The following is a 57,671-nucleotide window of genomic DNA, read 5'->3' on the forward strand; positions in this document are numbered from 1 at the left end:
ACCGCCGTGGACATAGCAATTACATCACGAGAAAAAAGTGACAATTCCATGCCGTCACGCCCTTGCGTAACACCATCACACATTGCTGGTACGCCGCCTGCAACTTGGGCAGTGGCATCGTACTTAGTGGCAATATCTTTAATTAAATCAGGAAAGTCTTTGTATGGCACATGGGCCGAAAGCATATCGTTATATGAGTTGATAATAGCAAGATTTGGCTGCTCATCAGCCTTTAAGCGCGCTTTGTCGTCGCTGCTACACGCAGCCATTACGTGAGCGATGTTTCCGCAACCCAGTCCAGCACGAACTCTTGTTTGTTTTTTTGCATGCGAAATACGATCTAAATAATCTTGACGGGTTTGTTTACTGCGTTCAATAACGCGTTGGGTGACTTCTTCAATGCGAGGGTGCAACATAATTTAGCTCATCTCTATTAGTTAGAGGAAAAAGGCTCAGTAGCAATTACAGACTCCACGTAAATAACTGCACTGAGCATCTTTGATTTACCCGTTCAAAGGTACGCTACCAGGGAGCCTCTCACAACAACCCTGACACCGGTGTCACTGTATTAACGCATAGCATTGACACCGGTGTCAACCCTGAGTAACAAAATTAGTGTAAAATTTTAACGTGACCAATTAATGAACAGGCGGATTTTAGTTTATTTGCTAAAATCCGCCCAAAAAAAACCCGAATAAGCGTCACTCAAATTCGGGTTACTGTGAAAAGCAAAGTGAAATTTTATTTAATTGCGGCAGTAGACTCGCGCGTTATTAACCGGGATTCTAGGGTAACTTGATAAGGCTGCTCTTGTGGCTGCGCGATATGCGATATAAGCTGCGTTACAGCTTGTTTTGTCATCTCTTCTACAGGTTGTGCAATAGTGGTTAAGCCAGGCCAAATATGGCGTGCTATAGGAGCGTTATCAAACCCAGCTATAGAGATATCATCTGGCACTCTTAATTGGCGCTGTGTGGCAAGTTTTAGTACCGCCGCCGCCATGTAATCATTTGATGCAAATACGGCCGTAGGCCTTGGTGACAAATCTAAAATACTACGTGCGCTGTCTACACCTGAATGATAACTAAAGTTACCCTCTTCAACTAAGCGCTCATCAAATTCTATACCGTGGCTTGCCAAAGCACGTCTGTAGCCATTAAAGCGTTGCTGCGTAGCACTGTGATCAGGGTGGCCTTTAATAAAGGCAATTGATTTATGACCAAGTGAAATTAAGTGCTCGGTTATTTCATAGGCGCCCTGCTCATCGTTGCTACGCACCGAAATTGAATCATCTTCAAGCAGTGCCGATGCAACTCGTGCATACGGTATGTTTTTAGCTTTTAAAAAATTAGCGAGTTTTTCAAAATCACCAAATGGCGGAGTAAGTACTACGCCATCTAAACGCGAGGTTTGTAGTAATTGCTCTATGTCGTTAATTAAATCGTCGCCACGTAGTTCGCAAGGGTGTATTAGTAAGTTATAGTTATTCTCTTTACAGGCAGCAAGTGCGCCTGTTTGTACGCGTGTTATATAACTTTTACTTGGGTTATCGTACAAACAACCAATAATAAAACTACGATTTTGCGCCAGTCCGCGTGCTATGGGGTTTGGTGTATAATCAAGCTCTTTAAATACTTTAAGCACTTTTTCGCGCGTAGCCGCACTCACATTAGGCTCATTATTTAACACCCGCGATACCGTTTTTTTAGAAACGCCCGCATGGCTTGCTACACTATTTATGGTTACTTTTTTCATTTGTTCATTATCCAAATACAACCATTAAGCAAAAAACTATTTGCTGTTATATAAACACGCACCCGCGCCAATAAGCGGTATGTTATCTTGGGTTACTAAGGTTACCGGTATTTGCCCTGCATATTGCGACATAACGCCTTTTTGCGAAAAACGCTCTACAAAACGGCTCTCTAATAATCTGCTCTGCATACGTGGTAAAATACCACCACCTATAAATAGGCCACCTAATGCGCCATATACCACAGCTAAGTCGCCTGCCACACTGCCTATCCAATCACAAAACTGATTAAGCGTTGCATCACACACTTCACATTCGCCACTGTTTGCAAGGCTGCTAATTTGTGCTGCATCTAAGTTTTTAGCTGTCACCCCCTTCACGGCAGCCATTGCTTTGTATAAATGGGCAATACCTGGGCCTGAAAAAACCGTTTCGATTGAAACATGTGGGTGTTCTTTGCGCAATTCATTAATTAATAAAGCATCTAGCTCATTAACAGGCGCAAGCGACATGTGCCCGCCCTCAGAGCTTAATACAGCGCAAGATTGCGCCGTACGCACCAAACACGCTGCGCCAAAACCTGTACCTGGGCCCATAACACCAATATTTGCATTTGCATCGGCTTGACCAGGCTTAATAGTAATGTTTTGAGTTGCATCTAAATAAGGCGCTGCATAAGCAAATGCAGCAAAGTCATTAATTACTTCTAATTGGGTTAGATTAAAATGCGCTTTAAACTCGTTAACACTAAAGTGCCAACCTAAATTTGTTAAATGCACTTGACCTGCTTTTATAGGTCCTGCAACTGCCAAACAGGCGCGAGTAGGTGTTACGTGAGGAATAGTTGTTAAATACTGCTCAAGCGCGCTTTCTAAAGAACCAAAATTTGCACTAGGAAATATGTTAATATGTTCAATAACAAATTGGTTTGATTGCTCGTTAAAATCGGTAATTAATGCAAAGCGCGCATTGGTGCCCCCAATATCGGCAACAAGGATGGGGCTAAAATGGGCAGAAGAATTTTGGCTCATGGTATTATCTCTTTTGTGTAAGCGGCTTATGCTTGTTATTTTACAACGACCATGCGTTGTTATTTATACACTTTGAGCTATCACCTCAAAGTAGCTATCACAGTAAAAAAGGCTGCTATATAAAATAGCAGCTAATACGTTTTGACAACAAAATGATAAAACATTGACATTATGACACCGGTGTCATGACTAGATCAATAATAAATCGTAAAAAGCTTGAAATAATTCACTAATAGTCGAAAATGACACAATTATTTAGCATTTATTTAAGTTGTAACAATGAAAGGTAAAGCCACCTCATTTGACATAGCCCATTATGCTGGCGTTTCACAATCAACGGTATCTCGCGCTTTACGAAATAGTCCCCTTGTTAATGCAGAAACACGCAAGCGCGTTCACGACATAGCTAAGCAACTTAACTATAAAGTGGATAAAAATGCCAGCAACTTGCGTACTCAGCAAAGTAGTACCCTTGCGCTATTATTGTTTGAAGACCCAACATCAGATGAATCACAAATAAACCCTTTCTTTTTGTCTATGTTGGGCAGTATTACCCGTGCGTGTGCAAAAGAAGGTTATGACTTATTAGTCTCGTTTCAATCAGCCAGCGCTGATTGGCAAGCTGATTACGAAGACAGCCACAGAGCCGATGGCATAATTTTACTCGGCTATGGTGATTACATAGACTTTCAGCCCAAATTTAAAACCTTACTAGAGCAAAACACAAAATTTGTATGCTGGGGCGCCACCGTCGATAACCGCCCGGATCTAACCGTATGTTGCGATAACTACGGCGGAGGTAAACTAGCTGCAGGCCATTTAATTGCCCATAACCGTACTGATTGTGCGTTTATTGGTGATGCTTCTGATCACAGTCCAGAATTTTTTGCCCGCTTTCAGGGGTTTAAAGATGAGCTACTTACTAGTGGTATAACCATTAATGAGCGAAAAATGGCCAATGCTATTTCTACTGAGGAGTCGGGTTACCACGCTACGCGCTCACTCATAGCAAATAACATTAAATTTAACGCACTTTTTGCAGCGAGCGATTTAATCGCAATCGGCGCAATTCGCGCTTTAAAAGAAGCCAATATTAATGTTCCTAACGAAGTGGCCGTGGTCGGTTTTGATAACATAGCTATAGCAAGCTATATAAACCCACCGCTTACCACCATAGCGCAAGACACCACTGTTGCAGGACAAATGCTAGTAGAGAACCTGCTTAAATTAATACGTGAAGAAGAAGTGCAAAGCACCCTTTTACCGCCAGTGTTAATTGCCAGAGGGTCTAGTTAAGGGTTTATAACTCAACTTCATGTGCTTACTAAACACTAACCCCACTTAAATACAAAAAAGCCACGGCTATTAACCGTGGCTTTAATTTTAGATTTTGGACTAGCCTTATTGTAAAGCTTTCTCAACAACAGGGTAATGATCCCAAACTTGTTTGTCGCTCAGTGAGCGAACTAATTTAATATACTCAGCGTGAGTCCATGCCAGTGGGGTTGCTGAATTAGTGCCCTCACCTAGCTTGTAACCTGCTTTATTTACGCCTACGCCATCCCATACTTGCTCGGGTAACATAAGGCCGTTATTAGCAAATTGCTCTAAGCCTTTTACATAGCTGTTTTTAATTTGTGCTTGTTTAGCATCATCCAGAGCGTTGTTTGCATTCGCAGCTGCGATTTCGTAATGCCCGCGCTCACCGGTGAAAAATGGCCAAACACGACCGCGTTGACCTGGTGTGTTGCTACCACCTTCTGCATAGTTGGTGCCTGTTATTTCATCTTCACCGTAGCCGTCGTTACCATAGCGGCGGTAGCCTGCAAATGTGCCGCTGCCATCGTCAAAGCTAAAGCTGTATCTAACTTGTAAGTTATCTTCAAGCGTTTCGTCATCGTACTCTGGCAGTGTTTTAACAATGCTTTCGTCGTTAGCATCGCGAACGCCATAGCGTACTAGCTCTAAAAAACCGCCATCTAAAATTTGCTTTTTATTAAACCCTTCGCGGCCATTATTAGCGTTAATTTTAGTGTTTGAGTTTGCATCGGTATCTTGGCCTATACGAATAAAGTATTCGCCATCGCTATTCTCGCCTTTTAAGTTACCTTCGGTAGTAAACATGTGCGATTCAATATCGTTGCTGTATTTTTTAGCCGTAGCAAGGTAGCGCTTTGCGTTTTTATCATCGCCACTAAGCGTTGCAATATCGCTTGAGGTAATAAGGCCAGCGACTATTGCTGCAGTTGTTGAAGGGGAGTAACCTTCTTGCTCTTCCCAGCGCTCTTGCTGTGTTGCCGGTGGTGTAATTTGTGTGTCGTTCCACAAAATTTTAGCAAGCCCGCCATCCACTAAAAAATCAGCCGCGGGTTTTAACATTTTGCCGTACCAACTTTTTAGCTCTTCATCGCTAAGTACATTGGCCTTGTGTAACTTCCAGGCAAGCATTATAGGCATAGCTGTTTGGTCAAGCTGTACGCCTACCCATTCTAGTTCACCATCTACATGTGTTTTTTGTAAAAACCAGCCTGTATCGCCTTTATTGCCCGGCGTTTTGCTGTTTACTTGTACTTTTTCAAGGTATTCGAATGCTGTTTTTGCTGTGGCAGTATCGCCAAGCGCCATAAATGCCATGGCTACTTGATAAAAATCGCGCACCCACACCGCTTTATAACCTGTAGAACCCTCTTTAGCAGATACCGTTTCGCCCCATGGATTAGATAGAGAAGCAATTAATGCCCCTGCGTGTGTTTTATCTTCTTGTGCTTTTAATACCATGGCACTGGTGTATAAAAGCTTGCCGTTATCGGCGGTTTGCTCGACCATGCTATTGAGCGGCTTTAAGCTTTGTAAGTAATCTTGCCAGCCCAGCGCTTCCCCTTTTCCGTTATAGTGTTCAAGTACTGTTTGATACCCTTTTGCTAAGCTCTTTTTACCTTCATTTAAACTTTGCTGCTGCGTTTTGCCAAAGCTTAGAGCCAAATCAAAGGTGGTATTTGCGCTTATTTCACCAAGCTCTGCCAACATACTTACGTTACCAGCAGATTCGCCAGTATTTGTGTATTGGTTTTTTATAGATTGCGTTGTTTTAAGCGCGTTAATACCATCGCTTTCTCCTGTAAAGCCCACTGTTTTAGCTTTAAATGGGGTTGCTGATTGAAGTGATAAATAGTTATCGTCTTCCCATGCAACGAGGCCGTGATCTGTTGTTTTAGCAAAGTCACCTAAGCCGTTGTTGTTAATGTACGGATTAACAGACACATACGCTTTTAGCCCTTCAAGCTCAGTATTAAATATGCTACGTACAAACAGGGTTTGCCCGTCAGGGTCGGTAAATATGTGTTTTTCTAGGCTAAAGCGGCCTTGTTTATCAGTGCTTGTTACTTTATAAGCAAGCGAAAGTGGGCGACCTTGTGCATCTTTATATAAATAATCTATGGTGACATCTAATTCATCAGCTTCACTAACGGTAAAGTCTTTACCTGTAACAACAAATTGCATGTCTTTAATTTGTGCTTGGTGAATAAGCCCAAACATGGTTTCGGTGATCATACCTTTAGCAATTGAAAACCATACTTTAGATACATCACCCGTTGCAGCTGCATCCGTATATTGGCCGTTTTGGTATTGTTCAAAAGATGTACCAATACCTGTTTTACCTGCATAAGCCCAAAACGGCTCTGCACCTGGGGCACCAGGTGCCGATGTAACTTGTGCAGCGGTAGTTTCATCAGTCGTGCTTGTGTTTTGAGCGCCACAAGCCGTTAAACCTAACGTTAAAAGTGAGGCGGTGATAAGGTTGTATTTTCTCATTGTGTGTCCTTAATTTGAATTTTTAACGCGCATTACAGCAATGCCGGCAACAACAAACGAGGCTGCACCAATTAATAATGCGTAAATAGGCTGATTTGAAAATGCATGGCGTAAAATAAGCCCTAAAATACTGGCGGCAAGTAACTGAGGTATAACTATAAAAAAGTTAAAAATACCCATGTAAACGCCCATTTTGTTACTCGGTAGAGCATTACTTAACATGGCGTAAGGCAGCGATAAAATAGACGCCCAAGCAAAGCCCACACCAATCATAGGAATAAGTAACATTTTAGGGTCTTGAATAAGCATAAAGCTTGCAAGCCCTAATGCGCCCAGTAATAAATTAAAACAATGCGCGCCTTTTAACCCCATTTTTTTAACTAAAAACGGAATACACATAGCGGCAATAGCGGCAAAACCATTGTACGCGGCAAATAAAATGCCTACCCAGTCTGCACCATCGTTAAATGCTTGAGAGGTTGCATCGCTACTACCATAATGAAAGCTTGTAACTGCCGCCGTGGTATAAATCCACATGGCAAATAAAGTAAACCAGCTAAAAAACTGCACCCAAGCAAGCTGTTTCATGGCCTCTGGCATGGTAAATACATCTTGTACTACTTGGTAAAAACCACCTTGTGTTTTATTGGCACTTTTAAGTGCTGCTGCAATCCACTGCACAATACCGAACGCAAGTAAGCCACCAGCAAGTAGGTAAAGCTCTTTTTCAAGGGATAGCCCCATTACTAATGCAAGGGTTGCTAAACCCAGCACCAAAAAAATAATGGCCCCCTTATTAAAGTTAATATCAACCACGTTGCTTGTTGTAGGTTGAGCGCATTGTTTTTCAAAAGCCGCTAATTGCTCCGGGCTGTATTCTTTAGTTCGTGCCACGGTCCATAGCACGGCGACAAGTAACACCACCCCGCCCCAATAAAATGAGTATTTAACTGATTCAGGAATTTGCCCCGGTGCCGCGGTATTACTTACCTCAAACCAGTTGGTCATCATCCACGGTAACGCCGAGGCTAACACCGCACCAATACCAATAAAAAAGCTTTGTAAACCGTAACCTGTCGCACGTTGTTTTTCTGGTAGATTATCACCAACAAGCGCTCTAAATGGTTCCATGGTTACGTTGATTGACGCATCCATGATCCATAACATACCGGCGGCAATCCAAAGTGTTGGCGAGTGCGGCATAATAAACAACGAAAGCGTTGTGAGCACAGCCCCAACAAAAAAGAATGGACGGCGACGACCAAAGCGCCCCCACGTTTTATCGCTCCAGTAACCAATAATAGGCTGTACAATCAACCCAGTTAGCGGTGCTGCAACCCATAAAATGGGAATATCATCTACTTGTGCGCCTAATGTTTGAAATATACGGCTCACATTGCCGTTTTGTAGGGCAAAACCAAACTGTATGCCTAAAAAGCCAAAGCACATGTTCCATATCTGCCAAAAACTTAAATTTGGCTTATCGGTATTATTATTTTGATTATTCATTATTAGCCTTATTTATTAATACTGCGCTGCTAAATGCATCAAGTGTGAGGTTAAATGTAGCGCCTTGCGTATGAGCTTTAAGCTCGGTGGTGTGATTCTCAAGTAAATCATTTAATAGCGTATTTTCACTCATTGCAGCTAATTGTGCCTTTGATACATTAACTGTAATTGTTTGTGGCTGCTCGCTGAAGTTACTTAACACATACACACTTTGCTGACCTAAAGAGCGGGTAAAACCAACAACGCGCTCACTGCCTTCAAGTTTAAGAGGTGACATCTCTCCTCCCACTACAGCGGGTAATTTATTAAGTGACATAACCGCTTTGTAGTAATCACGAAGTGCGACTTGATCGGCGCTTAAATTAGCCCCATCAAATTTTCCGTTATTCATCCATGCTTGGTGCGCTGGTACGCCAATGTAATCAAAGATACTGGTACGTGTCGGCGTTCCAAACCCTGCGTTTTCAGAGCCATCCTCTCCCACGTCCTGACCAAAATATAAGAGGGTTGGCGAACGGCTGATCAAACTAGAGACAACTAAAGCAGGTTTACCCCACTGGGCATTACCGGCAAAGTCTGGGCTGGCGATACGTTGTTCGTCGTGATTTTCTAAAAAATGCAGCATGTGCTGCTCTATGTCGAGCACACTTTGATGCGCCTCAAAAATACTATTGGCGGGTTGTTTTAGTTGCATTATTGCTTTTAAGGTATCGTAAAAGCCGACCTTATCGTAAAGGTAATCCATTTTACCTTGTTGAATATACGCTCGGTACATTAACGGGTTATATACTTCGGCCAATAAAAAGGCGTCGCTTTTTTGCATTTTTATTGATGAATTTAAAAAGCTCCAAAATTCAACCGGTACCATTTCGGCCATGTCGAACCTAAAGCCATCTACCCCTTTGTCTAGCCAAAAAAGCGCAATATCTCTAAATTTGTACCAGCTATCTGGTAGCTCTTTATCTTGCCAAAACGCATAATGGGCATGGTAATCCTTGTCTTTATAGTCGTTGGGCAGCTGAGCAAAATCGAAACTACCATCTGGCTTAACACCATAATTTACTTTTACTGTTTCGTACCAGTCGTTAATATCGGGTTTTGGTGCACGGGCACCGTTACCTGTCCATTTAGCAGGCGTTTCATCAAAAAAGCCATCTGCAAGAGGGTGAGCCTTTCCACCTAGCGCGGTGTAGGTTGTAGAGGTAGGTACTTGAAATGACTGACCCGGCACATAATAAAAGTTGTTATTTTTATCGTACGTTTTGCTGGTGTCGTCTTGCGCGCCGAAATCCTCTACGCCTTTAGGCTTTCCAAGTGATTGATAATTTCGGGCAACATGGTTAGGCACTATATCAATAATGACTTTCATACCGTGACTATGTGTACGCTCTATAAGTGCAGTAAATTCATCCATGCGGTTTGATACGTTAACGGCTAAATCGGGGTTAACGTCGTAGTAATCTTTAATCGCGTACGGTGAACCCGCGCGGCCTTTTACTACATCGGGGTCATCTTGTGAAATACCGTAGTCGGTATAATCGCCAACTAGGGCGTGGTGTAACACACCAGTATACCAAACATGCGTGGTACCAAGTTCTTTAATGCCTTTAAGCGCTGCGTCGTTAAAGTCGACAAATTTACCTACACCGTTTTGCTCTTTAGTGCCCCAAGGCACATTGGCTGTTTCGGTATTACCAAACAACCGAGTAAATACTTGATATACAACCGGCTTGGTAAGCTCATTTTGCGTGTGTACAGGTGTTTGCTGTTGTTCAGGTTTGTTATTTTCTGAACACCCAGTTGTAACAAGTAAGCTGCACAGTACTGCGGATACATAAACGGATTTTTTCATTGCGTGTCTTTTGTCAGTATTGTTATTAACTTTATACTAAAGATTACTGCAGCAACCATACAGTTGCTGCATACGTATTCAGGTCACTATTGTGGCGTATTTATAACGAGTACCGTTGCGCTCATCGCTGGTAATTCAATGGTTTTTCCCAGCTTTTGTGTTTTTTGAGTAAATAAATTAAATGCTGTTGTGCTGTTAGGCATCACCTCTTGCATATACCCAATATTTTTTTGTAGCGTTTGCGTGTTTTTATTCATAAATACCAACACTGTTTGCTCGTCGCTAATACGCGCATAACTATAAACCCCTTGTTGAGGCGTAAAATGTACGAGTTTACCTTTATCTAATGCTGAGCTATTTTTTCTAAAGTTAAGCAGCGTACTAATGGTGTTATGCATCTCTTTTTGCTGTTTTGTTAACCCCTCTTTGGTAAAGGCATTACGTGTTTGCCCTTCAAATCCACCTGGGAAATCGATTCTAATATCACCATGGTCTTTACTGGGGGTGTTATCTAATAGCACTTCCGTACCGTAATACATTTGCGGTATACCACGGGTGGTTAAAAACAAGGTCATTGCCATTTTAGTTTTAGCTACATCTTGGCCAAGTTCAGTGTAAACACGGCTCATATCGTGGTTATCGGCAAATACCATAATGTTATTGGTATCAGGGTATAAAAAGTCATTCGCTAACGATTCATATACTTTAACCCAGCCCGTGTTCCAGCTCTCATCTTCATTTAGCGCTTGAATTACCGACTCTTGCAACGAAAAGTCCATCACGCTTGGTAAGCTTGATGTATAGCCATCTTGATTATGCTTACCACGTTGCCAGTAAGAGGCAATAGCAGGGTTAGACGTCCACTCTTCGCCAACAATATTAAAGTCTGGGTACTCTTGCATTATGGCTTTTGTCCAATCACTCAAAAATGCTTTATCTGAATATGAATAGGTATCGACACGTATGCCGCTTAAATCGGCGTATTCTATCCACCAAATCGCATTTTGAATTAAGTATTCACTTACCAGTGGTTGGCGCTGATTTAAATCAGGCATGGTTTCTACAAACCAACCATCGTTAAACTGGCGTTTGTCGTATTCACTGGCGTGTGGGTCTTGTATGGTTTGGCGTGCATGGCTGGTGGCATTTTTGCCTTTATTAAACTCACCATTAAAGTTAATCCAATCTTTAGTGGGTTTATCTTTAACCCATGTATGCTCAGAGCCAAAATGGTTAAGGACCATATCCATAACCAGACCTATCCCCTGCTCTTTTGCTTTTACTGATAGCGTTTTGTATAACTGGTTTGAGCCCATACGCGGGTCAACTTTATAAAAGTCTGTAATTGCATAACCATGATAAGAATAGTTAGGCATGTTGTTTTCAAGCACTGGGGTTAACCAAAGCTGTGTAACACCTAAATCGTTTAAATACGGTAGTGCGTTTATAACGCCCTGAATATCACCACCGTGGCGCCCCCCTTTTATGCTCGGGTTTGCTGCTTCTAACATGCTAGGGACGGTATCGTTTTGTTTGTCACCATTAGAAAAACGATCAGGGTTAATTAAATAAAGCGTATCAGCTGATGTAAACCCTTGACGCCGTGCGCTGTTTTTATCTCGTTCAAGAAGTGGAAACTCAAAGTTATTGCTTGTTTCGCTGCTATTAAATTCAAGTGTTCCGGCTTTAGCTTCGTCGGTAATGGTAATATTTAAAAATACATAATTTGGATTATCTGTACGGGTTATTTTATTTAACTTAACGCCGTTGTATTTAGCTAATTTAATTTGCTCGTTTGCAATGTTTTGCTCATGCACCATGATGGTTATGGTATTTTTGTTCATGCCAACCCACCAATTAGCGGGCTCAACGTCAAGTGCGTAGCTAATGGTTGGTAAAGTACAGGCACTTACAAGTAAAAGTTTATTTAAAAGTTGCATCATCAGGCCTTTTTAATTTTTGCTAAAAATTCTTTATGAGTAGGTAGCTGTTCTACCGTTGAAGTGATCAAAGTATTTAATGTGGAAAATAAATCGTTAAGTTGTTCACTACTGAGTGAGTCAACAATACTGTTGTAATCTTCAGGGATAAGTCCTTGGCCTATAAATACTTGTTGCCAAGCAACTTCGGCAAATAATTCGTCGTTCTCGCGCACGACTTTGCCAGTTTCCTTAAATAACTCGAGCTTGTGGGCCAATGAGTCAGGTATGTCCATTTGCTTGCATTGTCGCCAAAATGGAGAGTCTTCTCGCTCAGTTAGCTTATAATGCAAAATTATAAAATCACGAATGTGTTCTATTTCAGTTACGCTTTGCCTATTAAATTCAGTAACTAACGCATCGCTAATCCCATTATGCGGAAACAACTTTATTAATCGGGTCACGGCGCTTTGTATTAAATGAATACTGGTTGACTCTAACGGCTCTAAAAAACCACTGGCAAGACCAACCGACACCACATTTCTGTGCCACTGTTTTAACCGCCGACCTGTTTTAAATTTTATAACACGTGGTGCTGTAATCGGTTCAGCTGACAAATTATTTAATAATAACTGCGTTGCCGCATCGTCAGATAAATAACGGCTACAGTACACCAAGCCGTTACCGATTCTGCTTTGCAGAGGTATTTGCCACTGCCAGCCCGCGCTGTGTGCAATTGAACGCGTGTAAGGTTTTAGCTCGTCTGTACCTTTTGACTGCACCGCCACCGCGCTATCACACGGTAAATAATGAGCCCAATCTACAAAACCTGTGTTAAGGGTTTGCTCTATTAATAAGGCGCGCTGGCCAGTAGCATCTATAAAAAGGTCACCGTTTATTTGCTGTGAGTTATCAAGGGTTAAAGATTTTATATTCCCTGATAGCGGACATTGTTCAACCTGCTCAATTTTGGCATCAACATGCTCAACACCACGTGCCACTGCGAGATTTTTTAAAAACTCAGCATATAAAGTGGCATCAAAGTGATAGGCATAACTCAAGCCGGGTAATTGCGTATTAGGAATGGTATTTAAGGGTGCAAACTTATGTTTTTTTGCTGCTTGGTAATTTAATGAAAAATCCCATAGGCTGTTTTCAGAGCCTGTAATTTTTCCTTTTATCCAAAAATTGTAAAAATCGCAAAAGGGGAAGTCTTTTCCAAATGAGCCAAAAGCATGCATGTAGCTATGAGAGGTGTTTTTCCAATTTTCGAACTCAATTCCTAATTTTATAGATGCATGTGTAGTGTTTATAAAATCTTGCTCGTTTATACCCAGTGCGTTGTTAAGTTGAATAATAGGCGGAATGGTCGCTTCACCCACGCCTATCGTGCCAATAGTGCTTGATTCTATAAGCGTTATTTTAATCACTTTACCTAACACTTTATTAAGCAAAGCAGCTGTTATCCACCCTGCCGTACCCCCACCAGCGATTACGACGTGTTTTATTGGTTTCATAGTAGTGTCCACGTTTAGCCCCACAAAATGATTAGGTAATATTGCGGATTAATATTAGATAAAGTAGCTATAAAAAAGCCCTTGTAAAACAAATTACAAGGGCTCCTACACACAACCTTTATTATAGCTTGTAGCTAAAGCCTAACAAGTAAGTACGCCCGTAATCTTGGTAGTCACGAACTTGCAGCGCGTTATCGCCAGAAAGCGATGTAAACGGCTCTTCTGTTAAGTTTTGAACTTGGAACTGAATTGATAACCCTTCAAGGCTTTCAACACCAGCTTCAGAGAAGTCATAACCTGCTTGCACATCCCAAATAGTCTCACCCAGAATGTCAACTTGTTGAGTGTCAAAACCTAACCCGTATACATCACCTTTAAAGGCACTACGTTTACGCATGCTGGTACGCAGTTGAATACCGTTCATTTCGTAATAAACCGTCAAGCTTTGAATTTTGTCAGACAGACCAGGCAGTTCGTACTCATTACCGTTTTGATCTTCAATATCAGACTCAATACCGGTATGGCTTGCAATTAAACCAAAACCTTCAAGTGACGGGTGGAATATTTTAAATGGAAGCGCGAGAGATAGCTCGTAACCGTATAAATCACCCCCACCGCCATTGACTTTACCGCTACCTGTGCCCTCAGATGTTGCAGGAATTTCGCCTGTTGATGGGTCAGCAACGCCAGACATATCAATTTCGTAAGTGCCGTCAAAAATCCACTGCGTTAAGTCTTTATAGAAAAATGCAGCAGAGAAGTAACCTTCATCACTAAAGTAGTTTTCGTACGTTAAATCGTAACCAGTTGCCTCTTTAGGCTCTAAGTTAGGATTACCACCGGATACTGACCAAAAGTTACCGTTTTCATCAGGTGTTGTATTGTATGATGCGTCGATAGAGGCATTCATTTCATCCAAACGGGCACGAGAAATTGTTTTAGCGGCACCAAAACGTACTGTTTGCTGCTCATCAATTGCAAGTGATAAGTTCAAACTCGGTAATACGTGAGAGTAATCGTGGCTAATATTGGTAGGTGATGCCACAACAATACCATCTACAGTGCTAAATGCATTACCTTGCGATGATTGGTCGGTATGAACGTAACGTACACCTATGTTACCCGTTAACGCTAAGCCGTTTACTTCGGCATTAAGATTAGCTTGTGCAAATGCAGAGGTGATTTCTTCTTTAACTGTCCACGATTTAGTTAAATGACTAGTATTCGTTAAGCTTTCATCCAGTAAGTCGTAGTAGCCGTCATTAACAAGACCATTTACATCGTAGGCAATCATATCGCCCATGCCAATAAAGCCTAAGTCAACACTCCCCATACGATATTGCTCTGGCACAGTTAGCATGCCAGGATTATCAAGCGAAAAGTCAGATAACGTCATAAAGAAACCTTGCGAATCTTTTGTTTTTTCGCGTTCTTTATAAGACATACCAAACTCAATAGAGCTGAAGTATTCGTTTTCTAATACTTTTGATGCCGCTAGCTTTAACGTAGATAGTTCATCTTCAATCGTTGGTGCATTAATGAAACCGTCTTGCGCTTGGTTTTCATACTCAGTGCCCGTTAAACCATATTTATCGTTTAAGGCAGAGCTTGCCCCCCATGATAAAGGGCCACCTAATTGTATTAGGCTGTAATCACTGTAATCTAAGTCATGAGTAAACGTAGCGCCAGTATTCCCACCATTAAAGGTGTAACCTAAGTTATCTGCAACACCACGAGAATCGCCGCGTCCTGTACCTGAGTAACTTTCAAGGCTCCATATTTTGCGATCAACTTGCGAATAACTGGCATCAAATTCTACTGACCATGAATCGTCAATATCGTATTTAGTATTAAAACCAAACGCGGTTAGCTCTGCTTCACGCTCTTCGTAGTCGTTGCGAACAACCACGCGCTGTCCATTAGTTACCGCACTGGTAATAAAGCCGCTTTCTGCATCTACAGATACACTTGCAGGGTCAATCGAACCTTGGCCCCATGCAAATGGAATTTCGATACCACGTAAGATTTTTTCATCAGTAAAATCAACATACAATGCATCAAACGTCATGTTTAGTTTGTCTGTTGGAGCCGCTTCTAATACAAGCATGGCTGAATCACGCTCAAGTGTTGATGAACGCACAAATGGTTTTGCGCCACCTAAAATTGAGTACGTATTACCATCATCAGCAGTAAACTCTGGGTAACCCCACGAGTTCCAACGTTTTTCTTGGTTTGGTGAGCTCATGGTGTTTAGTGCAAATGCAACACCTATAGTGTCATCAGCAAACTGATCAATGTATGAAATAGTACCGCGGTAACCATCGTCGTTACCGTCTGGGTTTAGTTTATCAAAGCTGGTTTGCTCGTATTGGCCATTAACTTGGAATACACGCTCGCCTTTACTTAAAGGACGCACGGTTTGCATGTTAATAACACCGGCAATACCTTCGGCTTCGATACTTGCGTTAGGTGTTTTATATACAGTAACGCCGCTCATGATTTCTGAAGGGTAAAGGTCAAACTCTACGCCGCGGTTATCGCCAATAGATACTTGCTCGCGGCCGTTAAACGTAGTACCACTTTCGTTTTCACCAAAACCACGAATTGATACTCTACTTGCACGACCATCTAGGCGCTGCGCCGTTAAACCAGGTAAGCGTGCAATAGACTCAGCAATTGAAGAGTCAGGTAGTTTACCTATATCTTCTGCAGAAATAGATTCTACAACCTGTGTAGAAAAGCGTTTGGTGTTGATAGATTCAACAACACTGCCACGGAATCCTTTTACTTCGATAACCTCAACGTCATCATTTTTAACTGTATCTTCTTGCGCTGCTACAGAGACAAAGCTTGCTAATCCGGCAGTTGCCATTGCCAACGTTAATATACTTGGTTTGAACATAGACATGATGTTTTTCCCGTTACCCATATTGTGATACCCGCTTCTTTATTTGAGTGATAGTCAAACAGGCGAGCTAATTTTGTTGTCAGCATCAATATTAACGCTCGAATTATTTTATTAACAACTTTATGCATACGTATTCAAAACTATGCAACGCGTTAAAAATTAACACTTAATTCACAATAAAACCTCTAACCCACTGATTTTAATATTATTATTTTGGTGCAATATGATTGTTAATGAATTTTATAAAAATACATTTGTTCGCACTATAAATTACTCACAATACAGGGTGTAAATAGCGTTAAATAAAGCATTTTTTAATATTTAAATAAGTTATTTTCATAATTTCCGTTTTGTGAAATTGGTAAGACCATTCACCTCTTTCACCAATACCGTGCAAGCCTTTTAAAATAAGCACCAAAATAGACCCGCACTGTTTTATTTATAAGTAAAAAGAATGATTGGTAAAGTTAGTAATAAAAACACAGCACCTTTAATACACCTTCTTAAAAGTACTTTTAACTAAGTAAATTAACTGCATACGTATGCAGGCTTTTTACAGTGTAGCCCCCTTCACGTATGCTTTTTGAAAGTTTAGCGATTGTTTCAATCGAACTAATAACAATATAAATACTGTGTGGAACGACGGAGAAAAGCATGGCCCAACAGCAGTGGTATAAAGGTGCGGTTATTTATCAGGTTTACCCGCGAAGCTTTCAAGACAGCAATAACGATGGTATTGGTGATCTTAAAGGGATAATTAATCGCATTGATTACATTAAAAGCTTAGGCGTTGACGCTATTTGGATTTCTCCTTTTTTTAAATCCCCAATGAAAGATTTTGGCTATGATATTAGCGATTATCGCGACATAGACCCGATTTTTGGTGACTTAAACGACTTTGACGAATTAATAGATCAAGCACACAAACGCGACATCAAAATTATTATTGACCAAGTGTTAAGCCATACTTCAGACCAACATCAGTGGTTTTTAGACAGCCGCGAAAACCAAAACAATGATAAAGCAGACTGGTATGTATGGGCGGATGCTAAAGACGATGGTACAGCACCTAATAACTGGCTTTCTATTTTTGGTGGCGGTGCATGGCAATGGGAGCCTCGTCGTGGTCAATACTATTTACATAACTTTTTAACCGAACAGCCAGATTTAAACTTTCATAACCCTAATGTAAGAAAAGCTGTGTTAGAAAACGTAGAGTTTTGGCTTAAAAAAGGTGTGGACGGTTTTAGGTTAGACGCTATTAACTTTTGCTACCACGATGCACAATTACGTGACAATCCAGCAAAGCCTAAAGATAAACGCCAAGGCCGTGGCTTTAGTGAAGATAACCCGTATGCGTTTCAGTACCACTATTATAATAACACCCAGCCTGAAAACATTGAGTTTATGCAAGACATACGTGCATTACTTAATAAGTACCCAGGCACTGTGTCACTGGGTGAAATCTCATCAGAAGATTCATTAGCAACAATGGCAGAGTATACTCAAGGCGGTGATAAGCTGCACATGGGCTACAGTTTTGAGCTATTAACTGATGACTACTCAAGCGAATACATTAGAGAAACCGTACAAACACTTGAGCAACGTATGCTTGAGGGTTGGCCGTGTTGGGCGTTTAGCAATCACGATGTAGAGCGCGTAGCGAGCCGCTGGAGCCAAAATGGTGAAATTAACCCAGCACAATGCAAAATGTTGACTGCTTTATTAGCGTCGTTGCGTGGTAGCGTATGCATGTACCAAGGTGAAGAGCTTGGCTTAGGTGAAGCTTCTGTTGCATTTGAAGACCTACAAGACCCTTACGGCATTACGTTTTGGCCAAACTTTAAAGGCCGTGATGGCTGCAGAACACCCATGCCGTGGGATGACAATGACTCAGAACATGCAGGTTTTAGTAATACCAAACCTTGGTTACCGGTAGATAACGCGCACACTCAACGTGCTGTATCTGTTCAAGATAAAGATTCAGACTCTATACTTAATGCCTACCGTGAGTTTATGGCATGGCGTAAACAGCATGCTGTGTTATTAGAGGGCGACATTGAGTTTATTGATACTGCTGAGCCTGTACTCGCTTTTTACAGAACATTAAATGAGCAAACTATGCTGTGTGTGTTTAATTTAGCACAAACCAATCAAACATTTGAGCTGACTAAAACAGTGACTGAAGCGCATGACTCATTATCTCATTGTAATGCCACACTAGATGGTAATACGTTAAACATGAGCGGCTTTGCGTGCTATTTCGCTTTTGTAAATTAATAAAGCTCTAACAGATAGTTGAAAGCCCGATTTATCGGGCTTTTTTGTGCGCCTAACACTTGTGGACGCTTTAGTAGGTATGAAACTAAATAGCTGCTAGCGCATTATTAAACTAACTTTTTTAATGTGATTGTGTTTTGCTATTTAAATAATCAGTGAGTGCAAATAATACACCAGAGCTCACAAAGGTAACATGGATAATCACCTTCCAAAATAACTCATCACTTGAGTGAATATTTGAATTAATAAATACCTTTAAAAGCTCAACCGCAGATATGGCAACAATTGCACTAATTAACTTCATTTTTAAGCCAGAAAAACCAACTTTCCCCATCCACGATGGCCTATCTTCATGGTCATCAATATTAAGCTTTGAAACAAAGTTCTCATAACCACTAAAAATTATAATAAGTAATAAACCAGCCAGTAAAGCGGTATCAACGAGGGTAAGTATACCCACTAATAACTCTTGGTTTGTTGCACTAAAAGTGGCAATACCCATTAAATAAAGTTGCTTAAAAAACTTTATTAATAGCAATATAACAGCAAATAGTAAGCCTACAAAAAACGGTGCTAATAACCAGCGACCTTTAAATATAAGCGACTCTAAGCCCTGCTCTACTTTGTGTATTTTGCGAGGCGTATTAGTTGTTTTTACTTGATGTTCTGACATTAACGTATCTTTTTATAAAAAAGCGACCTTAGCTTATAATTTATTTAAGCACAATTACTTATACAATTATTTAAGCGTAATCTACTCATCTTGACGATAAAAATTTTTCGTTATCTTTTATTTTAATTTCGTTTAAAAATCACTATACCAACAGAATTGTTCTGCATTGGGCACTGTTTAAATACCACTTTAAAATGTATTTAAATCGTCAAACTATTTATTTAGGAATCAACAAATGAATAAAGCATTGCTAGCGTTAATAGTTGCGCCACTTTTTTCTGTTTCTGCAACAGCTGCCATCGCAGACGATGCACCTGCTGCTTCTGCACAAACAATTAAAGAATACACAGATATGTGTGTAAACTGGGCTAAAGATGACGATGTAGCGAATGAAGACCTTTTAGGTTACGTACTTCAATGTGTAAATGATGAACTGGAGTCTGAAGGTTATAAAAAAGTATCATCTGTAAAAATTTAAATTATGCGCATATATGTGGCTAACAAAGCCATTGCGAAGCATATGAACTTATAAAAAAACCGGAACGACACAGGCTGTGCGTTCCGGTTTTTTACTGGCTAAAAAACAAGTAACGGGTTAGTTACTCTTCTTCTTTTTTAGCTTTTGTCTTTTTTGCAGGCGCTTTTTTAGTAGCAGCCTTCTTTTTAGGTGCTGCTTTTTTCTTCGCTTCTTCTACCCATTTACCCGCTTCGTAGTGTGCGGTCCAGCCTGTGGCTTTTCCGTCGACTTCAGTCATCACGTATTGCGCTTTATTTTTACGGCTATAACGTACTACCGCTAAATTACCATCAGGATCTTTTTCTGGTGCATCAGCTAAATAATAAAACTTAGGTGAAATACGGTCTCTAAAACGCTTTAGCTCGGCCACTTTAGGCGCGCGCGTCTCGCGTGATTTAGGAAAAGTATTAGCCGCTAAGAAAATACCCGCAGCCCCGTCACGTAAAACAAAATAAGCTTCTGACTTTTCACATTCAAGTTCAGGTATGTGAACAGGGTCCTCTTTTGGTGGCGCAGCTTCGCCGTTTTTAAGTAACTTACGCGTATTTTTACACTCTTCGTTGTTACAACCAAAATACTTACCAAAACGGCCCGATTTAAGCTCCATGTCTGAGCCACATTTATCACATTCGATAATAGGCCCATCGTACCCTTTAATTTTAAAGGTACCTTGCTCAACTATATACCCTTCACAAGCAGGGTTATTACCACAAACATGTAATTTACGAGTTTCGTCTATTAGATAAGAGTCCATAGCCGTTTCACAGATTGGGCAGCGTTTCATTTGCATTAATGTTTCTGTTTCAATGTCCTCAACATCAGCAGCAACCGCTTCATCCCCTGAAACTAAGTTCATTGTGGTTGTACAGCGCTCTTTAGGCGGTAAGTTATAACCTGTACACCCTAAAAATACACCTGTAGATGCCGTGCGAATACCCATTTTTCTAGCACATGTAGGACAATCAATGTCGGTTTCGACCATTTGATTCAAGCGCATACCGCCCTGCTCTGGCTCATCTTTGGCTATATTTAATTGCGTAGAAAAATCAGCATAAAACTTATCAAGCACCTGGGTCCATACACGCTCGCCTTCGGCGATGTCATCTAAACGCCCTTCCATTTTTGCAGTAAAGTCAAAGTTCATTAAATCAGTAAAGTTTTCGACTAAACGGTCGGTAACTATTTCACCCATTTTTTCGGCAAAAAAGCGACGGTTTTCTACTCTTACATAACCACGGTCTTGAATAGTCGAAATAATTGAAGCGTACGTAGATGGACGTCCAATACCACGTTTTTCTAGCTCTTTTACTAAACTTGCTTCACTAAAGCGCGCTGGTGGTTTAGTAAAATGCTGTTTAGGATCAAGCTCAATTAAGCTCAGTACTTCGCCTTCTTTAACAGCAGGAAGAGACTGATCTTCTTCATTCTTTTTACGCACTGCTGGCTGTACTTTAGTCCAACCATCAAAGCGTAATACTCGACCTTTTGCTTTAAGTTGGAAGTCGCTAGCGGCCACAGTAAGCGTTGTAAGGTCATATTCTGCAGGTACCATTTGGCACGCTACAAATTGACGCCATATTAGCTCGTAAAGCTTTTTAGCGTCGGCATCGACACCTTCAACATGGCCCGAAAGCACAGTCACACTTGAAGGACGAATCGCTTCGTGCGCTTCTTGCGCGTTACCTTTAGAGCTATAGCTGATTGGATCTTTTGGTAAATACTTGGCACCAAACTCTTGGGTTACATAATCACGACACATTTCAACCGCATCTTTAGACAGATTAGTTGAGTCAGTACGCATATACGTGATGTAACCACCTTCGTATAAACGCTGTGCAAGCATCATGGTCTTTTTAACGCCATACCCTAAACGGGTGCTAGCAGCTTGTTGCATGGTTGAAGTGATAAAAGGTGCGCTTGGGCGGCTTTTACTTGGTTTTTCTTCAACATTTATTACTTTATATTCCGCGCTCTCAAGCGTTTTGACTGCAGCAGTAGCCTGAGCCTCATTAACTGGCTTAAATGGCTTGCCTGCTTGTTTAGTGACTTCTAAGCGTAATTGTGACTCGCTATTTTTAACATCGGCGTGTATATCCCAAAACTCTTCTGGAATAAACGCTTTAATTTCACGTTCGCGCTCTACTAATAAACGAACCGCAACCGACTGTACACGCCCTGCTGAAAGACCACGTGCTACTTTTGCCCATAATAACGGCGATACCATAAAGCCCACTACACGGTCTAAAAAACGACGTGTTTGTTGGGCATATACCATATCGGTATTTAGCTCACCAGGAGTTTCAAACGCTTGCTGAATCGCATTTTTTGTAATTTCGTTAAATACAACACGTTTGTATTTTTCAGGCTCACCACCAATAATTTCTTGAAGGTGCCAAGCAATTGCTTCCCCTTCTCTATCCAAATCCGTTGCGAGATAGACTTGGTCTGCATTTTCGGCCAGCTTTTTTAACTCTTGAACTACTTTTTCTTTACCTGGCAAAATTTCGTAATGTGGCTCCCATCCTTTTTCAGGATCAATCCCCATACGTGCAACTAAGTTTCTGTAATCTCGTTGCTGTTTATACGCTGCTTTTTCTTCAGGCTCCATTTTACGAACTTCAGCTGGCGTTTTAGTCGCCGGTACTTTAGCTTTACTCGAACCTGATGTAGGTAAATCACGCACATGTCCAATACTGGACTTTACGATGAAGTCTTTACCTAAGTATTTATTAATTGTTTTAGCCTTAGCAGGTGACTCTACAATTACTAGCGATTTGCCCATAGTTGCCTATTTCTAACCAAATATTTAAATGTGTTTTGCCGACATAAACGGCGCGAATATTTATAGGTATATCTACAAACACCTATTGTTACAAGCTTTTAATACAAACTTTTCAGTATTTACTGAATAAACAAACAATTTTTGTAGTTAAATTATACAAACCAGTGTTTTTCAAATAATTGCTGTGGAATATATAGAACACAAATAAAAAAGCCAACCTTAAGGTTGGCATTTTTTACATTACCGCGTTTATAAATCGTCGGTTACGGTTACAGAAAGTGTACTTTCTAAACCAGAAGGCGCTTCAGCAGTAACAGTTAAAATACCGCTAAACTGCTCGTTACCCCCATCTAAATCTTCTCGCGTAATACCAAAAGATAAACCAACAGGAACAATACTCGTGGTATTTGGGTAAGTATAGTTATCGGTGCCTGTTAAAATACCATTGTCTGTATCAATAGAAATAGTAGTTTCAGCTGGCATTGGGTTATTGTATATGTCTGCTATAAATACCGTAAGTCCTAAACTCGCTGTGCCAGATGCAGTTTGAGTTAAATCAATTGCATCAACCTGACACATTAACGCGCTAGTAGGGTCGTTTTGTACACGGCGTACAAGTGGGCTTGCAGGGTCGCTGTTTACACGCACCTCTGAAGCGGTTGCCCCTGCAATAGCAGAACAATCATCAGCGTATGTAACTAGTCTAAAGAATGCAGTATCTCCTGACATTACGATTTCTTGGTTTTGAAAAACGTTAACCATTTGACGGCTACAAATACCGGCAAGTTCGTCTTCTTCGCGACACAGCAAACCGTTATACAAACCATTTTCTGTAGTCCAGGTCCCATTTCCATCAAAATCAACAAACTCTTCAAACTCATCGCCCGTTGAATTATCACGTGAACATGGGTCTGTACCATCGTTACAGTCTTTGCCACCATAAGTGCCATCTTCATTATTATCGATAAAGGCTTCTGGAATATCGAATAAATCATCAAAGAAATCTTCACTGTCAAAGTAGCCGTTTCCATTTAAATCAGAGAACGTTTCTTCACCAATAGCATAAGCATGCACAGTAGCACGTCCACCCAGCGGTAAATCAACTGTTAAGTCATTATTTAAAATACCTAATGGGCAAGGTAAGCCGCCATCACACTTTTGAGCAATGGTATTTTCATACATCGAATCAGTAAACGGGCGTGGGTTGCTACTGGTCCACGTGACGCTACACACACCATTCGTGGTGGTACAGCTTGGTTCTATAACGCCCCCTTCTGTTATAAAGGTAACAGCTGTTCCATCTGGTACAGGGTTGTTAAAATGATCAGCAAGACGCGCGTTAACCGACACCGTATTACCATCAACATTTAATGCGTGAGGGTTAAAAATAGAACGAGAAAGCGAAAAGCTATTTTGATCGGCAATACCTGTACTTACTACAAGTATGTCTGAAGGTGCTGTTACGATAACCGTATCGCCATCAACCTCTTCTTCGCTAGATGCAATAACGCGTACAGGTGTAGCAATTGAACCAGATTGAACAGAAGTCGTTACTTCACCGCTGGCATTAGTAATTGCACTAGCAGTACCTAATGTTATACCACCTACTGCTGTAGACAACTCAAAGTTCACAGTTCTAGACGCTAAATCGTTGCCATTTGAATCAACAAGTTTAAATGTTACTTCAGAAATTTCAGTTCTGTCAGCGCCACCGGTTCCTTTTAATGCGATAACTGGTTCAGTAACTTCTACAAATTGTAAAAAGCCAATATTAGCAGGCGATACATTAATAGTCGTACTAGCAGACACCGTATCACCGCCTGTAATTACAGTCGCTGTAATTATATCGCCACCTACACAAGTAAGTGGACGGTATGTAGAGCGCGCAAAGCCGCCAATGCTGGTTACTGTCTCGTCTATAAGGGCTTGGCCAGAGCCAACACAACCAGATGAAAACTCAACAGTAAGTGGTGTTGTGTATAGCTCACCATCTTTTGAAATTTCAATTGAAATAAGTGCTGTTGCACCAGCAGCTAATAGCTCGTCCTCTGCAAGTGAACTGCTAATGGCAATTTCAACATCTACAGCAGCAATTTGAAATGCTTTAGTTAAAGCGCTATCAAGAACAGATACGGTAATTTCACCAGCACCTACATCTTGTCCTGGCACTATATCTAAAAGTGCAATACCGTTTGCATCAGTAATGGCTGTGCCCGTTGAAGGTGTAATTGAGCCAATTGTTGTGCTTGCTGTTACCAAAGTTTGTGAAAGTGGTGTTGTCGAATTTTCATTTGTGACTTGTACGTAAAGAATCGCGGTTGAATCACCAGAAATACTCGTCACAGTGTCACATTGGCTTGCATCTCTTTGTGATTTAAAGTCTGCAGGACAATTTTGTAAAATAGAAAAGCTAATATCGGCAGTACTTTGGTCTGGATTTACAGCATCCCCTTTTGTATAAAAACCCAGAGTTTGTTCAACGCCTTCGTACTGGGCTGTTATAACACCTGCCCCTTCAACAGTTCCCGACGTTAAATTAATTGATGCAACGCCGCTGCCATTTGTGAGTGCAGTACCAATACTTGGAATTAAGTTTCCTAATGTTGATGAGAAGTTTACAACCGCCCCTTCAACTTCAACGCCATCACCGTCTAATATAGTTGCTTTAACTACCGCACTGTCAGCGGCGCTGATTGTACTAATTTCTGATAAAGTCGTTGAAGAGGTAAGGCTCAAACCGATAGAAAAGTCTAGCGACTCACCTTGAATGGGTGCATCACCTTCGGTCGTAAACGTGTAACCGTCCGAGCTAAAAACTGTATTTTCATTATCGGTGTAAGTTGCGACAATTGAGCCAGCCCCCGCTTCAGTCCCCGCAAGTAAGCTAATTGTTGCAATGCCCTGTTCGTTCGTTAAAGCAGTGCCATTAGTAGGGTTTATACTACCTAAACCAGTAAGCACAAACTCAATTAATTCGTAAGGAGCTGGTTCATTATCAATTAATAGCTCAACTTGTGCAGTAGCAGGGTTTAAATAATCAACACTTCGCGTTACATCTCCAGATGAATCAACAAGTGAGACGCTCAATTGTGGATCTGTTGATTGAGCACCATCCGATTCAAATGCAAACGTGTCAGTATAACTTACACCATCTAGCGTATAGGTTGCGGTGACTTCACCAGCTCCTGCATTTTCACCAGCGGTAAGTTCTATTGACGCTATACCGTTTGACTGGGTCAAGGCTGTGCCTGTGATAGGGTTTAGTTCACCTATAGAGTCTGCAAGGGTAAAAGTAATACGCTCACCTGAAACTGCATCGCCATCTTCATCCTCTAAAGTTGCTCTAAGTTCTAAAGGAGCAGTGGCTGTGACAGTGTTTGACTCAGTGTCACTAGATTGGGTGTAACCCTTTAAAGTTACCGTATAAGTGGATGTTTCTGTTGTAGAATCGTCATCATCTCCGATGGTGCCGTCTTTTTCGATTGTTCCACCACCACCACAAGCGCAAAGCAAAATGCTAAATAGTGTAATGCTGAGTAGTCGCGTTAAAGGCATTGACCTCTCCCTAGCGTTGTTATTATTTACTAATAGTCGTTTACCTAATATTAACCTATAACTTAGTCTAATATCACAGTTTTTTATCACTTTTTTGTGTAAAAAATTCTGCAAAGGTTATTTTTTTCTGTAGTAAATATTTCCTTGCTGGTAGTCTATGGCAAATTTGAAAAAATAGATTAGGGAATATGTCTAAAATACGTTCAATGAGTTTAACTACCCGTATCATGATAGGTATGGCACTGGGTATTGCAGTAGGCTTTTTATTTCAGGCTATATTAGCTGGTGAAGACGATTATCTAATTCCTCTTGGGTTATTCTCTTTGCCAATTAAAGCTTTTTTTGTAGATGGTCTTTTCCATGTTGGCGGACAAATTTTTATTGCCAGTTTAAAAATGCTGGTTGTGCCGCTCGTATTCGTATCACTCGTGTGCGGTACGTGTAGCTTGAGCGATCCTAAAAAATTAGGGCGTTTAGGTGGTAAATCTATTGGCTTATATTTAGTAACAACCGCGGTGGCTATTACTGTCGCTATTTCGCTGGCGTTGTTATTTAACCCTGGCCAAGGCATTGCACTGCCATCAGATGCAAGCTTTAATGCCAAAGAAGCCCCTACACTGGCGCGCGTTATTATCGATATGTTCCCGACTAACCCATTTGAAGCTATGGCAAAAGGCAACATGCTACAAGTTATTGTGTTTGCACTTTTATTTGGTGTTTCAATGGCCCTAAGCGGTAAAGCTGGTAAACGTGTAGCCGCAGTATTTGAAGATTTAAACACGGTTATTTTAAAACTTGTCACGTTACTGATGAACATTGCGCCTTACGGCGTATTCTTTTTAATGGCTAAACTTTTCACGACTATCGAAATGGGATTAATACTCAGCTTAGCTAAATACTTCCTTGTGGTAGTGGCTGCGTTATTAATTCATGCATTCATTAATTACAGCGTTATTCTAAAAGTACTAACGGGCCTCAACCCACTTACTTTCTTAGCTAAAATGAAGCATGCGTGTTTATTTGGCTTTAGTACTTCAAGTTCAAGCGCGACGATGCCTATAACACTTGAAACTGCAACCAAAAAACTCGGTGCTAATAACTCAGTAGCATCTTTTACAATCCCGCTCGGCGCTACAATTAATATGGATGGCACAGCCATTATGCAAGGTGTAGCAACGGTATTTATTGCACAAGTGTTTGCTGTTGATTTAACGATTTCTGACTATTTAATGGTTATTCTAACCGCAACGCTTGCCTCGGTGGGCACCGCAGGTGTACCTGGTGTGGGTTTAATTATGCTTGCAATGGTACTTAATCAAGTGGGTTTACCTGTAGAGGGGATTGCAATTATTATTGGTGTTGACAGACTCCTCGATATGACGCGTACAGCCGTTAATATAACAGGTGACTGTATGGTAACATGTGTGGTTGCAAAATCAGAAGCTCAACTAGATGAAACAATATTTAACGACCCGAACGCAGCTAAAGACCTAGAAGATTATCACAAATCTACGGAGTAGTATTTTAGCTTAAAAAAAACCCTTGCATAGCAAGGGTTTTTTATTATCTTTAATAACGGTTTATGGGTTCATTGCTTTAAAGCGAGACATTAAATTAACCCCTGCTCTATTTATAGAACTACTCAGCCCTATCGCTAATTTATCACTTAATCCTTTCTTAATTTTGTATTTTACTTTGTATATTTGACGCTCAGATTGTTGCTCTAATAATGCATCATCACTGGTTTTAATTACATCCACTAAGCCTTTTTCAATTGCTTGAGTTGCAAACCAATGCTCACCTGTTGCCACGTTATCAATATTAAGTGATGGGCGTTGGCTGCTTACAAACTCTTTAAATAGACCGTGTGTTTGCTCTATCTCATCACGAAACTTTTCGCGGGCTTTATCTGTGTTTTCGCCGAACAAAGTTAACGTGCGTTTAAATTCGCCTGCTGTAATTTGCTCAAACTCTACATCGTTTTTCTTTAAAATTTTATTAAAGTTAGGTATCTGTGCAATTACACCAATAGAGCCAACAATCGCAAAAGGAGCGGCTAATATTTCATCGGCTACACAGGCCATCATGTAACCGCCACTCGCTGCAACTTTATCGATAGAGACCGTAAGGTTAATACCTGCTGTTTTAAAGCGCTGTAATTGCGATGCAGCTAAACCATAGCCGTGCACCACACCGCCCCCGCTCTCTAAGCGAACTAATACTTTATCTTTTTTTGGGTCAGCAATAGCAATAATTGCGGTCACCTCTTCGCGTAGGCTTTCAACTTCATGAGCGTCCATACTACCTATAAAATCAATAACATATAGGCGTGGCTTCGGCTCATCACTTGCCGCTTTTTTAGATTCGGCTTTTTGCGCTTTATGATGCGCTTTTAGCTCTTTTTTAGTTAACGTACTTTCTAAAAAACTGTGTTTTAAGTCATCTAACTGCTCAGATAAATCGTCTATTTCTATTGCCCCTTTTTTAGCTTTAGGTTTCACTGCTGAGCCAACAATAAGCGTTAAAATAATTGCAATGGCAATAACAAAGGTAACCGTTTTTGCAAAAAACAAACCGTATTCGTATAAAAATTCCAACTGGTCTCTCCATTTATAAATTTAAGCTAATTTATCATGCTTTATAACAAAAAAAAGCCACTAAACAGTGGCTTTTCAAGGTTAATAAGGTATTTGCTGATTAATCGGTCACCACCTCAGGGTTACTGACTAATAACATACGCCCGCGTGCGGCTAAATAAGTCGCTACTTGCAGCTGCATTTCAGCATTTGCGGCTGCACTGCCTTCAACAGTTGCCGCTTGGGCTTCATCTTGCGCTGGTGTTAAAATTGAACCATGGTGACCTTTTGTAAATTTCACTAAGTAGCTACCCGGCGTTTCACTGAGTGCTTGTGAAGTACTTACTGTTTCTAGCCCCATAAAGTTTGCTAATGGAATCGTTCCTGAAATTGGGTTATTTGTTGCCGCTGGCGGAATAACCTGATCAGGTTTGTTATCTGCGCCATCGCCTACAACAACATTAGTGTACACAGGTGTACCTAATGCATTTACCGCTGCTGCGTAATTTGTTGGGTCACCACTATCAAGTGCGGTTTGCGCAGCAAAAGCAAATTCAGTCATTACCGCTTGAATGTTAGCAAGTTTTGTAGTTTCCCCAGCCGTAGTAAGTGAGGTTACATACGCTTGGTAGCCACACGTTAAAAATGCTTCCATATCGGGTAATAATGTACCACAGTTTGAAATAGCATCCGCTTGTAAAAATTCATTAAACTCTTGAGATTCTGCTGTACCTGCTTGCGATAACACAGAGCCTTGAATAAATGGCCCAAACGCAGCCGACTCAAGTAAAAAGCTTGCTATACCGCCGCCGCCACTTGCAAGTGCTACAGTGTTTACCTTAAATAACGGGTCAACTGTATCTGCAAGCGGGCTATTAGCTTGCGCTATAAATGCAGGTGCAACAATAGAGCCTAAAGAATGTCCTACATAGGTTACATCTTGCGCATTAATTGTTTCATCATTAATAAAGTTTAAACCTAAGCGTAAGCCTAATAAATCGGCAGATGATTGACGTAAGCTATCACGAGCAACTAATAATGAATTTAAGTTCATGTAACTAAGTACTGAACCCGTTGTAGCATTAAAGTCATCTGTGCCATCAGCATCCACGTCTACACCGCGCTCACCATGGCGAGGATGGTCAATCGCAGCGGTAGCAAAACCTTGAATTGAAAGTTGCGCTGTCAATGCCAACATGCTTTCTTTATCTGTTGTTATACCGTGTTGCATGATCACAACAGGCCAACCCGTTTCAGGCATTTCAATAGGGTCAAGGCCCTGTGAATCACGAATAAAATTAATAACTGGCAAAATTGGTTTAGTTATTTGCACTGGTACATTCGCCATACTTTGTACTTTTGGTATTGAGTTATACTTAGTTAAATGGCGCGTAGAGTCTAAACCTAAATCACGTAATTGCCCGTTACTCAAAGCCGCACAAAGTGCGTCGTTTTCGCTAATTGGATCTGCAGGGAATGCTTCGCCCGCTGCCGCTTTGTAACCTAAAATAGCCACCGCGTTGTCACACATACCTTGCCAATATGTATCGTTTAAATCGCTTATTTCAGTGCCGGTGGGTGTGCCTAAGTACATAGGTAACATTACGCTACCTTTTAAATATTGAACACCAGAAAACGCATCAGATACGCTCACACCCGCACTGGCAAAAACTTGCTGTACATTAACCATAGCTTGTTCAGGTACACTTACCATTGGAGTTGGTAATGCGTCATTTTGTAAGCTAGCCGCAAGTAGGTTTTTAATTGTACCTAACACTGGGCCTGCTGACTGAATGGTCATTGCTGCAGAAAATATAATGTCATCTTTAGTGATGTCACCCGAGCTCACTACTACATTTTCATAGCTATTTACTGCGGTTTGAAGACCTAGCTGTGCATCTGTAATTAATGGGGCTTCTTCACTGACTAAAGCATAAGTAGAAGATGGTTGAATAGAGCGCCCTTGAGAATCTTTCAAACCTGTGGTTAATACATTTATGTATGAACTACCCGGTGTGAATGGCTTTAAGGGTACAACAGCCACAGCGTCGCCAGAGGCTTGGGTAATAAAGTCTACGCCATAGGTTAATTCGCCAACCAGTTTACACGCTGTACCAGCTGCAACCGTTGCACAGTCTGGATCGGTTAAGCTTGCGCCCATTACCACTTCAAAAATTCTTACTGTACCAGGCGATGCTGCAGAGGTTTCATCTAGCGATACGCCAGTAGGGAAAGTTAAATCAATTTTGTAAGGTACCTGTGATGACCAGCCATCCAGCGCGCCTAGGGCTAGCTGTGGGTCTGCATAAGCAGTACGAGGTACTGAAACATTATCGTCATCTAACTCCCCAGGAATATTAATTGTGCCATCTTGTGTGCCGCTCATTAATAAATCGTTAGGAACAGATAGAACCCCATTAGCAGGGTCAAAAGTCACCGTGGCATTTGGAATTACGGTTGCAGTGTCGTTTTTAACATCTTCTAATGTTTCTCCGCCGCCACAACCTGCCAAGGCAGCTGTAACCGAGAGTGAGAGTAGCATTTTTTTCATATTTTTAGCTCCGCACATATCTTTATTTTTATAGTGTGTTCGTTCAAAGTAAGTGTGTTTAATCAGTGTAGTAAAGTTAAAACAATGTAATCAGTTTATTAATGAGACATTAGACCAGTTAAACTTAACGTAAAGTTTATAATTCCGCCACCTAAATTTTCAATAAATTCGATTACTTGACGATTTGCTATGTTAAAATCAAAAAAATTTTATAAATTGGTATTTATATGCAAACTTATCAAGCAACTCCAAATGCACTTCAAAATAAAGTAATTTTAATTACAGGTGCCGGCGATGGTATTGGCCGTGTAGCAGCAATTACCTACGCAAAGTATGGCGCCACAGTTATTTTACTTGGTAAAACAACAAATAAACTCGAATGCGTTTACGATGAGATTGTTAATGCTGGTTACCCTCAGCCTGCTATTGTGCCAATGGACTTAAAAGGCGCGACAAAACAAAACTACCGCGATTTAGCAGCCACAATTGAAAGCCAATTTGGTAAATTAGATGGCTTACTCAATAATGCGGGTATTTTAGGATCGCTTGGACCACTTGAGCACTTTTGCTCTTCTACGTTTGAAAACATCATGAAAGTGAATGTGACAGCGCAAGCTATGATCACTAAAGCACTATTCCCTGTACTGCGTAAATCAGATAATGCTTCTATCGTTTTCACCTCATCAAGCGTAGGCCGTAAAGGCCGTGAATTTTGGGGCCCTTATGCAATTTCTAAGTTTGCAGTGGAAGGTATGATGCAAACGTGGGCCTGTGAAGTAGGCAAAACGAATATCCGCGTTAATTGTATCAACCCTGGCGCTACACGTACTTCTATGCGTGCTGCCGCCTATCCAGGGGAAGATCGCGATAAACTTGCAACCCCAGAAGATTTAATGCCAACGTATCTATATTTAATGAGTGATGACTCAAGTGATGTAAACGGTGAATCTCTCGATGCACAACCAAAAAGGTGATATGCATTTTTAATTATAAAAAAAGCCGCAAAAACTGCGGCTTTTTTGTTAGTAATCTATTTTAAAAGCGATATTACTTACGTTTAGTTTGCTTAACGCGCTGGTTATGTTTTTTAACAGCTTTGCGAATTTGGTTAATTTTAGCACGCTTATCTTTGCGTTTTTCAGGCATTACTGACAGTTTAGTTTGTGTTTCACGGCCTAATTTAACGGTTTTACGCAAATAATTTACGGTTTCTAAATCAAGTTCAGCCCAGCCACCTTGAGGTAGGCGCTTATCAAGCTCTAACTTTCCGTAACGAATACGAATAAGGCGAGACACTTCTACATCCTGCGATTGCCATAAACGACGAACCTCGCGGTTACGCCCTTCGTTTAGCGTTACATTGTACCAACGGTTAATGCCTTCACCACCCAGTGATTTAACCGTTAAAAATTTAGCCGGACCATCTTCAAGCTCTACGCCACGTGTTAGGTTTTTAATGGTTTCATTGGTTACTTCACCAAATACACGGGCTGAATATTCACGTTCAACTTCATAACTTGGGTGCATTAAGCGGTTCGCTAACTCACCATCGTTGGTAAATAACATTAAACCAGCCGTGTTAATATCTAGTCGCCCAACAGCAATCCAACGCTCACCGTCTATGCGTGGTAAACGGTCAAAAACAGTACGACGTCCTTCCGGGTCTTTACGTGTACTTAACTCCCCTTCTGGCTTGTTGTACATAATTACACGACAAATGCGGTCAGCTTTCTCTTCAATTTTAACTGTGTGGCCATCAACACGTATTAAGTCTGTTTCCTCAACACGGTCACCTAATTTAGCCACTTTACCATTAACACTGACGCGGTTTGCATCAATGTATTTTTCCATTTCACGTCGTGAGCCTACCCCTGCACGGGCTAGGACTTTTTGTAACTTTTCACCTTGAATACTCATTCGGATGGTTCTCTCACAGAAGGATCACTTAATAACTGGTTTATTTTACTTTCCTGTTGCGCAGGCAATGCAGGGAGCTCATCCAAACCGGTTAAAGAAAAATAATCTAAAAATAATTTTGTTGTAGCATAAAGCGCTGGCTTACCAGGAACTTCTTTATGCCCTACTACTTTAACCCACTCTCGCTCAAGGAGGGTTTTAATAATTGCTGATCCGGTTGTTACACCTCTTACTTGCTCTATTTCACCCCGCGTTATTGGCTGCCTGTAAGCAATTAACGACAAAGTCTCTAATAGTGCACGAGAATATTTAGGTGCCCGTTCTTGCCATAAATTACTAAGCCAAGGGCTTAAACTACTACAGGCTTGAAAGCGATAACCACTGCCTACTTCAACGAGCTTAATACCACGCGTTTGGTAGTGAGTATGTATAGCCTCAATTGCAGTGTTAATTCGTGACATAGAAATAGCTAAATCAGCAAGTACTGTATCTTTTAAGAGGCGTTTGCTAACAGGTTTGTCTGCGACAAATATTGCCGCTTCAATGATCTCAATTAATTGTTCATCACTAACTCGACGACCTGCCATACTGACCTGCTTTGCCCTTTAAAATACGTAGCTATCTATTATGACAGAACATCGCAAAAGGGGGAAAATATATCTGCTTTTAAACCTAATTAAATGTATAAAAAAAGCCAGCAATTTATGCTGGCTCTTGTATATAGTATGTTTAGCTAATATTAGCTGTTTTTATAATGCTTAAGTGCATCATCTTCAGCCACGGCTTTACCGTATTTGCTAATATAACCTTTAAACTCACCTTTGCTGATGCGTTTATCGTTATTGTTATCCATGTAACCAAAATGGTTTGAAATATCATCATCGTCAGCTTCTTCTACTGAGATATAACCATTTCTATCGTTATCTAGACTTCTAAAATCATTTTCGATTTTATCAAATTTAGCAATTTTAGCTTTAAAAGCCGATTCACTTACTTCGCTGTCTGTTGCTACCTTACCGGTGTTTAACTGCATGTAAGTGTTAAATTCTTTACGGCTGATTTCGTTATCCATATTGGTATCAATATTTGAAAAGTGACCCCAAATGTTATCGTCATCTGCTTCTACTTTTGAAATATAGCCATCACTGTCGTTATCTAGACTTGCAAAATCGCTGTCGATTTTTTCAAGGCCTTGGTTAGAGGCACATGCGGCTAAACTTAATGAAGCTAAAATTGTTGTTGCGAGTGTTAACTTTTTCATAAGACGTATCCTTGTAGTTAGTAAATGTCACTTTAACTAATACAAGTCCAGTGCCAAAGTGCACAAGTCACAAAAAATCAATAAGTTACGTAAGGTTAGTGCATTTTATATACATTAATCAATTACTTAGCTTTGCAATGATTGCTGCCTACCTTGTAATTTTTGCAAAAAAATACCCAGTAAAAACTGGGCATTATTTTAATCTACATGTTGCTGCGCAATTAGATTGCTGCGTTTTGATAACGCTTTACAAATTCAGTAACTTTTTGACCGTTACACTTTAACGAGTTTAAGTTACCAATTTTTTGGCGAACAGGCGTAAGACCTTTCTTTAACGCAGTGATACATAGCTGTGTTTCTTGTTGTGCATCTTTTGCAAACACTTCTACTTTTGATTTAGCAGCTTGGTTAGACGTTACTTTTTTTGCAATGTCGCGGATATCTTGGCCATTACATAAAACACTTTTAGAAAAACGCGATAAGTATACACCGTGTTGTGCTGCTTCTTTACGCGCTGCGCTAAAGCCTTCATTTGCACTTAATACACATAATTTAGATTCTAGTTTATTATCTTGGCTAAAGTAAGTGTTGCTTTTTGCTGATACAGACGCAGAGGCTAATAAAGCAGTAGCTAAAAGTAATTGTGTTTTCATGAGAGAGATCCTATTTGAACGACTAAACAAGTAATTTTTGCGCATTATATATTCAATAATCGCGAGATCAATTGAATTTTTTATTTATTTAAATAATTAATAAAGCATTTACAATGTTTAAACTTTACACACCAATTGATCAACATTTGCGCAGCCATTTTCTCATTTCGATCATGTTATGTAGGCTTATTTACTGATACAATTTAGTTATAAAAACAGAGTCTAACTAAAGGTAAATTTTATGAAGGTTATTTCTTTCAATATCAATGGTCTGCGAGCACGCTTACACCAGTTACAAGCAATTATAGATAAACACCAGCCAGACATTATTGGTTTGCAAGAAATAAAAGTTCATGATGAGGCGTTCCCTCTTGAGGACGTACAAAAAATGGGTTACCACGTTTATTTTCATGGTCAAAAGGCACACTACGGTGTGGCAATGTTATGCAAAAATGAGCCTAAATCGGTCTTAAAAGGGTTTGCTACCGACACCGAAGAAGCACAAAAGCGTATGATAAGTGTAACAGTTGAACAAGAAAATGGCCGCGACCTAACGGTAATGAATGGTTATTTCCCGCAAGGCGATAATATAAATCATGAAACAAAATTCCCTTATAAGCGTCAGTTTTACAAAGACTTAATGACCCATCTAGATACAAACCACACGCCAGGTGAAGACGTTATTGTTATGGGCGATATCAATATTTCCCCCACTGACTTAGATATTGGTATTGGTGAAGTGAATGCTAAACGCTGGCTTAAAACAGGTAAGTGCTCATTTCAACCAGAAGAGCGCGAATGGCTTGCAAAATTATTAGATTGGGGTTTTAAAGATACCTTCAGAGAGCAAAACCCTGAAACAAACGACAAATACTCATGGTTTGATTATCGCTCTAAAGGATTTTTAGACAATCGGGGTCTTCGCATTGATGTTGTGCTTGCTACCCACGCTCTTGCCGAGCGCTGTATTGATACCGGTATAGATTACGAATTACGCGGTATAGAAAAGCCTTCTGACCATGCGCCTATTTGGTCAACCTTTAACTAATTGATATGTTATCGCTTGAAATACAAGGGCTACTTTGGGCCCTTGTAATCATTGTTACCTTTATAAGTGTAGAAAAAACTACCTATAAAGTACTTTATATTACCCCAGCGCGGCAGATAGGGGTATTGGCGTGCGCATTAGTATTTGCAATGTTATGGCAAATTAAAGCGGGGATTTTAAGTGGTCTTGATTTACACATTTTAGGTGTGACTGCAGTAACGCTTATATTAGGGTGGCGCCTTACTATTTTAAGTAGCCTGCTTGCCAGTGCTTTATTAGCGGCTTTTACAAACGTTGATCTTAATCTTTTGCCCATGCAAATACTGTTTGGCGCATTTATTCCTACATTATTAAGCTACCTTGGCTTTATAATAAGTTATCAGTATTTACCACGTCATTTTTTTGTTTATATTTTTGTGTGCTCTTTTATGTTAGCAGGCTTTATTGCATGCCTAAAAATAAGCTTAGGGGCTTTATTTTATTTACTTATAGGGCAATATAATTGGCAAGAATTGGCGGATAATTACGTATACCTAAGTGCTATCATTTGGTTTCCTGAGGCAATGCTTAACGGTATGGCCATTACGCTTTTGATCACTTATCGACCACACTGGGTTAAAACTTTTTATGATAAGGATTACTTAGACTCATGAGTCTGCAATACCATTGCCCTTTATGTAACCACGCACTTTTAAAACATAATTCATCACTTCGATGTGACAATAATCACACCTTCGACTTTGCAAAAGAAGGGTATGTAAATTTGCTACCCGTGCAGCACAAAAACTCTAAACAACCGGGTGATTCACTCGAAATGGTACAAGCTAGACGTGCTTTTTTAGAACGCGGCTTTTATGCATTCTTACAGAACGCATTAAGTAATATAATTAGTGAGCGCAAACCAAAAGTACTTATAGATCTTGGGTGTGGCGAAGGATTTTATACTCATGCCATTGCCGATAAAGTAGAGGCGCAGGTTTACGGTGTCGATATTTCTAAATCAGCCGTAAAATATGCAGCAAAGCGCTACTCGCAGTGTCATTTTAGTGTTGCATCCATTAGCCAAGCCCCCTTTAAATCAGGCACTGCTGACGTATTGCTGAGTGTTTTTGCGCCTTTATTTGATCAAGAGCTGGCCCGTTTAGCAGCGCCTAATGGCATATTAGTAGTTGCAAGCCCTGGGCCATGGCATTTGAAAGAGCTTAAAGAATATATATATGCAGATGTATCACAACACACAGAAATTGACACGCCGAGCGGCTTTACAAAAGCTGATCAAAAGCTCATTACAGAGCAGGTTACGCTTAATTTTTCAGATATTAAAAATTTAATAATGATGACACCGTTTGCGTGGAAGTTTAGGCCAGAGCACTGGAGCGCACTAGAGGAAAAAGGTGAGCATACTGTCACCTTATCATTTTACATAACTCAATTTACTAAAACTGATCTTTAGTAAACGCTTTATCCATTTTATCAAACATGTCTTTTAGCAAGTGAGCAAGCTCCATATAACGGGGCTTTTTTTCGCTTAATTGAGCCTGATATCCGTTTGCAACCATTTTAGAATACAACTCGTTGTACCATTTTTGCATACTTGGTTCTAACTCTGTTTGAGAGCGCTTTCCTAGCCAAAAAAGACCTTGTAAAGGAAGTGATAAGAAAAACAAAGCACTGGCAATCGCTTGCGGTAAAAAATCAGGACCTAAATAATTTAGCTGAAAAAAGAGTGTAAGCATAGCTAATATCGGCATAACAGTAATTGCAAGCTCAGTAGCTTTAATCACTTTAAATTCGTTAAACAACGGTGCTAACTCTTTACGCATAGGCCATTTTTTTGCATATTCTCTACCCGCTTGTAACTGTGACATCACACTTTTTTGCATCATGACTCCTCACATCTAAACTTTTAACCCGTAGCGCCAGCTTGCCACTGATTATAAGTGTAACACAAATAAACAGCTTCACACTTTAGCATTAAAAGTTATTGTTTTTGTATATATAAGCAACTAAACACTAAACTAAATTTACTAACTGGGTTAAAATAGTCACCTTAAAAATTAGACTTTAGTCGCTTTTTTATTACCTTTATAGTGGCTAAGTTTACCTTTAATTTTCATCTTAAGTGTATTGTTTATAGCTTAATATACACTTACCAAATTTATTGTTTATGGAAACTGCCTCTATGCCAACTACGCCCTCAAAGTCACAACACGTTTTAGTATTAAACTGTGGTAGCTCGAGTTTAAAATTTGCCATTATTGATGCTGATAACGGAAATGAAATTATTTCGGGCTTAGCTGAACGCCTAGGTTCAGAAAATCCATCTATAAAATATAAATACCAAGGTAATAAAACCGTTATTACCTTAGCTGCTAATCAAGCGCATGGCGAAGCAATTAATACGTTGGTAAGCTTAATAAAAGATCACCATTTAGATGAGCATTTAATTGCCGTAGGCCATCGTGTTGTTCACGGTGGTGAGCACTTTACTCAATCTGCATTAGTGGATGAAAAAGTCATTGCAGGTATTTCAGATGCTTCAAGCCTTGCCCCTTTACATGGTCATGCAAACTTACTGGGAATTTCATCAGCGCAAGCGTCGTTTGCTGGCTTGCCACAGGTTGCTGTTTTTGACACTGCGTTTCATCAAACAATGGATAAAGTGGCCTACTTATATGCACTTCCTTATAAACTTTATACAGAACACGGTGTTCGCCGTTACGGTATGCACGGCACAAGCCACTATTATGTAGCTGGACAAACCGCAAAATTAATCAATAAACCTGTTGAGAAAAGTAACTTTATTAGTGCGCATTTAGGTAATGGTTGTTCTGTGTGTGCAATTAAAGGCGGTAAGAGTGTAGATACGAGCATGGGCTTAACGCCGCTTGCTGGGTTAGTTATGGGCACCCGCAGTGGTGATATCGACCCAGGTTTGTTTAACTTTTTAACGACACAGCTTAATTACGATGCAAAACAAATCGACAACTTACTTAATAAAGAAAGTGGTTTGTTAGGTATTAGTGAACTGTCTAACGACTGCAGAACCATTGAAGAAGCCGCTTTAGCAGGCCATGAACAAGCCGCCCTTGCACTTGATATTTTTTGCTACCGCCTTGCGAAACAGATTGCCGCCTACATGGTGCCATTACAGCAATTAGATGCGCTTATTTTTACCGGCGGTATAGGGGAAAACTCAGATATTATTCGTGAAAAAGTGATCGCACAATTGGCGTTTTTAGGCTTAGATTGCGATAAACAAGCCAATTTAGATGCACGCTTTGGTAATGAAGGCATTATCAGCTCTGAAAAGGCAGCAACGAAAGCCGTTGTAATGCCAACTAATGAAGAATGGGTGATTGCCCTTGATGCCGCTAACATTGTGAAGGAGCTTTAATTATGGCACGTCGTATTATGTTAATTCCGGTTTCTACTGGTGTTGGGTTAACATCTGTTTCTGTCGGGTTAGTGCGTGCGCTTGAGCAAAAAACCGTAAAAGTGAACTTTTTCAAGCCAATAGCCCAGCCTCGCACAGGTGAAACAGGCCCTGAAAAGTCGACTCAAATTATAATGCAAGGCTCATCAATTACCCCGCCCACCCCTTTTGCATTAAGCTATGCTGAGCAAATGATTGGTGATGGTAAAGGCGATGATTTACTTGAAGAAATAGTTGAGCGCTTTGAAAGTAAAATTAATGATGACGAAGTCGCTATTATTGAAGGTATGGTGCCTACTCGCCGTCAACCTTATGCAGGGCGTGTAAACCGCGAAATAGCCCAAACACTCGGTGCCGATATTGTATTTGTATTAACACCTGGTAATTATAACATTACGCAAATTGAAGACCGTTTAGAAATTGCTGCTGGGTATTATGGTGGGATTGATCACCCTCGCGTTTTAGGCTGTATTTTTAATAAAGTGAACGCCCCGCTTGATGAAGAAGGCCGCGCCCGCGCTGACTTGGTCGATTCATACAAAGCAGAAGAGCTCGATAACGAATTAAACCGTTTAGCATCTTTACCTATTTTCAGAAAAAACCCGTTTATGCTGTTAGGGGCCATCCCATGGGATTTTGATTTAGTCGCGCCGCGCGTTAAAGACTTAAGTGCCTATTTAAAAGCCACCATTATTAACGAAGGCGACATGCTACACCGTCGCCTGCGTCGCATTACGTTTTGTGCGCGTACCGTATCAAACATTTTAAACCACTTTACACCGGGTGCTTTATTAGTAACCCCGGGCGATCGCTCCGACATACTTGTCGCTGCGTGTTTATCGGCTATGAACGGCACTAAAATTGGTGCAATTTTACTTACCGGTGGTTTTGAACCAGAGCCGCGGATCATGGCGCTGTGTGAACAAGCCATGCAAACAGGCTTGCCTATATTAGCCACAGAGGCCGATACTTGGCGTACCTCATTACTGCTACATAATTTTAATATGGAAGTACCAAGCGATGATGACCAACGTATTGAAAAAGTAAAAGATCACAACGCAGAATATATCGATTCTGATTGGCTTGATACGCTTGCAAAAAATGTTGGCAAAACACGTAAACTCTCTCCGCCTGCGTTTCGTTATTTACTGACTGATAAAGCCCGTAAAGCGGCTAAAACGGTGGTACTTCCTGAAGGAAATGAGCCACGTACTATTAAAGCCGCCGCTATTTGTGGACAACGTGGTATCGCAAAAACCGTATTACTTGGCGACCGCGATGAAATAATGCGTATTGCCGAGCAACAAGGTATTGAGCTTAATGAGCATGTAAGTATTATTGAGCCAAAATCGGTGATCAACGACTACGTTGCACCTATGGTCGAGATCCGTAAAGGCAAAGGCTTAACAGAAGTTGTAGCACAAGAGCAATTACAAGATAATGTTGTCCTTGGCACTATGATGCTTGAGCAAGGTAAAGTTGACGGCTTAGTATCTGGCGCGGTTAACACAACAGCCAATACAATTCGTCCACCGTTACAGCTGATTAAAACCGCACCAGGGTCATCACTTGTATCGTCTGTGTTTTTTATGCTGCTTCCTGACCAAGTACTGGTATACGGCGACTGTGCAATTAACCCCGACCCTAATGCGGAACAATTAGCAGATATCGCTATTCAGTCAGCCGACTCTGCAGCCGCGTTTGGCATAGAGCCACGTGTTGCCATGATAAGCTACAGTACAGGTACATCAGGCTCTGGCGCCGATGTAGAAAAAGTGCGTGAAGCCACGCAAATTGCTCAACAAAAACGTCCAGATTTAATTATTGATGGACCACTACAATACGATGCTGCAATTATGGAAAATGTTGCGCTTAAAAAGGCACCAAATAGTCCAGTAGCCGGTAAAGCTACGGTATTTATATTCCCCGATTTAAATACCGGTAACACCACCTATAAAGCCGTACAGCGTAGTGCCGATTTGATCAGCATAGGGCCAATGCTACAAGGTATGCGAAAGCCCGTGAATGATTTAAGTCGTGGCGCCCTAGTCGATGATATAGTGTACACCATCGCACTTACGGCTATTCAAGCAGCACAAGTTGAAGCGCTCGACAACGCGTAAATCACACTAGTGCTTTTTATAGCCTAGCTAGTATTTACTTATTAATTAGTTAGTTAGGCTATTTATACCTGCCAATTCCCATACTTATCCACAGAAATTGTGGGTAAGTTTTAAATCCTTATTACCCACAGCCACACAGCCTTTATTTTAGTGGCTGTTACACCTTTAATTTAAAGCCAATAATCTATACTATTAACTGACTCTATACGCTGTTTGCAGGTTATTAATGTCAAAACAAACATTACAATTACACAGCACGCTGTTGTCAATTCATAGTCTAGAAGTGGATGCGGACATTCCTGTAGCGCTATTAAAATTACCCCTATTTTTTATTTCTAAAACTCACGATGAGCTTTCTATTGTTTGCCCTAGTCATTTTGCTATTGAGTGTTTAGATACAGAGCCTGATTGGCAAGCACTTGAAGTGGTTGGCCCGTTGGGGTTTTCTTTAACGGGGATTATGGCCAATATATCTGGCGTGCTTGCAAAGGCTAATATTTCTATTTTTTCCATCTCAACCTACGACACAGATTATATTTTGGTAAAAAAACACACTGCGCAGCAAGCCATCACTGCACTTAAAAACGATGGCTACAATTTAGTAGTAGATCAATAAATGAGAGCAGCCTCTATCGAGTTTTTAGCGCAAAATAAGCTCCCCGCCAGCGCATTAAAAATTACCAGCCCCTTTAGCGGCAAAGTCATTGATTTAAACCAACACCCTGAGCCCTTTTTTAAATTTTCTACCCTTGGGCCAACTATGTTGGTTGCACTAAGTAATCATAAAATTTTAGCGCCCTTTGATGGCACTTTAGTGCAGGTTAAAAATGCAGGATGTGAATTTATTCTCCAAGCAAATAACGGTTTAAAGGTTCTCATTAACTTGTCACTACCGGCGCAGCAGCCTATTACACACACACATATTGCACAGCTAAATGGCAGCAAAATAAGTAAAGGGCAGCGCTTAGCTTACTTTGATTTACGCGAACTTAAATCGCCCTTACTAGCCAGCTTGGTGCTATTAAATGGCCATAACTTAGGCACTTTTCATTATTCACACACGCAAGTAAATGCGGGTGTAGACCCCCTTTTAACTATTATTAAGAAGAACTAAACCTATGATCACTCTTTACGGCATTAGTAATTGCGACACCATTAAAAAAGCCAAAAAATACCTCGCCGACAACAACATAGATTTTACCTTTCACGATTACCGAAAAGACGGTGTAAACGAGCAGCTTGTAAGCGAATTTGCTGAGCATATTGACTGGGAGCAATTAGTTAATAAGCGTGGCACAACCTATCGTGCACTCTGTGATGAGCAAAAGCAAAACCTAAGCAAAGACACTGCTATAACATTACTTGTAGAGCAACCAGCTATGATCAAGCGCCCAGTGCTTGTTAATGACAACAGCTACCACTTAGGCTTTAAAGCTGCGCAATACGATGAGATATTTAAATAATGACACATGAAGTAATTGCACTTGCACAAGCGCTTATTCAGCGCGAGTCGGTAACCCCTGAAGATGCGGGTTGCCAATCAATGATGAACGAGCGTTTAAAAGCCCTAGGCTTTAATATTGAGTCGTTATTTTTTACCGATACACTCAATACATGGGCCCGAAAAGGAAACCAGTCGCCACACTTTTGTTTTGCTGGTCATACCGATGTAGTCCCTACAGGACCTGCACAAAACTGGCAGCACCCGCCATTTTCAGGCTTAATTGAAGATGGTTTGCTGCATGGCCGAGGCGCAGCTGATATGAAGGGCTCTCTGGCGGCAATGCTTGTTGCTACTGAGCGCTTTGTGGCTAAAAACCCTGATCATAAAGGCTCTATCTCATTTTTAATTACCTCCGATGAAGAAGGCCCCTTTATCAACGGCACAACCAAAGTAATAGACACGCTTGAAGCACGTGGTGAAAAAATTGATATGTGCTTAGTGGGTGAGCCTTCATCGCGAGATGTACTCGGTGATGTAGTAAAAAATGGCCGTCGTGGCTCCCTTACTGGCTTTTTAAAAGTAAAAGGTGTGCAAGGCCATGTAGCCTACCCCCACTTAGCACAAAACCCAATTCATTTGGCTGCCCCCGCCATTACTGAACTTAGCCAAACCGTGTGGGACAACGGCAATGAATTTTTCCCTGCAACCAGCTTCCAGGTATCAAATATAAATGGTGGCACGGGGGCCGGGAATGTCATACCGGGCGAGCTTGAGGTGCAATTTAATTTTAGATTTAGTACCGAAGTAACTCATCAGCAATTACAAGAACGGGTTAATGCTATTTTACAAACGCATGACTTAAACTACGAATTAAGCTGGATAGTAAACGGCTTGCCGTTTATAACCGAGCATGGCCCATTAGTTGATGCCACCGTAAATGCGATTAAATCTGTCACGGGCTTAACCACTAACCTCGAAACCACCGGGGGTACATCAGATGGGCGCTTTATAGCGCAAACAGGCGCAAAAGTGATTGAACTAGGCCCGAACAACGCCACTATTCATAAAGTAGATGAATGTGTAAGCACCGATGATTTAATCGCTTTAGCTGATATTTACGAGCAAATTTTAGAGCAACTGTTAACCTAATGGCACTCGATACCAATACATTAGCAATGTGTATCACTGGGCAAAGTGATACACATCTCACTGAGATTCAATCGCATCGGTTACATACTGATATTATTGATGACTTTTTAGCCCTGCAAAATGGCGCTAAAAACGCTGGTTTTGAGCTGACTATTGCCTCAAGTTTTCGCGATTTTAATCGCCAAGCCATGATTTGGAATAACAAGTTTTTAGGTATACGCCCTGTTTTTAATAAACAGCAACAGATAGTGGATTTAAGCCAACTAAATGAGCTGGAAAAATGCACGGCTATTATGCTCTACTCTGCCTTGCCAGGTGCTAGTCGGCATCATTTAGGTACCGACCTTGATGTGTATGATACCGCTGCAATTAACGATGACTATAAGCTGCAACTTATCCCTGATGAATATCAACATGGGGGACCATTTGCGCCACTCAGCCAGTGGCTTGATAAAAATCTAGCTAAATATGGTTTTTATCGCCCCTACAAACAGGATCTAGGCGGCGTAGCACCTGAACTTTGGCATATTAGCCATATTAAGCAATCTCAGCGGTTAGTAAACACATTAAGCGAAGCGATGCTTTACGAATGTATAAGCAATAGCGATTTAGAGGGTAAGTCAGCCATTTTAGATAATTTACCCGCGCTATATAAACGTTTTATAACAAATGTAAGCCCGCCTTAATAGTGGGCTTTTAGTCATTTAAAAAGCCATCAGTACTGATAAAACGTGGCAACTTTTATTGGCATTACCGCGCTGTATGCTTATTTAATATAAACACCAATACCGAGCCAAGTATTAGTGAGCTTGCAATAATAAACTCCACTGTTACCTGCTCAGATAAAAACAACATACCTGCAATAGCAGCTAGTACAGGCACACATAACTGTACAACCGCCGCTTGCGTGCTTTTTAGTAGCGGCATGGCCACATACCAAATACTGTAACCAATGCCTGATGCAATTGCGCCCGAGGCGCACGCTAGTAACACCCCTTGCATACTTACTGTTTTTAAATAGCCTATTGCTACAAGTAATAAAACAGGAATAGCCACTAAGCTTCTTATAAAGTTAAAGGCGGTGGTCCGCAGCGGCGATACACATGCTTTACCACGTATACTGTAAACGCCCCATGCAACACCACTTAACGCCATAAGCGATGCCCCTAACAAAGAAGGCACAGCAGCAGAGGGCAACATTAAATACACAAATCCAGCTAACGCGACAAAAAAAGCCCCCCACTGCAATTTACTCAGCTGCTCTTTTTTATATATGCCCCAACCAATCATGGTAAGTTGCACCGCCGAAAATAAAATAAGCGCACCGGTGCCTGTATCTAGCTCTATATAAGCAATAGAAAAACAAAGTGCATATACCAATAAACTAATACTGCTTCGCCAACTTCCGGTATCACTTAAAATAGCATTATTAAGCGCGCCCTTACGCTTAAGGTTATACGTATATACAGCCATAATTAAGCCTAAACACACGGCACCACTTACGAGCCTGATAATTGTAAAATTCCACGCATCAATATAACCTTGCGCTAACGCCATACGGCAAAGTAAAGAATTTGCCGCAAAGGCTATTAATGCAACGAGGGTGTATAAAGTGGCTTTCAAAATCGCTCCTTAACTAAAACCTTATAATGAGATGCTTTAAATTGGCTTGCACAGTCAGCTCTGTATTTAAACAGCTGAGCCATTTAAATGTAAAGCGGCATTGTTGTAATTACTCTAATCTTATTCGCAGCATTATAACTTTATATACTGCTAAATTGCTGGAATTACGCGTCTACCCTCTGGTATTCACAAGCTATTCATGATGATTTGCCTACCTTAAATACACGTAATTTAACTAACGCGCGCTGACCTTAGGGAGAATAACTTTCAATCTTCACAGTCTATATGCCCTAAAGTAGGCTACGCTTTTTTACACTATTTCACACAAATCCAAAACCAGAGTATGTTAATCTTTAAAACCTAACTATATAGGAGTGCTCAGTGCGCCAAAGTATAATTTTAAGTGTTTGTTTTATATTAAGTGGATGCAGCACCATAGGCTTTAATGATTTATTTAACGACTATGCAAGCCAAATGACGTCTGTAAGAAACGCAATTAAAAATAACAATATTGAACAGGCTCAATCACTTATTGCCAACAATAGTAAGTTACACAGTAGCTATTTACTTAACCAATTAGAGCAAGCCCGTTTAAAAGACCTTGCTAACGAGCAAAGTCTTTCACAGCAACAATTTGAAAACGTATACGCCCAGGTACAAACAAAACAAGAAGCAGCAAAAATTCAATTAAGTGCAGGGCTTGAACAAAGTAACGCCTTATTTACTAACGACTCTGCCATTACCTATGTACCACCGGCATATGAAATGAGCATGCTACATAGCTACAAAGCACTTAATTATGTATACAACAGTGATTTAGAAGGCGCCTTGGTTGAAATACGTCGCGCTAACAAAGTACAAGTCGATGCGCTTGCAGATAATCAAACACAAATAAACGACACAATAGAGCAAGCACAACAGCATTACCCAAGTATGAGTAATGTGACACGCGGTATTAAAAATGGTTTTCAAAATGCCTTTACGTTTTATTTATCTGCACTGTTGTACCAAAGTGATAAACAATACGATGATGCCTACATTGATTATAAAAAAGCATTAGAGATTCAACCTGATAATCACTACTTACAGCAAGATGTAATGCGATTAGCTAAAAAGCAAGGTTTTAACCAAGATTTAGAAGAGTTTGAGCGTCGCTTTAGCCCATTAAAGCCCCTTCGTGCTAATCACGGTGAAGTGGTTATATTGGTTGAACAAGGCTTAGTGCCTAAACAAGATGAATTTAAATTACGCTTGCCTATTTATACCTCAGGTGGCGATGCGCGTTTTTACAGTTTAGCAATGCCGGTTTATAAAGATAATGCGTTTATAGCTAACATTAATGGCGTAAATATAGGTTCGCAAAATTTAGAGCTAAACCCGTTAGTGCATATAGAAGCATTAGCGGCTAAAACATTAGAGCAACAAATACCGGCTCGCGTATCTAGGCAAGTATTACGCTTGGTAGCCAAAGAAAAAGTGCGCGCAGAGCTTGCACGTAGCACAGGCGATGTAGGCAATATTATTGCTAATATTTATAATTTGGCGTCTGAACAGGCTGATACACGCAGTTGGCTTACTTTACCTAATCAAATAAGCATGGCACGTAGCAGTTTAAATGCAGGGTCGCATACACTTTTAATAGGCAACCATGCGCCTATTAATTTTACCGTTAGTAAGCAAGGGTTAACCTTAATTTACCTAACCTCTATTAATAACTATTTTAACTACCATGTGGTTCAACTCTAGGAGTCATCATGAAATATACTTTGCCATTAGTGGCTGCATTAATGCTTGGGGCATGTGCAAGCCAACCTGATACATCAGGCATTTCGGTTGAGCAAAGCAAAAATACATTTAACGAGCAGTTACATGTTGATAATCCTGCTCTAGGTGAAAAGCTTGCCATTACCGATGTTAAAACACGCCAAACAAACCAGTTAACCGACGTGGTAGTAACACTAAGCAGCCAATATAAAAAGTCGCAATATTTACAGTATCAGTTTAATTGGTACGACAAAGACGGGTTTGTAATTAAAGGAAACCACTCACCTTGGCAAGCCTTAACACTGTTTGGTTTTTCTAAAACACAATTACCCGGCTTAGCGCCAACACCGGATGCGGTTACATTTTCGCTCGCTGTAAGAGAAGTGTCTACCGACGCACAAGAATTTAAAGAATAAGGGTTATAAAGATGATCACTACACAATTTAAAACGTTATCGAGTTATGCTGCTATTGGCCTCAGCGCACTCATTTTAAGCGGTTGTGCCAATAAAGCCGTAGTTAGTTATGGCGACGCGCAAGCAGTAGAAACCACCGATATAAACTTTGGCTCTACCGATTTACAAAAAGTAGCCAGCCAAATGACCGACTCACTACTTAGCTCGCCGGTTATTGGCACAATGACCCAAAACAAACGCCCTGTGGTATTTGTTGAGCGCATTAAAAATAAAACCAGTGAACACATAGACACTGAATCTATTACCGACTCAATCTCTACGCAACTATTGCGCAGCGGTAAGTTTCGTTTTGTTGACATGACCCGTGTTGAATCAGTACGTGAGCAGCTTAACTTTCAAAACGAAGATGCCCTTGTAAACCCTGCCACCGCAGTTGCCTTTGGTAAACAAATTGGTGCGCAATACATGTTGTACGGCAACTTATCGAGCATTGTTAAATCAAATGCTGATAAATCAGATGTGTATTACAAATTTACAATGCGCTTGATGGATATGCAAAGCGGCCTAGTAGAGTGGGCAGACGAAACTGAAATTCGTAAAACGAAAGAAAAATCGACATTTGGTTGGTAATAATACCAATTCGCTTAATTAACTGATCTATTTTGAGGCGGAATAAACGCGTTGATAGCTAGGAAAAATTGCTATTTATTTGTTTTAAATGATAATTTTTAACGCCGGTAGTGACACGTTTAGCCCAAAAATATTTAAGTATTTTTGCGCATTGGTATACATTTCCACGCAAAGGCAAAAATATTGCCTTTGCGTAACACCAATAGGAGACACCTATGAAAGCCTTAACTATAGCAATGTGTGCATTGCTTACACTCAGTGCACCAAGTTTTGCTAACTATGAGCGAAACAAAGCCGTGCCTGTACAACAGGTTTTATTTGGCGATGTAAAATCTGTACGTAAAATTACCGAACAAGAGCTTGTGCAAGACAAAAACAATGGCTGGAAAACCTTTGGCGGCGCTCTACTCGGGGGGGTTGTCGGTAATCAATTTGGTGGTGGGAGCGGTCGTACCGTCGCTACTATTTTAGGCTCAGTCATTGGCGGAAGCGTGGCGCATAATAATCAGCAAAAAAGCTATTATAAGCAAACACACCTAGTAGAGTTATTGATTCAGGTAGAAAACGGCGATCAATACATGGTGGTACAAGACCAAGACCAGTCAATGCGCTTTAGTAAAGGTGATAACGTACGCCTTGTTTATTTAAGTGATAATACCGTAAGAGTTGACCGCGCGTACTAACAGCCCGTATCAGCAGTATCGCGTAAATAAAAAACGAGCTATTTAAGCTCGTTTTTTATTTTACAGCGCATTAGTTGGAATTAACTAAACTTGGCGATAGTCTTTAAAAAAGCGCTGCATTTTAAGCATCGCACTCGATAAATCGTCTTTGTTAGGTAAAAACACTAACCTAAAGTGATCAGGCTCTGGCCAATTAAATGCACGCCCATGCACTAATAATATTTTTTCTGCTTTTAGTAAATCAAACATCATTTTTTCATCATCAGTGACATTAAAATGAGCCGTATCTACCTTAGCAAACGCGTAAAGCGCCCCCTTTGGCTTTTTACAGCTTATCCCTTCAATAGCATTAAGCCCACGCCAAGCAATATCGCGCTGAACATATAATCGCCCGCCTGGGTCGATTAAGCTATCTATTGATTGCACGCCCCCTAGCGCTTGTTGTATCGCATACTGGGCGGGTACATTGGCACACAAACGCATAGACGATAAAATATCTAGCCCTTTGCGTAAATCTTCCATTGCTGAGGTGCGCCCGCTTAGTACCATCCAGCCCATTCGAATACCTGCCGCACGGTAGGTTTTAGCTAAGCCATTAAAGGTAATAATGGGCACATCATCGCATAGCGCACCAATTGAGGTGTGAGTGATGCCATCGTATAAAATCTTTTCGTAAATTTCATCGCTAAGCAATAACAGCTTATGCTCGCGTGCTACATTAATTAACTCTTTTAATAAATCGTCACTATAAACCGCGCCAGTAGGATTATTGGGATTAATTAGCACAAGTGCTTTGGTTTTTGACGTAATTTTGCTTTTTATATCTGCAATATCAGGAAACCAATCTTGTTCTTCATCGCACAAGTAATGAACAGGGTTGCCGCCCGCTAATTTAACTGACGCAGTCCACAGCGGGTAATCAGGTGCTGGAATAAGCACTTCGTCATCGTTATTTAATAGCGCTTGGGTGATCATTTGAATAAGTTCACTCACCCCATTACCAATATAAATATTATCAACATCAAGGTTATGTAAACCCCGTTGCTGATAATGCTGATAAACCGCTACACGAGCTGAGTATAAACCTTTAGAGTCGCAATAGCCCTGAGCCGAGTACAAATTACGAATAATATCGCGGTGCATGTCCTCTGGCATATCAAAACCAAATGCAGCAGGGTTACCAATATTAAGTTTTAGTACTTTCTGACCCTCGTCTTCCATTTTTTTGGCTTGCGCTAAAACCGGTCCACGAATGTCATAACATACACCTTCTAATTTGTGACTCTTTTTAATATCTGACATTTTTACCTCTTTGGGGCGAACTGGCTTTATGGAAAAAAATAATTAACTAGGAGTGGGTTTGTTCAATGCGAGGGTTATAACCTAACGGGCTCGGTAAAATTGTGTTACTAGCCCAAGGGTGGCCCTTGGGCAATGCGTGATCAAATTTATTATCGAGAGGCCAAACACGCCCTAGTAAAGTCTAAGACTACCCTAGTAAAGGCGTAAAATGCCAGCGTAATTAGTTGCTTAATACTGAAATAAATTCACGTTAACAAATAAAGTTAATTAGACTCTACCCACGCTCTTAATTGGGCCTGCGAACCACTTACTTGCGCCAATAAATCTGTAGATGCCGTAGCAGCTTGCGCTAAGTTATCTTGATTTAGATTAAGTTCAATATCACGGGCTACATCAGATAAACTCGTGGCACCAAACTGAGCTGCATTCGATTTTAAACTATGGGCGTGACGTATAGCCGCTTCTTTATCGTTACCAATAGTCGCTATTACTTCATTTGCAAGGCGCTCGAACTCACTACAGCAAAATTCAAGTGTATCTTTAAACTGCTCGCCCAGTAACGACTGCATACTTTGCAAGGCAGCGTCATCTATTTGTATTTCTGTCATATTTTAAGCCCTTTTTAACATTCCGTGTCATTTTATAATTAATAGTATTACTGTATATCTATGCGTAAAAAAATCCAACTTTATTGCTTTATAAATGTATAATTATCAGAATACTCTCACTATAAAAAGTTTAAGTAATGAGTCGCAAAATTTGTGAACGCTGTCAGTTCACGCCCTCAACCTGTATATGCAAGGCTGTTTCACGTATAAATAACAAAGTTAGAGTTATTATTCTACAACACCCAAGCGAAGAAAAAATAGCTAAAAACACTGCAAAATTAGTTAATTTAAGCCTTACTGGTTGCGAAATAGTCAAAGGTGAAAATAATAACGATTTTGCAATACTAAAAAGCCTACCTTTAGAATCTACAGTTTTACTTTACCCTAATGAGCAGGCTATAAATTTAGATGAGAAAGCTCGCAGCGCTGAGATAAACAATATCACTCATTTAATTGTGATAGACGGCACATGGAAAAAAGCCTATAAAATTTTACAGCTCACCCCATTGCTAAGTAAGTTCAAAACCGTGAGCTTTAAGCAGTTGCCGAAAAACCGTTATGCTATTCGAAAAGCCCCCAGAGCTGATAGTCTCTCTACACTTGAGGCCGTTGCACATAGTTTGTCTTTATTAGAGCAGCTAGACCCTGCTCCACTTTATAATTTATTAGACGAATTAATAAAAAAACAAACCCAACACATGCCTGAACACGTAAAAGCCCGATACTTAAATTAACCACACTTAAATTATAATGCGTAGTTACCCAAACAGACTAAAACGAGGCTTTACTCGCCAAGGCCCCGATTACCGCTTTGACGACCAAGTCGACTTTAGCGATATTAGAGACACCTTTGGTTTTAGGTCTATGGTGATCGGTAAATGGGTAACCAAAGAAGAGCGTTTTATTAGTGCAAACTTAATTTACGATGCCCTCGCCGACCTTGCTCAAATACTGCATTTACCGCCCAAAGCCATTGGCCTGCGCGGCAAACTAAATTTTGCCTTTGGGCACGGTGGACAAAAAGGTGTGCAAGCGCATTATAACGCAGCCTCACAAACCCTTGCGCTTGCTAAAAACGCGGGCGGTGGCGCACTTGCTCACGAGTGGTTTCATGCATTTGACCACCATATAAGCGAGCATTTATTTGCAGCTAAACCTCGCTTTGGATTTGCATCAAAATTATGGCTTTCAAATACACCTAACTTAGCTCACCCTCTAAATAAAGCGCTAAACGATTTTTACAAAGAAGTATTTTTAGATTGTCATGGAGAAGATGCAAATGAATTTGTACAAACATGCATTAAACACGACCAAGCGCATAACATGAACTACATGAGCATGCCTGAGGAGTTAGCAGCACGCTGCTTTGAAGCCTGCATAGATGCCCACAGCACTATTCAAAATAGCTTTTTAGTCAGTGGCTTAAAAAGCAGTAATTTAATATATCCAAGTGCTGAACATGTTAATAAAGCAAATAAAGCGCTTAACCATTATTTTGAACTACTAGGTTATGCACTTCATCAATTTCAATAAGTCACAAGCTACCTTGTAAATTTTATTTACGTGAAAAATCTTATATTTAAACTATCCTATCCTAAAGAATAAATAGTTTAAATAAGTAGCATTTAAATGGTAAATACTGATCCTACATATAAAAAGCGCAGTGCTATCTCTTTTGTTTATATTGTTCCTTTAACTGTTATAGCGATTTTATCTATTTGTATACACTTTATGCTTGAAGAAGTCATTGAAGCGCAATCCGATACGGGGAAAATAGTTAATGTAAGTGGCCAACAAAGAATGCTCTCACAACGGGTAAGCATGTTTACATTAGAGTATTTAATGTATGGCTCGCAGGATTCAAAATTACTGGCCATTAATGCTTTAAACTCTTTAAAAAATAATCATAAGTACTTATTGAGTGAGCACTACGGGGCGCAAGTATTAGGTAACGAAAGCCCACTATCAGACGAGCTATTAGCAATGTATTTTAAAGAGCCAATTAATGTTGATAAAAAATTAAGGATGTTTTCAGATAGAGTTGAAGAGGTACTGAAAATAAAAACACAAACACTTAATTTAGATACAGCTCAAGAAAGCTTTTTTTCTTTAGCAAAAGAGCCGCTTTTAAAAGCATTTAATGCGGTGGTTATACAGTACGAAAAAGAAAGTGTTGATCGAATTAAAAAACTACATACTATTCAAGGTATTGTAATTATTGTAATTTTACTATCTATTGTAGTAGAGCTTTTACTCGTTTATAAAGCCAGAAATAAAAAACAGATTTAATATTAGTTCGCTCAGTTAAGTAATTAAGCGTTTAAACTAGCTAACAACACGGCCATTTAAACGCTTAAAAACTTTATATTGTTATAAGTTATCATCACTAATGCGGCTTGCTACTGCACTGCTTTGATCTTTATATTTTGCATCTTTACGGATGTTGTATGGCTTTTCGCACGGGCCTGAAAGCATTTCAAAACTCATTGCACCAATTTTCATCATTGGGCGCAGCGCTAGTGGTAACTTACCTGAGTTATAAAATTCTAAAACAATATTGCCACTCCAACCTGGGTCGATTCTGTGTGCTGTTACATGCACCATTAAACCTAAGCGGGCAAGCGATGAACGCCCATCTAACCAACCGACTATATCAGCAGGTAATGTTACTTTTTCATGGGTAATGGCCAGCGCAAGCTCGCCTGGGTGTAAAAAGAAAGCTTCCCCATCAGCAAGCTCAATCTCTTCACTCATTATTGATTCCATAGCTTTATTAAGCTGATCTTTAGGGCCACTTAAATCTACGTACGCTGCATTGTGTGCGTTAAAAGTTCTAAATTTATTCCCTAGGCGCAAGTCTGCTGTTACGCCCGAAATCATCTCGCTCGTTGGCGCAGGCTCAATAACAATACGGCCGTCATTTAGGTATTCTTTTATATGTGTGTCTGAAAGTCTCATTTTTAATCTTCTGTAATCACAATTTCAACACTGCTTTGGTGTTGCTGATAAAAAAGCGTGCTGGCAATCAGTCTTGCCGCAGCACTGTATGTGTCGCTAATAGCTGCGCTAGTATCGCTGGCAATAAGTTTACCCTGTTCTGAATATTCACGAATATCTATAGCAAGTGGAATATGGCTTAACACCGGTACGCCGTGTTTATGGGCCAGTTTTTCTGCGCCATCTTTACCAAACACATGGTTTGCTTCACCACAATGAGTACAAATGTAATGGCTCATATTTTCAATTAAACCAAGCACAGGTACGTTTACTTTATTAAACATAGCAATGCCCTTTTGCGCATCGGCTAAAGCTAAATCTTGTGGCGTAGTCACAATAACCGTACCACTGGCTGGTACTTTTTGGCTCATAGTTAGCTGTATATCACCGGTACCTGGCGGCATATCAACAATCAGATAATCAAGTTCACCCCAACCTGTTTCGTTTAACAATTGGTTAAGCGCTCCAGATGCCATGGGGCCTCGCCACACTGTTGCGTCATCACTTGGCACTAAAAAGCCGATTGACTGGGCTTTGATCCCATTAGCGTTAAACGGCTGTAATAGTTTGTTATCTTTAGTTTGTGGCTCTGCGCCTACAAGCCCCAATAACATAGGAATAGATGGTCCATAAATATCGGCATCTAAAATCCCTACTTTAGCGCCTTCATTTTTAAGCGCACCCGCTAAATTTACCGCGGTAGTTGATTTACCCACACCGCCTTTACCCGAGGCAACCAGCACAATATGTTTAATGGCTTTAAATTTTGCAGGTTCATTTATGATAACCGAAGAGTCTATGGTTACTGGTGTTTTTATACTTTCACTTACATGCTGCTCAACAAGTGGCATTTCTGATTGCGCTGCAAAAGGCAGTATCAGTTTTATACGTATTGATTTATCGTCATTTTGTGAAATGCTATCAATAAAGCTTTCATCAATACCCACGGCAAACGCCGCGCTACGATACGCCGCTAAAGCGGTAATAATCGGTTGTTTTTGAACCGATTTAGAGGAGAATAGTTTCGACAGTCCAAACATAGCAATTAAATAGCGTTTCTTTGATGAAAAGTGCCACAGAATTATGTAACATTCAGGGCATTAACACCAGTCAATTAACAAAAATCCATAAGCTAAGCGACCTATTAGTCCTAAGCTTATTGATAAATTAATGATAATCGCCTTTTTTGTAGTAAAAAGGGTGATTTATCCTCAATTCGGAATGATTATGACGCAGCGAAAGATCCTCATTACCAGCGCATTACCTTATGCAAATGGCCCTACCCACTTAGGCCATTTATTGGAATATATTCAAACTGATATTTGGTCACGTTTTCAAAAACTACAAGGCCATGAAGCGTATTATGTTTGCGCCGACGATGCTCACGGCACGCCAATTATGCTTAATGCGCAAAAGCAAGGGATCACGCCTGAAGAAATGGTTAAAAATGTAAGCATTGAACGCCAACGCGACTTTGCCGACTTTAACATTAAGTTTGATAACTACCACAGCACCCACAGCTCAGAAAATAAAGAATTGAGTGAGCTTATTTATAACCGTCTAAACGATGCTGGTCATATTAAAAAGCACACCATTTCACAGTTATTCGACCCTGAGAAAGGCATATTTTTGCCCGATCGCTTTGTAACAGGCACTTGCCCTACGTGTAAGTCTGAAAACCAAAATGGCGATAGCTGTGACTCGTGTGGCGCAACTTATAGTCCTACCGAATTAATAAACCCGCGCTCGGTAATGTCAGGTGCTGAACCTATTTTAAAAGATTCAGAGCACTACTTTTTTGACCTGCCAGCATTTGAAGGCATGTTAAAAGAGTGGTTACACTCAGGTACTATTCAGCAAGAAATGGCTAACAAACTAGATGAGTGGTTTACCGATGGCCTGCAACAGTGGGATATCAGCCGCGATGCACCTTACTTTGGTTTTGAAATTCCAAACGCACCTGGTAAATATTTTTACGTGTGGTTAGATGCGCCTATTGGCTACATGGCCAGCTTTAAAAACTTGTGTGACGAAAAAGGCCTCGACTTTGATGCATTTTGGGCTGAGGGTTCTGATGCTGAGCTGTACCACTTTATTGGTAAAGACATTATTTACTTCCACAGCTTATTTTGGCCAGCCATGCTAGAAGGCGCTAACTTTAGAAAACCAACCAATGTATTTGCTCATGGTTTTGTAACCGTAAATGGCGAAAAAATGTCTAAATCTAAGGGTACGTTTATTAAAGCGCGTACTTACCTTGATAACTTAGACCCAGAATATTTACGTTATTACTACGCAGCTAAATTAAACAGCGGCATTATTGACCTTGATTTAAACCTAGAAGACTTTGCACAACGTGTAAATTCAGACCTAGTAGGTAAAGTAGTTAACATAGCAAGCCGTTGTGCGGGCTTTATTACTAAAAAGTTCGACGGTAAATTAAGCAGTACAATCATGCAGCCAGAGCTACTTGAAGAATTTCAAGCTGCTGCTCCAAGCATTACTGCTCATTATGAAAACCGTGAATACAGCCGCGCTATTCGTGAAATTATGGCCCTTGCCGACAAAGCAAACCAATTTATTGATGCCGCAGCACCTTGGGTACTTATTAAAGATGAAGCAAAACAACAAGAAGCGCACGAAGTGTGCTCGCTTGGCCTTAACTTGTTCCGTGTTTTAATTACCTATTTAAAACCTGTATTACCAGGTATGGCTGCAAACGTAGAAGCCTTTTTAAACGATGACTTAGCGTGGGATGGTGTTCAAAATGCACTAGTAAACCACCCTATTAATAAGTTTAAGCCGTTAATGCAACGTGTAGAAATGGACAAAGTGAACAAAATGGTAGAAGAATCAAAAGAAAGCTTAGAATCAAAAGTAACAATTGACCCTAATAGCCCACTTGCAAAAGAGCCAATTGCGGATGAAATTGAATTTGATGACTTTGCAAAAGTAGACTTACGCGTAGCCAAAATTGCCAAAGCAGAACACGTTGAAGGTGCTGACAAGCTACTTAAACTTACACTTGATTTAGGCGGCGAAACTCGCCAAGTGTTTGCGGGGATTAAATCGGCCTACGCACCAGAAGACATTGAGGGCAAACTTACTGTAATGGTTGCAAACCTTAAACCACGTAAAATGCGCTTTGGTATGTCAGAGGGTATGGTATTAGCTGCAGGCCCTGGCGGTAAAGAAATTTACATTCTTAACCCAGATGATGGCTCTGAGCCTGGTATGCGTGTAATGTAATTTATTACTTATAAAAAACCGCTGATATTTCAGCGGTTTTTTTTATAGTTAAAAAAAACGCTGATAGATAAGTCTCTTAATAAAATAAAGTGAATTAAAATTATGAGCCAAATTTTAAATGCCCACAGAATAA

At 40.5% G+C, this 57,671-nt stretch carries 48 protein-coding genes (2 of these 48 cut by a window edge); 24 read left to right on the forward strand and 24 right to left on the reverse strand.

All coding sequences use genetic code 11. From position 1 onward, the window contains the following. From edd to glk, 3 genes are all read right to left on the reverse strand, one after another. A protein-coding gene (gene edd, locus AN389_RS04860; protein ID WP_055014985.1) for a phosphogluconate dehydratase crosses the window boundary here: on the reverse strand, window positions 1–416 show its start. The gene continues 1,435 nt to the left of window position 1, outside the view; 416 of the gene's 1,851 nt are visible here — the first part of the coding sequence; it begins with the start codon at window positions 414–416; its stop codon lies beyond the left edge, outside the window. 325 nt (window positions 417–741) lie between these two features. Continuing rightward, entirely contained in the window at window positions 742–1,755 is a 1,014-nt protein-coding gene (locus AN389_RS04865; protein ID WP_055017807.1) for a LacI family DNA-binding transcriptional regulator, read from the reverse strand. A 36-nt stretch (window positions 1,756–1,791) separates the two neighbouring features. After that, window positions 1,792–2,784 (reverse strand): glucokinase, encoded by a 993-nt coding sequence (gene glk / locus AN389_RS04870; RefSeq protein ID WP_055017808.1) that lies wholly within the window; start codon window positions 2,782–2,784, stop codon window positions 1,792–1,794. A 279-nt stretch (window positions 2,785–3,063) separates the two neighbouring features. Between glk and AN389_RS04875 the strand changes: the two genes are divergently transcribed. Next, window positions 3,064–4,080 carry a LacI family DNA-binding transcriptional regulator gene (locus tag AN389_RS04875; protein WP_055014988.1) on the forward strand — a complete coding sequence of 339 codons (1,017 nt, stop codon included), beginning with the start codon at window positions 3,064–3,066 and terminating at the stop codon, window positions 4,078–4,080. A 105-nt stretch (window positions 4,081–4,185) separates the two neighbouring features. On the opposite strand, the gene AN389_RS04880 is transcribed toward AN389_RS04875, so the two are convergent. From AN389_RS04880 to AN389_RS04905, 6 genes are all read right to left on the reverse strand, one after another. After that, on the reverse strand, window positions 4,186–6,597 hold the full coding sequence (locus AN389_RS04880; protein ID WP_055019366.1) for a glycoside hydrolase family 15 protein: 2,412 nt from the start codon (window positions 6,595–6,597) through the stop codon (window positions 4,186–4,188). Window positions 6,598–6,606: 9 nt separating this feature from the next. Continuing rightward, window positions 6,607–8,106: an MFS transporter gene (locus tag AN389_RS04885; RefSeq protein ID WP_055014990.1), complete on the reverse strand. Its 1,500-nt coding sequence runs from the start codon at window positions 8,104–8,106 to the stop codon at window positions 6,607–6,609. After that, entirely contained in the window at window positions 8,099–9,958 is a 1,860-nt protein-coding gene (locus AN389_RS04890; protein WP_055019367.1) for an alpha-amylase family glycosyl hydrolase, read from the reverse strand. Before AN389_RS04890 ends, AN389_RS04885 begins: the two co-directional genes overlap by 8 nt. Before the next feature lie 86 nt (window positions 9,959–10,044). Continuing rightward, entirely contained in the window at window positions 10,045–11,901 is a 1,857-nt protein-coding gene (locus AN389_RS04895) for a glycoside hydrolase family 13 protein (RefSeq protein ID WP_055019368.1), read from the reverse strand. Further along, window positions 11,901–13,394 carry a tryptophan halogenase family protein gene (locus AN389_RS04900; RefSeq protein WP_055019369.1) on the reverse strand — a complete coding sequence of 498 codons (1,494 nt, stop codon included), beginning with the start codon at window positions 13,392–13,394 and terminating at the stop codon, window positions 11,901–11,903. The genes AN389_RS04895 and AN389_RS04900 overlap by 1 nt, the downstream gene beginning before the upstream one ends. 121 nt (window positions 13,395–13,515) lie before the next feature. Then, a complete protein-coding gene (locus AN389_RS04905) occupies window positions 13,516–16,302 on the reverse strand; it encodes a TonB-dependent receptor (RefSeq protein ID WP_055019370.1) in 2,787 nt (928 codons plus the stop codon). A 654-nt stretch (window positions 16,303–16,956) separates the two neighbouring features. Between AN389_RS04905 and AN389_RS04910 the strand changes: the two genes are divergently transcribed. Next, a complete protein-coding gene (locus AN389_RS04910; protein ID WP_055017812.1) occupies window positions 16,957–18,582 on the forward strand; it encodes an alpha-glucosidase family protein in 1,626 nt (541 codons plus the stop codon). Window positions 18,583–18,703: 121 nt separating this feature from the next. Here the strand turns inward: AN389_RS04910 and AN389_RS04915 are convergent, their stop codons facing one another. Beyond that, the gene (locus AN389_RS04915) at window positions 18,704–19,255 is read right to left on the reverse strand and encodes a TIGR00645 family protein (RefSeq protein ID WP_055014995.1); all 552 of its coding nucleotides are present in this window, start codon (window positions 19,253–19,255) and stop codon (window positions 18,704–18,706) included. A 235-nt stretch (window positions 19,256–19,490) separates the two neighbouring features. On the opposite strand from AN389_RS04915, the gene AN389_RS04920 reads away from it, so the two are divergent. Beyond that, complete coding sequence (locus AN389_RS04920; RefSeq protein ID WP_055019371.1) at window positions 19,491–19,733, forward strand: hypothetical protein; 243 nt, start codon at window positions 19,491–19,493, stop codon at window positions 19,731–19,733. Window positions 19,734–19,854: 121 nt separating this feature from the next. On the opposite strand, the gene topA is transcribed toward AN389_RS04920, so the two are convergent. Both topA and AN389_RS04930 read right to left on the reverse strand, forming a co-directional pair. Further along, window positions 19,855–22,554, reverse strand: coding sequence for a type I DNA topoisomerase (gene topA, locus AN389_RS04925; protein WP_055014997.1), 2,700 nt, complete (start codon window positions 22,552–22,554; stop codon window positions 19,855–19,857). A gap of 249 nt (window positions 22,555–22,803) precedes the next feature. Further along, a complete protein-coding gene (locus AN389_RS04930; protein ID WP_055017814.1) occupies window positions 22,804–26,109 on the reverse strand; it encodes an Ig-like domain-containing protein in 3,306 nt (1,101 codons plus the stop codon). 188 nt (window positions 26,110–26,297) lie between these two features. Between AN389_RS04930 and AN389_RS04935 the strand changes: the two genes are divergently transcribed. Continuing rightward, window positions 26,298–27,629: a dicarboxylate/amino acid:cation symporter gene (locus AN389_RS04935; protein WP_055017815.1), complete on the forward strand. Its 1,332-nt coding sequence runs from the start codon at window positions 26,298–26,300 to the stop codon at window positions 27,627–27,629. Between the two features lie 60 nt (window positions 27,630–27,689). Here the strand turns inward: AN389_RS04935 and sohB are convergent, their stop codons facing one another. Together sohB and AN389_RS04945 are read right to left on the reverse strand one after the other, a co-directional pair. Beyond that, the gene (gene sohB / locus AN389_RS04940; protein WP_055015000.1) at window positions 27,690–28,706 is read right to left on the reverse strand and encodes a protease SohB; all 1,017 of its coding nucleotides are present in this window, start codon (window positions 28,704–28,706) and stop codon (window positions 27,690–27,692) included. Between the two features lie 100 nt (window positions 28,707–28,806). After that, window positions 28,807–31,236: a VolA/Pla-1 family phospholipase gene (locus AN389_RS04945; RefSeq protein WP_055017817.1), complete on the reverse strand. Its 2,430-nt coding sequence runs from the start codon at window positions 31,234–31,236 to the stop codon at window positions 28,807–28,809. 227 nt (window positions 31,237–31,463) lie between these two features. Between AN389_RS04945 and AN389_RS04950 the strand changes: the two genes are divergently transcribed. After that, window positions 31,464–32,210: a YciK family oxidoreductase gene (locus tag AN389_RS04950; RefSeq protein ID WP_055015002.1), complete on the forward strand. Its 747-nt coding sequence runs from the start codon at window positions 31,464–31,466 to the stop codon at window positions 32,208–32,210. Between the two features lie 73 nt (window positions 32,211–32,283). Here the strand turns inward: AN389_RS04950 and rluB are convergent, their stop codons facing one another. The 4 genes from rluB to AN389_RS04970 all read right to left on the reverse strand — a co-directional run bounded on the left by rluB (window position 32,284) and on the right by AN389_RS04970 (window position 35,067). After that, complete coding sequence (gene rluB, locus AN389_RS04955) at window positions 32,284–33,153, reverse strand: 23S rRNA pseudouridine(2605) synthase RluB (RefSeq protein ID WP_055015003.1); 870 nt, start codon at window positions 33,151–33,153, stop codon at window positions 32,284–32,286. Beyond that, a complete protein-coding gene (scpB, locus tag AN389_RS04960; protein WP_055015004.1) occupies window positions 33,150–33,740 on the reverse strand; it encodes an SMC-Scp complex subunit ScpB in 591 nt (196 codons plus the stop codon). Before scpB ends, rluB begins: the two co-directional genes overlap by 4 nt. 152 nt (window positions 33,741–33,892) lie before the next feature. Then, window positions 33,893–34,414 carry an EF-hand domain-containing protein gene (locus AN389_RS04965; protein WP_055015005.1) on the reverse strand — a complete coding sequence of 174 codons (522 nt, stop codon included), beginning with the start codon at window positions 34,412–34,414 and terminating at the stop codon, window positions 33,893–33,895. A 221-nt stretch (window positions 34,415–34,635) separates the two neighbouring features. Beyond that, window positions 34,636–35,067: a hypothetical protein gene (locus AN389_RS04970; RefSeq protein WP_055015006.1), complete on the reverse strand. Its 432-nt coding sequence runs from the start codon at window positions 35,065–35,067 to the stop codon at window positions 34,636–34,638. A 241-nt stretch (window positions 35,068–35,308) separates the two neighbouring features. On the opposite strand from AN389_RS04970, the gene xthA reads away from it, so the two are divergent. Genes xthA through rlmA form a run of 3 tightly spaced genes read left to right on the forward strand, consistent with a single transcriptional unit; the run spans window position 35,309 to window position 37,568 of the window. Continuing rightward, complete coding sequence (gene xthA, locus AN389_RS04975; protein WP_055015007.1) at window positions 35,309–36,115, forward strand: exodeoxyribonuclease III; 807 nt, start codon at window positions 35,309–35,311, stop codon at window positions 36,113–36,115. Between the two features lie 5 nt (window positions 36,116–36,120). Continuing rightward, a complete protein-coding gene (locus tag AN389_RS04980) occupies window positions 36,121–36,768 on the forward strand; it encodes an energy-coupling factor ABC transporter permease (protein WP_055015008.1) in 648 nt (215 codons plus the stop codon). Beyond that, entirely contained in the window at window positions 36,765–37,568 is an 804-nt protein-coding gene (gene rlmA / locus AN389_RS04985) for a 23S rRNA (guanine(745)-N(1))-methyltransferase (protein ID WP_055019372.1), read from the forward strand. The genes AN389_RS04980 and rlmA overlap by 4 nt, the downstream gene beginning before the upstream one ends. Here the strand turns inward: rlmA and yfbV are convergent. Further along, window positions 37,552–37,998, reverse strand: a complete 447-nt coding sequence (yfbV, locus tag AN389_RS04990; protein WP_055019373.1) for a terminus macrodomain insulation protein YfbV — start codon at window positions 37,996–37,998, stop codon at window positions 37,552–37,554. The two genes, rlmA and yfbV, sit on opposite strands and share 17 nt — an antisense overlap. A 299-nt stretch (window positions 37,999–38,297) precedes the next feature. On the opposite strand from yfbV, the gene AN389_RS04995 reads away from it, so the two are divergent. The 7 genes from AN389_RS04995 (at window position 38,298) to AN389_RS05025 (ending at window position 44,953) form a co-directional block, all read left to right on the forward strand. Beyond that, complete coding sequence (locus tag AN389_RS04995) at window positions 38,298–39,512, forward strand: acetate kinase (protein ID WP_055019407.1); 1,215 nt, start codon at window positions 38,298–38,300, stop codon at window positions 39,510–39,512. 2 nt (window positions 39,513–39,514) lie between these two features. Next, window positions 39,515–41,674: a phosphate acetyltransferase gene (gene pta, locus AN389_RS05000; protein ID WP_055015011.1), complete on the forward strand. Its 2,160-nt coding sequence runs from the start codon at window positions 39,515–39,517 to the stop codon at window positions 41,672–41,674. 226 nt (window positions 41,675–41,900) lie between these two features. Next, the gene (locus tag AN389_RS05005) at window positions 41,901–42,290 is read left to right on the forward strand and encodes an ACT domain-containing protein (RefSeq protein WP_004587776.1); all 390 of its coding nucleotides are present in this window, start codon (window positions 41,901–41,903) and stop codon (window positions 42,288–42,290) included. Further along, window positions 42,291–42,788: a PTS glucose transporter subunit IIA gene (locus tag AN389_RS05010; RefSeq protein ID WP_055019374.1), complete on the forward strand. Its 498-nt coding sequence runs from the start codon at window positions 42,291–42,293 to the stop codon at window positions 42,786–42,788. A gap of 4 nt (window positions 42,789–42,792) precedes the next feature. Next, entirely contained in the window at window positions 42,793–43,137 is a 345-nt protein-coding gene (locus AN389_RS05015; RefSeq protein ID WP_055019375.1) for an ArsC family reductase, read from the forward strand. After that, the gene (gene dapE / locus AN389_RS05020) at window positions 43,137–44,267 is read left to right on the forward strand and encodes a succinyl-diaminopimelate desuccinylase (RefSeq protein WP_055019376.1); all 1,131 of its coding nucleotides are present in this window, start codon (window positions 43,137–43,139) and stop codon (window positions 44,265–44,267) included. The genes AN389_RS05015 and dapE overlap by 1 nt, the downstream gene beginning before the upstream one ends. Next, window positions 44,267–44,953, forward strand: coding sequence for a M15 family metallopeptidase (locus tag AN389_RS05025; protein WP_055019377.1), 687 nt, complete (start codon window positions 44,267–44,269; stop codon window positions 44,951–44,953). Before dapE ends, AN389_RS05025 begins: the two co-directional genes overlap by 1 nt. A gap of 64 nt (window positions 44,954–45,017) precedes the next feature. Here AN389_RS05025 and AN389_RS05030 read toward each other — a convergent pair whose 3' ends face one another. Then, the gene (locus AN389_RS05030; RefSeq protein WP_024032669.1) at window positions 45,018–45,890 is read right to left on the reverse strand and encodes a DMT family transporter; all 873 of its coding nucleotides are present in this window, start codon (window positions 45,888–45,890) and stop codon (window positions 45,018–45,020) included. 381 nt (window positions 45,891–46,271) lie between these two features. On the opposite strand from AN389_RS05030, the gene AN389_RS05035 reads away from it, so the two are divergent. The 4 genes from AN389_RS05035 (at window position 46,272) to AN389_RS05050 (ending at window position 49,382) form a co-directional block, all read left to right on the forward strand. Beyond that, the gene (locus AN389_RS05035; protein ID WP_055019378.1) at window positions 46,272–47,636 is read left to right on the forward strand and encodes a COG3014 family protein; all 1,365 of its coding nucleotides are present in this window, start codon (window positions 46,272–46,274) and stop codon (window positions 47,634–47,636) included. Window positions 47,637–47,644: 8 nt separating this feature from the next. Next, window positions 47,645–48,070 (forward strand): YcfL family protein, encoded by a 426-nt coding sequence (locus AN389_RS05040; protein ID WP_024032667.1) that lies wholly within the window; start codon window positions 47,645–47,647, stop codon window positions 48,068–48,070. Window positions 48,071–48,081: 11 nt separating this feature from the next. Next, window positions 48,082–48,699 carry a penicillin-binding protein activator LpoB gene (gene lpoB, locus AN389_RS05045; RefSeq protein WP_055019379.1) on the forward strand — a complete coding sequence of 206 codons (618 nt, stop codon included), beginning with the start codon at window positions 48,082–48,084 and terminating at the stop codon, window positions 48,697–48,699. A 215-nt stretch (window positions 48,700–48,914) separates the two neighbouring features. After that, on the forward strand, window positions 48,915–49,382 hold the full coding sequence (locus AN389_RS05050) for a glycine zipper 2TM domain-containing protein (RefSeq protein ID WP_004587767.1): 468 nt from the start codon (window positions 48,915–48,917) through the stop codon (window positions 49,380–49,382). An 84-nt stretch (window positions 49,383–49,466) separates the two neighbouring features. Here the strand turns inward: AN389_RS05050 and AN389_RS05055 are convergent, their stop codons facing one another. Continuing rightward, window positions 49,467–50,684 carry a pyridoxal phosphate-dependent aminotransferase gene (locus tag AN389_RS05055; protein ID WP_055019380.1) on the reverse strand — a complete coding sequence of 406 codons (1,218 nt, stop codon included), beginning with the start codon at window positions 50,682–50,684 and terminating at the stop codon, window positions 49,467–49,469. A gap of 263 nt (window positions 50,685–50,947) precedes the next feature. Beyond that, window positions 50,948–51,292: an Hpt domain-containing protein gene (locus AN389_RS05060; RefSeq protein WP_055019381.1), complete on the reverse strand. Its 345-nt coding sequence runs from the start codon at window positions 51,290–51,292 to the stop codon at window positions 50,948–50,950. Between the two features lie 137 nt (window positions 51,293–51,429). Between AN389_RS05060 and AN389_RS05065 the strand changes: the two genes are divergently transcribed. The 3 genes from AN389_RS05065 to AN389_RS05075 all read left to right on the forward strand — a co-directional run bounded on the left by AN389_RS05065 (window position 51,430) and on the right by AN389_RS05075 (window position 53,581). Next, window positions 51,430–52,026, forward strand: coding sequence for a tRNA-uridine aminocarboxypropyltransferase (locus tag AN389_RS05065; protein ID WP_055015024.1), 597 nt, complete (start codon window positions 51,430–51,432; stop codon window positions 52,024–52,026). Between the two features lie 16 nt (window positions 52,027–52,042). Next, window positions 52,043–52,825, forward strand: coding sequence for a CLCA_X family protein (locus AN389_RS05070; RefSeq protein ID WP_055015025.1), 783 nt, complete (start codon window positions 52,043–52,045; stop codon window positions 52,823–52,825). Window positions 52,826–52,921: 96 nt separating this feature from the next. Continuing rightward, the gene (locus AN389_RS05075; RefSeq protein WP_055015026.1) at window positions 52,922–53,581 is read left to right on the forward strand and encodes a type IV pili methyl-accepting chemotaxis transducer N-terminal domain-containing protein; all 660 of its coding nucleotides are present in this window, start codon (window positions 52,922–52,924) and stop codon (window positions 53,579–53,581) included. 81 nt (window positions 53,582–53,662) lie between these two features. Here the strand turns inward: AN389_RS05075 and dcd are convergent, their stop codons facing one another. Together dcd and apbC are read right to left on the reverse strand one after the other, a co-directional pair. Further along, window positions 53,663–54,250, reverse strand: coding sequence for a dCTP deaminase (gene dcd / locus AN389_RS05080; RefSeq protein WP_055015027.1), 588 nt, complete (start codon window positions 54,248–54,250; stop codon window positions 53,663–53,665). Between the two features lie 2 nt (window positions 54,251–54,252). After that, window positions 54,253–55,329: an iron-sulfur cluster carrier protein ApbC gene (gene apbC / locus AN389_RS05085; protein ID WP_055019382.1), complete on the reverse strand. Its 1,077-nt coding sequence runs from the start codon at window positions 55,327–55,329 to the stop codon at window positions 54,253–54,255. Between the two features lie 187 nt (window positions 55,330–55,516). Here apbC and metG point away from each other — a divergent pair, with 187 nt between their 5' ends. Together metG and AN389_RS05095 are read left to right on the forward strand one after the other, a co-directional pair. After that, on the forward strand, window positions 55,517–57,538 hold the full coding sequence (metG, locus tag AN389_RS05090) for a methionine--tRNA ligase (protein WP_055017827.1): 2,022 nt from the start codon (window positions 55,517–55,519) through the stop codon (window positions 57,536–57,538). Window positions 57,539–57,640: 102 nt separating this feature from the next. Continuing rightward, window positions 57,641–57,671: the 5' portion of a bifunctional 4-hydroxy-2-oxoglutarate aldolase/2-dehydro-3-deoxy-phosphogluconate aldolase gene (locus AN389_RS05095; RefSeq protein ID WP_055017828.1), read on the forward strand. It continues 614 nt past the right edge of the window; the window shows 31 of its 645 coding nt (coding positions 1–31); the start codon lies at window positions 57,641–57,643; its stop codon lies off the right edge, out of view.

Source organism: Pseudoalteromonas sp. P1-7a (genome assembly GCF_001401855.1).
GTDB lineage: Bacteria > Pseudomonadota > Gammaproteobacteria > Enterobacterales > Alteromonadaceae > Pseudoalteromonas.

What these genes read in the sequence shown, in the direction of transcription:
- AN389_RS04980 (WP_055015008.1), top strand. Translation starts at nt 36,121, where the DNA reads ATGTTATCGCTTGAAATACAAGGGCTACTTTGGGCCCTTGTAATCATT.
- AN389_RS04910 (WP_055017812.1), top strand. Translation starts at nt 16,957, where the DNA reads ATGGCCCAACAGCAGTGGTATAAAGGTGCGGTTATTTATCAGGTTTAC.
- AN389_RS04900 (WP_055019369.1), bottom strand. Translation starts at nt 13,394, where the DNA reads ATGAAACCAATAAAACACGTCGTAATCGCTGGTGGGGGTACGGCAGGG.
- xthA (WP_055015007.1), top strand. Translation starts at nt 35,309, where the DNA reads ATGAAGGTTATTTCTTTCAATATCAATGGTCTGCGAGCACGCTTACAC.
- AN389_RS04920 (WP_055019371.1), top strand. Translation starts at nt 19,491, where the DNA reads ATGAATAAAGCATTGCTAGCGTTAATAGTTGCGCCACTTTTTTCTGTT.
- AN389_RS05010 (WP_055019374.1), top strand. Translation starts at nt 42,291, where the DNA reads ATGAGAGCAGCCTCTATCGAGTTTTTAGCGCAAAATAAGCTCCCCGCC.
- pta (WP_055015011.1), top strand. Translation starts at nt 39,515, where the DNA reads ATGGCACGTCGTATTATGTTAATTCCGGTTTCTACTGGTGTTGGGTTA.
- AN389_RS04935 (WP_055017815.1), top strand. Translation starts at nt 26,298, where the DNA reads ATGTCTAAAATACGTTCAATGAGTTTAACTACCCGTATCATGATAGGT.
- AN389_RS04895 (WP_055019368.1), bottom strand. Translation starts at nt 11,901, where the DNA reads ATGATGCAACTTTTAAATAAACTTTTACTTGTAAGTGCCTGTACTTTA.
- lpoB (WP_055019379.1), top strand. Translation starts at nt 48,082, where the DNA reads ATGATCACTACACAATTTAAAACGTTATCGAGTTATGCTGCTATTGGC.
- yfbV (WP_055019373.1), bottom strand. Translation starts at nt 37,998, where the DNA reads ATGCAAAAAAGTGTGATGTCACAGTTACAAGCGGGTAGAGAATATGCA.
- AN389_RS04995 (WP_055019407.1), top strand. Translation starts at nt 38,298, where the DNA reads ATGCCAACTACGCCCTCAAAGTCACAACACGTTTTAGTATTAAACTGT.
- metG (WP_055017827.1), top strand. Translation starts at nt 55,517, where the DNA reads ATGACGCAGCGAAAGATCCTCATTACCAGCGCATTACCTTATGCAAAT.
- AN389_RS04930 (WP_055017814.1), bottom strand. Translation starts at nt 26,109, where the DNA reads ATGCCTTTAACGCGACTACTCAGCATTACACTATTTAGCATTTTGCTT.
- AN389_RS05070 (WP_055015025.1), top strand. Translation starts at nt 52,043, where the DNA reads ATGCGTAGTTACCCAAACAGACTAAAACGAGGCTTTACTCGCCAAGGC.
- scpB (WP_055015004.1), bottom strand. Translation starts at nt 33,740, where the DNA reads ATGGCAGGTCGTCGAGTTAGTGATGAACAATTAATTGAGATCATTGAA.
- AN389_RS04970 (WP_055015006.1), bottom strand. Translation starts at nt 35,067, where the DNA reads ATGAAAACACAATTACTTTTAGCTACTGCTTTATTAGCCTCTGCGTCT.
- AN389_RS05050 (WP_004587767.1), top strand. Translation starts at nt 48,915, where the DNA reads ATGAAAGCCTTAACTATAGCAATGTGTGCATTGCTTACACTCAGTGCA.
- AN389_RS04905 (WP_055019370.1), bottom strand. Translation starts at nt 16,302, where the DNA reads ATGTCTATGTTCAAACCAAGTATATTAACGTTGGCAATGGCAACTGCC.
- AN389_RS04915 (WP_055014995.1), bottom strand. Translation starts at nt 19,255, where the DNA reads ATGTCAGAACATCAAGTAAAAACAACTAATACGCCTCGCAAAATACAC.
- AN389_RS04965 (WP_055015005.1), bottom strand. Translation starts at nt 34,414, where the DNA reads ATGAAAAAGTTAACACTCGCAACAACAATTTTAGCTTCATTAAGTTTA.
- AN389_RS05040 (WP_024032667.1), top strand. Translation starts at nt 47,645, where the DNA reads ATGAAATATACTTTGCCATTAGTGGCTGCATTAATGCTTGGGGCATGT.
- AN389_RS05025 (WP_055019377.1), top strand. Translation starts at nt 44,267, where the DNA reads ATGGCACTCGATACCAATACATTAGCAATGTGTATCACTGGGCAAAGT.
- AN389_RS04885 (WP_055014990.1), bottom strand. Translation starts at nt 8,106, where the DNA reads ATGAATAATCAAAATAATAATACCGATAAGCCAAATTTAAGTTTTTGG.
- rluB (WP_055015003.1), bottom strand. Translation starts at nt 33,153, where the DNA reads ATGAGTATTCAAGGTGAAAAGTTACAAAAAGTCCTAGCCCGTGCAGGG.
- dcd (WP_055015027.1), bottom strand. Translation starts at nt 54,250, where the DNA reads ATGAGACTTTCAGACACACATATAAAAGAATACCTAAATGACGGCCGT.
- AN389_RS04890 (WP_055019367.1), bottom strand. Translation starts at nt 9,958, where the DNA reads ATGAAAAAATCCGTTTATGTATCCGCAGTACTGTGCAGCTTACTTGTT.
- AN389_RS04945 (WP_055017817.1), bottom strand. Translation starts at nt 31,236, where the DNA reads ATGAAAAAAATGCTACTCTCACTCTCGGTTACAGCTGCCTTGGCAGGT.
- AN389_RS05005 (WP_004587776.1), top strand. Translation starts at nt 41,901, where the DNA reads ATGTCAAAACAAACATTACAATTACACAGCACGCTGTTGTCAATTCAT.
- glk (WP_055017808.1), bottom strand. Translation starts at nt 2,784, where the DNA reads ATGAGCCAAAATTCTTCTGCCCATTTTAGCCCCATCCTTGTTGCCGAT.
- AN389_RS05060 (WP_055019381.1), bottom strand. Translation starts at nt 51,292, where the DNA reads ATGACAGAAATACAAATAGATGACGCTGCCTTGCAAAGTATGCAGTCG.
- AN389_RS04880 (WP_055019366.1), bottom strand. Translation starts at nt 6,597, where the DNA reads ATGAGAAAATACAACCTTATCACCGCCTCACTTTTAACGTTAGGTTTA.
- AN389_RS04865 (WP_055017807.1), bottom strand. Translation starts at nt 1,755, where the DNA reads ATGAAAAAAGTAACCATAAATAGTGTAGCAAGCCATGCGGGCGTTTCT.
- rlmA (WP_055019372.1), top strand. Translation starts at nt 36,765, where the DNA reads ATGAGTCTGCAATACCATTGCCCTTTATGTAACCACGCACTTTTAAAA.
- topA (WP_055014997.1), bottom strand. Translation starts at nt 22,554, where the DNA reads ATGGGCAAATCGCTAGTAATTGTAGAGTCACCTGCTAAGGCTAAAACA.
- AN389_RS04875 (WP_055014988.1), top strand. Translation starts at nt 3,064, where the DNA reads ATGAAAGGTAAAGCCACCTCATTTGACATAGCCCATTATGCTGGCGTT.
- AN389_RS05075 (WP_055015026.1), top strand. Translation starts at nt 52,922, where the DNA reads ATGGTAAATACTGATCCTACATATAAAAAGCGCAGTGCTATCTCTTTT.
- AN389_RS05055 (WP_055019380.1), bottom strand. Translation starts at nt 50,684, where the DNA reads ATGTCAGATATTAAAAAGAGTCACAAATTAGAAGGTGTATGTTATGAC.
- AN389_RS04950 (WP_055015002.1), top strand. Translation starts at nt 31,464, where the DNA reads ATGCAAACTTATCAAGCAACTCCAAATGCACTTCAAAATAAAGTAATT.
- AN389_RS05015 (WP_055019375.1), top strand. Translation starts at nt 42,793, where the DNA reads ATGATCACTCTTTACGGCATTAGTAATTGCGACACCATTAAAAAAGCC.
- apbC (WP_055019382.1), bottom strand. Translation starts at nt 55,329, where the DNA reads ATGTTTGGACTGTCGAAACTATTCTCCTCTAAATCGGTTCAAAAACAA.
- dapE (WP_055019376.1), top strand. Translation starts at nt 43,137, where the DNA reads ATGACACATGAAGTAATTGCACTTGCACAAGCGCTTATTCAGCGCGAG.
- AN389_RS05065 (WP_055015024.1), top strand. Translation starts at nt 51,430, where the DNA reads ATGAGTCGCAAAATTTGTGAACGCTGTCAGTTCACGCCCTCAACCTGT.